54 protein-coding genes (2 of these 54 cut by a window edge) are annotated in these 57,094 nt (G+C 69.0%); 40 read left to right on the top strand and 14 right to left on the bottom strand.

From position 1 onward, the window contains the following. Both PUT80_RS21990 and PUT80_RS21985 read right to left on the bottom strand, forming a co-directional pair. A protein-coding gene (locus PUT80_RS21990; RefSeq protein WP_275293290.1) for an SDR family oxidoreductase crosses the window boundary here: on the bottom strand, positions 1–98 show its 5' end (the start). The gene continues 1,864 nt to the left of window position 1, outside the view; only the first 98 of its 1,962 coding nucleotides appear in the window; it begins with the start codon at positions 96–98; the stop codon falls past the left edge of the window. Between the two features lie 64 nt (positions 99–162). Further along, the gene (locus PUT80_RS21985) at positions 163–399 is read right to left on the bottom strand and encodes a hypothetical protein (RefSeq protein WP_037810157.1); all 237 of its coding nucleotides are present in this window, start codon (positions 397–399) and stop codon (positions 163–165) included. 180 nt (positions 400–579) lie between these two features. On the opposite strand from PUT80_RS21985, the gene PUT80_RS21980 reads away from it, so the two are divergent. After that, entirely contained in the window at positions 580–1,824 is a 1,245-nt protein-coding gene (locus PUT80_RS21980) for an FAD-dependent oxidoreductase (RefSeq protein ID WP_275293289.1), read from the top strand. On the opposite strand, the gene PUT80_RS21975 is transcribed toward PUT80_RS21980, so the two are convergent. After that, on the bottom strand, positions 1,778–2,974 hold the full coding sequence (locus PUT80_RS21975; protein ID WP_275293306.1) for a multidrug effflux MFS transporter: 1,197 nt from the start codon (positions 2,972–2,974) through the stop codon (positions 1,778–1,780). The two genes, PUT80_RS21980 and PUT80_RS21975, sit on opposite strands and share 47 nt — an antisense overlap. Before the next feature lie 1,342 nt (positions 2,975–4,316). Here PUT80_RS21975 and PUT80_RS21970 point away from each other — a divergent pair. Genes PUT80_RS21970 through PUT80_RS21945 form a run of 6 tightly spaced genes read left to right on the top strand, consistent with a single transcriptional unit; the run spans position 4,317 to position 10,817 of the window. After that, positions 4,317–5,171 carry a fumarylacetoacetate hydrolase family protein gene (locus PUT80_RS21970; RefSeq protein ID WP_275293288.1) on the top strand — a complete coding sequence of 285 codons (855 nt, stop codon included), beginning with the start codon at positions 4,317–4,319 and terminating at the stop codon, positions 5,169–5,171. 1 nt (position 5,172) lies between these two features. Continuing rightward, the gene (locus PUT80_RS21965) at positions 5,173–6,474 is read left to right on the top strand and encodes an enolase C-terminal domain-like protein (RefSeq protein WP_275293287.1); all 1,302 of its coding nucleotides are present in this window, start codon (positions 5,173–5,175) and stop codon (positions 6,472–6,474) included. Next, the gene (locus PUT80_RS21960) at positions 6,471–7,229 is read left to right on the top strand and encodes an SDR family oxidoreductase (RefSeq protein ID WP_134665473.1); all 759 of its coding nucleotides are present in this window, start codon (positions 6,471–6,473) and stop codon (positions 7,227–7,229) included. The genes PUT80_RS21965 and PUT80_RS21960 overlap by 4 nt, the downstream gene beginning before the upstream one ends. A 51-nt stretch (positions 7,230–7,280) precedes the next feature. Next, entirely contained in the window at positions 7,281–8,309 is a 1,029-nt protein-coding gene (locus PUT80_RS21955) for a sugar ABC transporter substrate-binding protein (protein WP_275293305.1), read from the top strand. Next, entirely contained in the window at positions 8,306–9,808 is a 1,503-nt protein-coding gene (locus PUT80_RS21950; protein WP_275293286.1) for a sugar ABC transporter ATP-binding protein, read from the top strand. Before PUT80_RS21955 ends, PUT80_RS21950 begins: the two co-directional genes overlap by 4 nt. Continuing rightward, positions 9,801–10,817, top strand: coding sequence for an ABC transporter permease (locus PUT80_RS21945; protein WP_037810165.1), 1,017 nt, complete (start codon positions 9,801–9,803; stop codon positions 10,815–10,817). The genes PUT80_RS21950 and PUT80_RS21945 overlap by 8 nt, the downstream gene beginning before the upstream one ends. Before the next feature lie 827 nt (positions 10,818–11,644). Here PUT80_RS21945 and PUT80_RS21940 read toward each other — a convergent pair. Next, the gene (locus PUT80_RS21940) at positions 11,645–12,361 is read right to left on the bottom strand and encodes a FadR/GntR family transcriptional regulator (protein WP_037810166.1); all 717 of its coding nucleotides are present in this window, start codon (positions 12,359–12,361) and stop codon (positions 11,645–11,647) included. A 74-nt stretch (positions 12,362–12,435) separates the two neighbouring features. Here PUT80_RS21940 and PUT80_RS21935 point away from each other — a divergent pair, with 74 nt between their 5' ends. From PUT80_RS21935 to PUT80_RS21925, 3 genes are read left to right on the top strand one after another with little or no spacing between them, the layout of a single operon-like run. Then, complete coding sequence (locus PUT80_RS21935) at positions 12,436–12,768, top strand: L-rhamnose mutarotase (RefSeq protein ID WP_037810167.1); 333 nt, start codon at positions 12,436–12,438, stop codon at positions 12,766–12,768. Then, on the top strand, positions 12,765–13,739 hold the full coding sequence (locus PUT80_RS21930; protein ID WP_037810168.1) for an aldo/keto reductase: 975 nt from the start codon (positions 12,765–12,767) through the stop codon (positions 13,737–13,739). Before PUT80_RS21935 ends, PUT80_RS21930 begins: the two co-directional genes overlap by 4 nt. Further along, the gene (locus PUT80_RS21925; RefSeq protein WP_037810169.1) at positions 13,736–14,566 is read left to right on the top strand and encodes an amidohydrolase family protein; all 831 of its coding nucleotides are present in this window, start codon (positions 13,736–13,738) and stop codon (positions 14,564–14,566) included. The genes PUT80_RS21930 and PUT80_RS21925 overlap by 4 nt, the downstream gene beginning before the upstream one ends. 100 nt (positions 14,567–14,666) lie before the next feature. Here the strand turns inward: PUT80_RS21925 and shbA are convergent, their stop codons facing one another. Beyond that, a complete protein-coding gene (gene shbA / locus PUT80_RS21920) occupies positions 14,667–15,323 on the bottom strand; it encodes an RNA polymerase sigma factor ShbA (RefSeq protein WP_037810171.1) in 657 nt (218 codons plus the stop codon). Positions 15,324–15,648: 325 nt separating this feature from the next. Continuing rightward, the gene (locus PUT80_RS21915) at positions 15,649–16,065 is read right to left on the bottom strand and encodes a GtrA family protein (RefSeq protein ID WP_051728719.1); all 417 of its coding nucleotides are present in this window, start codon (positions 16,063–16,065) and stop codon (positions 15,649–15,651) included. 1,302 nt (positions 16,066–17,367) lie between these two features. Here PUT80_RS21915 and PUT80_RS21910 point away from each other — a divergent pair. After that, complete coding sequence (locus tag PUT80_RS21910; RefSeq protein ID WP_009074268.1) at positions 17,368–17,673, top strand: hypothetical protein; 306 nt, start codon at positions 17,368–17,370, stop codon at positions 17,671–17,673. A gap of 233 nt (positions 17,674–17,906) precedes the next feature. Here PUT80_RS21910 and PUT80_RS21905 read toward each other — a convergent pair whose 3' ends face one another. Further along, positions 17,907–19,034 carry a glycerate kinase gene (locus tag PUT80_RS21905; RefSeq protein WP_037810173.1) on the bottom strand — a complete coding sequence of 376 codons (1,128 nt, stop codon included), beginning with the start codon at positions 19,032–19,034 and terminating at the stop codon, positions 17,907–17,909. Next, positions 19,031–19,978, bottom strand: a complete 948-nt coding sequence (locus PUT80_RS21900) for a D-glycerate dehydrogenase (RefSeq protein WP_037810175.1) — start codon at positions 19,976–19,978, stop codon at positions 19,031–19,033. Before PUT80_RS21900 ends, PUT80_RS21905 begins: the two co-directional genes overlap by 4 nt. 433 nt (positions 19,979–20,411) lie before the next feature. Between PUT80_RS21900 and PUT80_RS21895 the strand changes: the two genes are divergently transcribed. From PUT80_RS21895 to PUT80_RS21790, 22 genes are all read left to right on the top strand, one after another. Further along, positions 20,412–21,221 carry a CoA transferase subunit A gene (locus PUT80_RS21895; RefSeq protein WP_037810177.1) on the top strand — a complete coding sequence of 270 codons (810 nt, stop codon included), beginning with the start codon at positions 20,412–20,414 and terminating at the stop codon, positions 21,219–21,221. Further along, the gene (locus tag PUT80_RS21890) at positions 21,218–21,973 is read left to right on the top strand and encodes a CoA-transferase subunit beta (RefSeq protein WP_043833033.1); all 756 of its coding nucleotides are present in this window, start codon (positions 21,218–21,220) and stop codon (positions 21,971–21,973) included. The genes PUT80_RS21895 and PUT80_RS21890 overlap by 4 nt, the downstream gene beginning before the upstream one ends. Continuing rightward, a complete protein-coding gene (locus tag PUT80_RS21885) occupies positions 21,970–23,151 on the top strand; it encodes a thiolase family protein (protein WP_037810180.1) in 1,182 nt (393 codons plus the stop codon). The genes PUT80_RS21890 and PUT80_RS21885 overlap by 4 nt, the downstream gene beginning before the upstream one ends. A gap of 15 nt (positions 23,152–23,166) precedes the next feature. Then, positions 23,167–23,901 carry a protocatechuate 3,4-dioxygenase subunit beta gene (gene pcaH, locus PUT80_RS21880; protein WP_037810181.1) on the top strand — a complete coding sequence of 245 codons (735 nt, stop codon included), beginning with the start codon at positions 23,167–23,169 and terminating at the stop codon, positions 23,899–23,901. After that, entirely contained in the window at positions 23,898–24,449 is a 552-nt protein-coding gene (pcaG, locus tag PUT80_RS21875; RefSeq protein ID WP_037810182.1) for a protocatechuate 3,4-dioxygenase subunit alpha, read from the top strand. The genes pcaH and pcaG overlap by 4 nt, the downstream gene beginning before the upstream one ends. 29 nt (positions 24,450–24,478) lie before the next feature. Further along, a complete protein-coding gene (gene pcaD, locus PUT80_RS21870) occupies positions 24,479–25,258 on the top strand; it encodes a 3-oxoadipate enol-lactonase (RefSeq protein ID WP_037810184.1) in 780 nt (259 codons plus the stop codon). Beyond that, positions 25,255–25,656, top strand: coding sequence for a 4-carboxymuconolactone decarboxylase (gene pcaC, locus PUT80_RS21865; RefSeq protein WP_037810186.1), 402 nt, complete (start codon positions 25,255–25,257; stop codon positions 25,654–25,656). Before pcaD ends, pcaC begins: the two co-directional genes overlap by 4 nt. Positions 25,657–25,666: 10 nt before the next feature. After that, positions 25,667–26,473: an IclR family transcriptional regulator C-terminal domain-containing protein gene (locus PUT80_RS21860; protein ID WP_037810187.1), complete on the top strand. Its 807-nt coding sequence runs from the start codon at positions 25,667–25,669 to the stop codon at positions 26,471–26,473. A gap of 9 nt (positions 26,474–26,482) precedes the next feature. Then, positions 26,483–27,073, top strand: a complete 591-nt coding sequence (locus PUT80_RS21855; RefSeq protein WP_275293285.1) for a nucleotidyltransferase family protein — start codon at positions 26,483–26,485, stop codon at positions 27,071–27,073. Between the two features lie 137 nt (positions 27,074–27,210). After that, complete coding sequence (locus tag PUT80_RS21850) at positions 27,211–28,089, top strand: MoxR family ATPase (protein ID WP_051172312.1); 879 nt, start codon at positions 27,211–27,213, stop codon at positions 28,087–28,089. Positions 28,090–29,002: 913 nt separating this feature from the next. Next, on the top strand, positions 29,003–30,118 hold the full coding sequence (locus PUT80_RS21845; protein ID WP_134727876.1) for a VWA domain-containing protein: 1,116 nt from the start codon (positions 29,003–29,005) through the stop codon (positions 30,116–30,118). Beyond that, entirely contained in the window at positions 30,111–31,223 is a 1,113-nt protein-coding gene (locus PUT80_RS21840) for an XdhC/CoxI family protein (RefSeq protein WP_037810189.1), read from the top strand. Before PUT80_RS21845 ends, PUT80_RS21840 begins: the two co-directional genes overlap by 8 nt. A gap of 978 nt (positions 31,224–32,201) precedes the next feature. Then, positions 32,202–32,726: a (2Fe-2S)-binding protein gene (locus PUT80_RS21835; RefSeq protein ID WP_134665451.1), complete on the top strand. Its 525-nt coding sequence runs from the start codon at positions 32,202–32,204 to the stop codon at positions 32,724–32,726. Next, the gene (locus tag PUT80_RS21830; RefSeq protein ID WP_134665449.1) at positions 32,726–35,164 is read left to right on the top strand and encodes a molybdopterin cofactor-binding domain-containing protein; all 2,439 of its coding nucleotides are present in this window, start codon (positions 32,726–32,728) and stop codon (positions 35,162–35,164) included. The genes PUT80_RS21835 and PUT80_RS21830 overlap by 1 nt, the downstream gene beginning before the upstream one ends. After that, positions 35,161–36,015 carry a xanthine dehydrogenase family protein subunit M gene (locus tag PUT80_RS21825; protein ID WP_037810193.1) on the top strand — a complete coding sequence of 285 codons (855 nt, stop codon included), beginning with the start codon at positions 35,161–35,163 and terminating at the stop codon, positions 36,013–36,015. Before PUT80_RS21830 ends, PUT80_RS21825 begins: the two co-directional genes overlap by 4 nt. A gap of 134 nt (positions 36,016–36,149) precedes the next feature. Continuing rightward, on the top strand, positions 36,150–36,851 hold the full coding sequence (locus PUT80_RS21820; RefSeq protein WP_037810194.1) for an SRPBCC family protein: 702 nt from the start codon (positions 36,150–36,152) through the stop codon (positions 36,849–36,851). Positions 36,852–37,072: 221 nt separating this feature from the next. Next, on the top strand, positions 37,073–38,287 hold the full coding sequence (locus PUT80_RS21815) for a GGDEF domain-containing protein (RefSeq protein WP_037810195.1): 1,215 nt from the start codon (positions 37,073–37,075) through the stop codon (positions 38,285–38,287). 38 nt (positions 38,288–38,325) lie between these two features. Next, complete coding sequence (locus PUT80_RS21810; RefSeq protein WP_275293284.1) at positions 38,326–39,381, top strand: NAD(P)-binding domain-containing protein; 1,056 nt, start codon at positions 38,326–38,328, stop codon at positions 39,379–39,381. A gap of 599 nt (positions 39,382–39,980) precedes the next feature. Continuing rightward, positions 39,981–41,624 carry a discoidin domain-containing protein gene (locus tag PUT80_RS21805; RefSeq protein WP_275293283.1) on the top strand — a complete coding sequence of 548 codons (1,644 nt, stop codon included), beginning with the start codon at positions 39,981–39,983 and terminating at the stop codon, positions 41,622–41,624. 9 nt (positions 41,625–41,633) lie between these two features. Continuing rightward, the gene (locus PUT80_RS21800; protein WP_037810198.1) at positions 41,634–42,869 is read left to right on the top strand and encodes an MFS transporter; all 1,236 of its coding nucleotides are present in this window, start codon (positions 41,634–41,636) and stop codon (positions 42,867–42,869) included. Continuing rightward, complete coding sequence (locus PUT80_RS21795; protein WP_275293282.1) at positions 42,866–43,810, top strand: hypothetical protein; 945 nt, start codon at positions 42,866–42,868, stop codon at positions 43,808–43,810. The genes PUT80_RS21800 and PUT80_RS21795 overlap by 4 nt, the downstream gene beginning before the upstream one ends. Before the next feature lie 67 nt (positions 43,811–43,877). Further along, positions 43,878–44,696: an alpha/beta hydrolase gene (locus PUT80_RS21790; RefSeq protein ID WP_037810202.1), complete on the top strand. Its 819-nt coding sequence runs from the start codon at positions 43,878–43,880 to the stop codon at positions 44,694–44,696. A 1-nt stretch (position 44,697) separates the two neighbouring features. On the opposite strand, the gene PUT80_RS21785 is transcribed toward PUT80_RS21790, so the two are convergent. Genes PUT80_RS21785 through PUT80_RS21770 form a run of 4 tightly spaced genes read right to left on the bottom strand, consistent with a single transcriptional unit; the run spans position 44,698 to position 48,393 of the window. Next, complete coding sequence (locus PUT80_RS21785; RefSeq protein ID WP_037810204.1) at positions 44,698–45,468, bottom strand: ATP-binding cassette domain-containing protein; 771 nt, start codon at positions 45,466–45,468, stop codon at positions 44,698–44,700. Then, the gene (locus PUT80_RS21780; protein WP_037810205.1) at positions 45,465–46,493 is read right to left on the bottom strand and encodes an ABC transporter permease; all 1,029 of its coding nucleotides are present in this window, start codon (positions 46,491–46,493) and stop codon (positions 45,465–45,467) included. The genes PUT80_RS21785 and PUT80_RS21780 overlap by 4 nt, the downstream gene beginning before the upstream one ends. Then, positions 46,490–47,491 (bottom strand): sugar ABC transporter substrate-binding protein, encoded by a 1,002-nt coding sequence (locus tag PUT80_RS21775; RefSeq protein WP_037810206.1) that lies wholly within the window; start codon positions 47,489–47,491, stop codon positions 46,490–46,492. Before PUT80_RS21775 ends, PUT80_RS21780 begins: the two co-directional genes overlap by 4 nt. 29 nt (positions 47,492–47,520) lie before the next feature. Continuing rightward, entirely contained in the window at positions 47,521–48,393 is an 873-nt protein-coding gene (locus PUT80_RS21770; protein ID WP_275293281.1) for a sugar phosphate isomerase/epimerase, read from the bottom strand. A gap of 100 nt (positions 48,394–48,493) precedes the next feature. Between PUT80_RS21770 and PUT80_RS21765 the strand changes: the two genes are divergently transcribed. Continuing rightward, positions 48,494–49,486 (top strand): LacI family DNA-binding transcriptional regulator, encoded by a 993-nt coding sequence (locus tag PUT80_RS21765; protein WP_275293280.1) that lies wholly within the window; start codon positions 48,494–48,496, stop codon positions 49,484–49,486. 14 nt (positions 49,487–49,500) lie between these two features. After that, positions 49,501–50,502: a Gfo/Idh/MocA family oxidoreductase gene (locus PUT80_RS21760; RefSeq protein ID WP_275293279.1), complete on the top strand. Its 1,002-nt coding sequence runs from the start codon at positions 49,501–49,503 to the stop codon at positions 50,500–50,502. Position 50,503: 1 nt separating this feature from the next. On the opposite strand, the gene PUT80_RS21755 is transcribed toward PUT80_RS21760, so the two are convergent. After that, on the bottom strand, positions 50,504–51,100 hold the full coding sequence (locus PUT80_RS21755) for a TetR/AcrR family transcriptional regulator (protein ID WP_275293278.1): 597 nt from the start codon (positions 51,098–51,100) through the stop codon (positions 50,504–50,506). Positions 51,101–51,161: 61 nt separating this feature from the next. On the opposite strand from PUT80_RS21755, the gene PUT80_RS21750 reads away from it, so the two are divergent. Beyond that, a complete protein-coding gene (locus PUT80_RS21750) occupies positions 51,162–51,821 on the top strand; it encodes an SDR family NAD(P)-dependent oxidoreductase (protein ID WP_275293277.1) in 660 nt (219 codons plus the stop codon). Between the two features lie 53 nt (positions 51,822–51,874). Then, positions 51,875–52,378: a GNAT family N-acetyltransferase gene (locus PUT80_RS21745; protein ID WP_037810212.1), complete on the top strand. Its 504-nt coding sequence runs from the start codon at positions 51,875–51,877 to the stop codon at positions 52,376–52,378. Positions 52,379–52,857: 479 nt separating this feature from the next. On the opposite strand, the gene asnB is transcribed toward PUT80_RS21745, so the two are convergent. Beyond that, complete coding sequence (asnB, locus tag PUT80_RS21740; protein ID WP_275293276.1) at positions 52,858–54,699, bottom strand: asparagine synthase (glutamine-hydrolyzing); 1,842 nt, start codon at positions 54,697–54,699, stop codon at positions 52,858–52,860. 424 nt (positions 54,700–55,123) lie between these two features. Here asnB and kdpF point away from each other — a divergent pair, with 424 nt between their 5' ends. The 3 genes in view from kdpF to kdpB are tightly spaced (at most 1 nt apart) and all read left to right on the top strand, a layout consistent with a single transcriptional unit that may run on beyond the window. After that, a complete protein-coding gene (gene kdpF / locus PUT80_RS21735; RefSeq protein ID WP_037358287.1) occupies positions 55,124–55,225 on the top strand; it encodes a K(+)-transporting ATPase subunit F in 102 nt (33 codons plus the stop codon). A gap of 1 nt (position 55,226) precedes the next feature. After that, positions 55,227–56,888: a potassium-transporting ATPase subunit KdpA gene (gene kdpA, locus PUT80_RS21730; RefSeq protein WP_275293275.1), complete on the top strand. Its 1,662-nt coding sequence runs from the start codon at positions 55,227–55,229 to the stop codon at positions 56,886–56,888. Next, a protein-coding gene (gene kdpB, locus PUT80_RS21725) for a potassium-transporting ATPase subunit KdpB (protein WP_275293274.1) crosses the window boundary here: on the top strand, positions 56,885–57,094 show its 5' portion. Its footprint extends 1,884 nt past the window's final position; only the first 210 of its 2,094 coding nucleotides appear in the window; the start codon lies at positions 56,885–56,887; its stop codon lies off the right edge, out of view. Before kdpA ends, kdpB begins: the two co-directional genes overlap by 4 nt.

Here is a 57,094-nt window from a genome sequence, read left to right as displayed (position 1 = left end):
AGCACGTGGACGGCGGTCGTGTCCCGCCGCGAGAGCAACCGGGCGACCAGGCGCTTCCCGAGGAAGCCCGTCGCGCCCGTGACGAAGTAGGTGGTCATGGCCGGCACCTTTCGGGGTCTGCGGGTGCCGACTCTACCTACTCATGAGTAGGAACGGTAGTTGTCAGTCGGTTCCGGTGCGTCGCGCCGACGTCGCGGTGGCCACCACGGCGTCGCGCAGGGCCGCGCGCAGCCGCCCGACCTCCAGCGGCCCCAGCACGGCCGCCTCTCCCGGCGGCGCGACCAGGACGACTTTGTCGTCGCTGCTCACGAACACCGTCACGTCGCGCCGCCTGCCCGCCAGGTCCCGGCAGCCGACCGTCCACTCGTTCCGCACCGCACTGTCGTCCCGCGCTGTCACGGCCCTCGCCTTCCGATCACGTAGCACCCGTGTCCTTCGTGCGGGGGTGTGACCGCGCGCTCCGCGGCGGCTTACGCCGGTTCACCCGAATTGCCTACCGGCCGGTTTTCCACGGGGTGTGACCAGCCGCGTACCGGAGTAGCGTCGGCCACCGCACGCCGCGGGCACTCAGGAGGACGCATGTCGGAACCTCGGAAAATCGTCATCGTCGGAGCCGGACTGGCCGGTGCCACCGCGGCGGCGACGGTGCGAGAACGCGGTTTCGACGGTGAGATCCTGCTGCTGGGAGCGGACACGCACCGGCCGTACGAGCTGCCGCCGCTGTCGAAGGCGTTACTGCTCGGCAACGCCGACGAACCCGACTGGGTGCGCGAAGAGGGCTACTGGAGCGAGCACGACATCCAGCTGCTCTCCGGCACCACCGCAACCCGGGTTGAACTGGGTGCCCGACTGGTCCTCGACGACGCTGGCGACGAACACCGCTACGACCGCCTGGTCTTAGCGACCGGCTCACACCCGCGGACGCTGAAGGTGCCCGGCGGCGACCTACCCGGCCTCTACATGCTTCGCACTCTCGACGACTCCCTGCGGCTGCGCGCGGCCTTCGAGGCTGCGAAGCGCGTACTGATCGTCGGCGCGGGCTGGATTGGTACCGAAGCCGCCGCTGCCGCGCGTACGCACGGTGCCGAGGTGACTGTGGTCGCCCCGGAGAAGCTGCCGCTCGCGAACGTGTTGGGCGACGAAGTGGCCGGAGCGTTCTACCGCCTGCACGAAGAACACGGTGTGCAGTGGCGCCTCGGCGAAGGCGTCGCAGCGATCACCGGTGACACCGAAGCGACCGGCGTCCGACTGTCGAGCGGCGAAGAGCTGTACGCCGACGTTGTCCTTATCGCCGTCGGCGCGGCCCCGAGCGTCGAACTGGCGCACGCCGCCGGTCTCGAGCTGGCAGATGACGGCGGTGTCGATGTCGACGCAGGTCTGCGTACAGCGGCACCTGACGTTTACGCGATCGGCGACATCGCTTCGCAGTTCCATCCGCGCTACGGCCGCCGCGTACGCGTCGAGCACTGGGCGACAGCGCGTACGCAAGGCGAGCACGTGGCGGCCAATCTCTTTGGCGCGAACGAGCCGTACTTGAACAGCCCGTACTTCTTCTCCGACCAATACGACCCAGACCGCGGCGGCCCGGCGATCGGGTGCGAATACCGCGGCCTGCCCGTCTTGGACCGAGACCGCGTCGTCGTGCGCGGCGACCTCGCGAGCTACGACTTCACGGCGTTCTGGGTGACCCCGGAGAGCGAGGTCTCGGCTGCGATGAACGTCAACCAGTGGGACGACGGGGACGCGCTGCAAAAGCTGGTCGACGAACGCATCGCGGTCACCGACGACCAGCTGCGGAGCGGAAATCTCGCCGATCTGGGCTGACCGCCAGCGTCGCGAACGACAGCCAAGCGACCACCCCGAACCCGGCCATCACCGCGGTCATCGGCACCGCCGTGCCGGGCTCGCCGAGCCCGACCAGCGGCGTCGCGATCCCGCCGATCGCGAACTGCAGCACGCCCAGCAGTGCCGACGCCGCCCCCGCCGTGCGCGCGTGCCCCGCGAGCGCGAGCGAACTGGCGTTCGGGTTGATGATTCCGATGCAGGAAACCATGAGCAGCAACGGAATCAGCAACGCAGGCAACGGCAGCCGCATGACCGCGGCCGCCAGCGTGGCCAGACCGGAGAGGGTCGACACCGTCAGCCCCGTGCGCAGCAGCGTCCGTTCGGGAAATCGGCCGACGAGCCACCCGTTGAGCTGCCCAGCGAGCACGATGCCCACCCCGTTGAGCCCGAAGACGACGCTGTATTCCTGCGGACTCAGCCGGTAAACGTCCTGCAGCGCGAACGACGATCCCGAGATGTACGCGAACAACGCGGCGAAGTTCAGCCCGGCGGTGAGCGCGTAACCAAGGAACGTGCGGTCGGTGAGCAGGTGCCAGTACGTCCGAAGCACCCCACCCAACCGCGCCGGATGCCGCCGCTCGACCGGCAAAGGTTCCGGCAGCGCGAACGCGACCGCAGCGAGCAACAGCGCACCGAACCCGGTGAGGACGACGAACACCCCGCGCCAGGACGTGAAGGTGAGCAACTGCCCGCCGAGCACCGGAGCGAGGATCGGCGCGAGACCGTTGACCAGCAGGAGAAGCGAGAAGAACTTCGTCATCGCCGTACCGGTGTAGAGATCGCGGACGGTCGCGCGGGCTATCACGATCCCCGCCGCCGCGCCAAGCGCCTGGATACTCCGCGCCGCGATCAGCAGCTCAACGCCCGGACTCACCGCCGCCGCGACCGACCCGGCGATGTACAGCCCCAACCCGACCAGCAACGGCCGCCGCCGCCCGAAGGAATCCGACAAGGGCCCAGCGACGATCTGCCCGACCGCGAGCCCGACGACGAACGCAGTGAGCGTCAGTTGGACGGTCGTGTCGGAGGCCCGGAAATCCCCCGCCATCCGGGGCAGGGCGGGGAGATACATGTCGATGGAGAGCGGCCCGAAGGCGGAGAGGCCACCGAGGATGAGAAGACGCCGGATCTTGCCCCGGCGAGGGTGCTCGGGGAGGGTGACGGAGTGTTCGAGGGAGGGATATTCCGCGCTGGCTGTGGTGGGGTGGTCGGCAGCGGAGTGATCTGGGGCGGGGTGGTCGGCTGTGGATTGATCCGCCGCGGAGTGACGCGGGGTGGGGTGGTTTGCCGCGGATTGATCCGCCGCGGAGTGATCCGGGGCGGGGCAGTCGGCTGCGGAGTGATTGGCTGCGGAGTATTCCGCAGTGGAGTGATCCGCGGTGGAGGGTTCGGCAACGGAATGCTCCGCGTCGGAGTATTCCGTTGCGGAGTGGTCTGCCGTGGGGCGGGCGGCTTCAGAGTGATCAGGCGTGGGGCACTCGGCCGCAGATTCATCGGGCGCGGAGTGATCGGGTGTGGAGTGCTCCAGGACGGATCGCTCCACTGCGGAATGCTCCGCGCTGGAAGCGCCCGCGACGGAGTATTCCGTTGCAGAGTGATCGGCCGTGGAGTGGTTTGCCATGGGCTGATTGGCCGTGGAGTGATCGGGCGTGGCACGGTTCGCCGTGGGGTGGTCGGCCCTGGAGTGATCGGGCGTCGAATGATCCGTCACCGATCCCTGAGCCCTGGAATGCTCCGCGCCGGAGGCACCAGCGGCGGAGTATTCAGCTCCGGAATGATCCGACGTCACGCGGTCCGCCGTGGAGTGATCCGTCGCGGAATGATCAAGAGCCAGGTGATCGTCCGCCGAATAATCAGCAGCGGAGCGCTCCGGAGCGAGCATCCACGAGCCGTCCGGCAACGGCACTGCCCGCTCAGCGGCACACCATTCGCCGCCCGCGCCGTCCGCGCCGTCCGCGCCGTCCGCGCCGTCCGCGCCGCCCGCGCTGTCCGAGTCGTCGGAGCTGTCCGCGCCGTCCGCCGGAGCGCCGGCCATGTTCGGGTCCTCCCGGCGATCGCGCCGGTTCCCATCGCTGGGCTCACGCACCCCACCCTCGTCCCCGACACCCCGCAGGCCTCCCGCGTCGCCGATGCCTCGCACGCCTCCCGCGTCCGAGCTGTCCCGAGCCCCCTTCATCGGCTCCGACTCTCCGCCGCTGCCCGCCCGCGCCTCGCTGCCTTCCCCGCCGTCGCGCGAATCGCCGCTCGCCCGTCCCCGCGGTCCAGCCGCATCCCCAATCGCCATCCGCGCCGCACCGTCTCCCTCGCTCCGACGGGACCACCCCGCCACGACGAGTGTCCGTTATCCGCCCGCCAGCCCGGTGATCGGATCAATTTCCGCACCAAATCCCGCTTCCCTCTAGATCTGCCGCGCTCCGGTGCGCTATACATCGGATGTATCGCGAGAACGGTGTCGAGAGAGGGGTTCGTCCGTGCGGTTTGTGCGTCTCGGGGCAGCGGGGGCTGAGCGTCCGTTCGTCCGTGCCGGTGACGGCACCCTCCACGACCTCTCCGGGGTCACGCCGGACATCGACGGCGCGTTCCTCGCCGGCGACGGGCCGGCCAAGGCCGCGCGGGCGCTCGAAGCCGGGGAACTGCCGGTCGCCGACGGGGCCGGGCAGCGGGTCGGCGCGCCGATCGCCGGGCCGGGCAAGATCGTCTGCATCGGCATGAACTACCGCCGCCACGCCGAGGAAACCGGCGCGGCCGTGCCGACCGAACCGGTGCTGTTCATGAAGGCGCCCGACGTGATGGTCGGACCGTTCGACGAGGTGCTCGTCCCGCGCGGCTCCACGGCCACCGACTGGGAAGTCGAACTCGGCGTCGTCATCGGGAAAACCGCGCGGTACCTGGAAAGCGTGGACGAAGCGCTGGCGCACGTCGCCGGGTACGTCGTGTCCAACGACGTCTCCGAGCGCGATTTCCAGCTGAACCGCGGCGGCCAGTGGGACAAGGGCAAGAACTGCGAGACCTTCAACCCGCTCGGTCCGGAACTCGTGACCGCCGACGAAATCCCCGATCCGCAGGCGCTCGGCCTGCGCACCTGGGTCAACGGCGCGAAGGTGCAGGATTCGTCCACAAAGGACATGGTGTTCGGCGTCGCCGAGATCATCCATTACCTGAGCCAGTTCATGGTGCTGCGCCCCGGCGACCTGATCAACACCGGCACCCCGGAGGGCGTCGCGCTCGGGCAGCCGGAGCCGAAGCCGTACCTGCGCGCGGGCGACGTCGTCGAACTGGAAATCGACGGCCTCGGCAAGCAGCGCCAGACCTTCGGGCAGGCCTGACATGGCGAAAATCGTGGCCATGGAGGTCCGGGACGTCCGCTTCCCGACGTCGCGCGACCTCGACGGTTCGGACGCGATGAACCCGGATCCGGACTATTCGGCGGCCTACGTCGAATTGCACACCGATGCCGGACCGGATGGTTACGGCCTCGCGTTCACCATCGGCCGGGGCAACGACGTGCAGGCCGCCGCGATCCGTGCGCTCGCGCCGCATGTGGTCGGCCGCGATGTTCCTGAAGACGCAGAAGCGCTCGGTGCGCTCTCTCGGGCCTTGGTCGGCGACTCGCAATTCCGTTGGCTGGGACCGGAAAAAGGCGTGGCACACATGGCGATCGGCGCGATCGTCAACGCCGCGTGGGACCTTGCCGCACGGCGTGCCGGACTTCCATTGTGGAAGTTCGCGTCGCGGATGACGCCGGAGGAGCTGGTGTCCCTTGTGGACTTCCGCTACCTCTCCGACGCACTCACCGAAGAGGAAGCGCTCGACATCCTGCGCGCCGCCGAGCCCGGGAAAGCGGAGCGGATCGCCAAGCTCGAAGCCGACGGCTATCGCGCGTACAGCACGTCGGCGGGCTGGCTCGGTTATTCCGACGCGAAACTGGTGCGGCTGGCCGAACAAGCCGTCGCCGGCGGTTTCGAGATGATCAAACTGAAGGTCGGCGGGAATCTCGAAGACGACGTCCGACGAATGAAGCTGGCGCGCGAGACTGTCGGCCCGGACATCCGGATCGCGGTCGACGCGAACCAGCGCTGGGATGTCGCGACGGCAGTGTCGTGGATGACCGCGCTGGCGCCGTTCGATCCATATTGGATTGAAGAGCCAACCTCGCCGGACGACGTTCTCGGCCACGCAGCAATTGCCAAAGCACTCGCGCCGATCAAGGTCGCCACCGGTGAGCACGTTCAGAACCGCGTGGTATTCAAGCAATTGCTGCAGGCTAACGCGATCGACGTGCTGCAGCTGGACGCCGCACGCGTCGGCGGGGTGAACGAGAATCTCGCGATCCTGTTGCTGGCAGCCAAATTCGGTGTCCCGGTGTGTCCGCACGCCGGTGGTGTCGGATTGTGCGAACTGGTGCGGCATCTGTCCATGTTCGACTTCGTGGCAGTGTCCGGTTCGGACAGTGACCGGTCCATCGAATGGGTCGACCACCTGCACGACCACTTCACCGACCCGGCCGTCGTGCGCGACGGCCGCTACCTGGCCCCGACCGCACCGGGCTTTTCCGCGCGCATGCACGACGCTACGCTGCGCCGGTTCAGCTTCCCGGACGGTCCTGAATGGACGGAGAACGCGCAGTGAGCGAATTCGACGGCCTGGTCGCCGCGGTCACCGGCGGCGCTTCGGGCATCGGCCTGGCCACGGCGAACCTGCTGGCCCAGCGCGGCGCGCAGGTGGCCGTGCTCGACCTCAAGACCGACGAGGTGCCCGAGCCGCTGGCCGGATTCCGCTGCGACGTGACGTCCGACGCCGAGGTTCGCGCCGCCGTCGACGCGGTGGCCGAACGCTTCGGCCGGCTCGACATCCTGATCAACAACGCGGGAATCGGCGCGCAGGGCGACGTCACCGCGAATGACGACGACGAGTGGCACCGCGCGTACGACGTGAACGTTGTCGGCATGGTGCGCACTGCGCGGGCAGCCTTGCCGCACTTGAAAAACTCGCCTGCGGCAGCGGTCGTGAACACGTGCTCGATCGCCGCCTGGGCCGGACTGCCCGCGCGGGCGCTGTACTCGGCCACGAAAGGCGCGGTGCTGTCGCTGACCCTCGCGATGGCCACCGATCACCTGCCGGACCGGATCCGCGTCAACTGCGTGTGCCCCGGCACCGCGGACACCCCGTGGGTCGGCAGGCTGCTCGACACCGCCGCGGACCCCTCGGCCGAGCGGGAGGCGCTCGCCGCCCGCCAGCCGATGGGAAGGCTGGTGACCGCGGACGAGGTCGCGAACGCGATCGCGTACCTGGCCAGCCCGCTTTCGGCATCGACTACCGGCACCGCGCTCGCGGTGGACGGCGGCATGTACGGCCTGCGCCCGCGCGGACCCGTGCAGAACTGATCTGCTTAGCCAACAAGGCCTGTCATCAAGGAGGATGCGGTGCGTACGAAGGTGATCCGGCTGGCCGCCGCGGTGGCCGCCTGCGGTTTGGTGCTCGGTGCGTGCGGGTCCACTAAGGACAAACCGGCGGCAGCGGCGAGCGGCGGCGGCACCGGCAAGGTCGGGGCGACGCTGCCCCTGCTGACCTCGCCGTTCTGGCAGGCCTACAACAAATACGTGCCGCAGATGGCGAAGGAGCAGGGCCTCGACGCGCTGCCCACGGTGAACGCCGACAGCGACCCGGCGAAGCTCATCACCGACATCGGCACGCTGCTCAGCCAGGGCGTGAAGGGCCTCGTCGTCACCCCGCTCGACTCGGCGGCGGTCGTCGCCGGGCTGAAGCAGGCCGAGAACAAGGGCGTCCCGGTGGTCGCGGTGGACGTCGCGCCGGAGAGCGGCAAGGTCGCGATGGTGGTGCGCGCGGACAACAAGGCGTACGGAACCAAGGCGTGCGAGGAAATCGGCAAGCGAGTGAAGAGCGGCAAGGTCGTGCAGGTGATGGGCGACCTCGCGTCGGTCAACGGCCGCGACCGGTCGGCGGCGTTCCGCGAATGCATGATGCAGAAGTACCCGGACGTCAAGGTTCTCGAGGTCGCCGCGGAATGGAAGGCGGACAAGGCTTCGTCCGGTTTGGACAGTCTGCTGACCGCGAACCCGGACATCAAGGGCGTGTACATGCAGGCGGGCGGCGTCTACCTCGCGCCGACCGAGCAGGCGCTCAAGCGCAAGAACCTGTTTTTCCCGGTCGGCGACCCGAAGCACGTGGTGCTGGTGAGCAACGACGGCATCCCGCAGGAGCTCACCGCGATCCGCAACGGCGAACTGGACGCGACCGTCTCGCAGCCTGCCGACGCCTACGCCAAGTACGGGATGTACTGGCTCAAGAAGGCGATGGCGGGCGAGACGTTCAAGCCCGGCCCGACCGACCACGACTCCACGATTGTCGAGATCAGCCCCGGCATCCTGGAAGACCAGCTGCCCGCGCCGGTCGTGACCAAGGACAACGTGGACGACAAAGCGTTGTGGGGTAACAACCTGTGAGCGCGCCGGTAGTGCAGGCGGACGGCGTCGGGAAGCGGTACGGGCCCACCGTGGCGCTGCACGACGTCAGCCTCACCGTGCGGCCCGGCGAGTCCCACGCACTCGTCGGCCGCAACGGGGCGGGCAAGTCCACGCTGGTGTCGATCCTCACTGGACTGTCCGAAACGGACACTGGCAGCGTTTCCTTCGGCGGCGTACCGGCACCTTCCTTGTCCAAACAGGACGACTGGAAGGCGCACGTGGCGTGCGTGTACCAGCACGCGATGGTGGTGCCGCAGCTGACCGTCGCGGAGAATCTGTTCCTGAACCGGCAGGCCAGGGGCGGGTTCGCGATCGGCTGGAAGAAGCTTCGCCGGCAGGCGCGGGAGCTGCTGGACTCGTGGGACGTACGGGTCGATGTGGACACTCCGGCGGGCGATCTGTCCGTTGAGGACCGTCAGTTCGTCGAGATCGCCCGCGCGTTGAGTTACGGTGCGCGGTTCATCGTGCTGGACGAACCGACCGCGCAGCTGGACAGCCAGGCTATCGAGCGGCTTTTCGAGCGCATGCGGCAGATGCAAGAGAACGGCGTCACGTTCCTGTTCATCTCGCACCACCTGCACGAGGTTTACGAGGTGTGCCAAGCGGTTACCGTCCTGCGCGACGCCCGCCACGTGCTCACCGCACCCGTCGAGGAGGTCAGCCGCGCGGCACTGGTCGACGCGATGACGGGGGAGCAGGGCGGCCTCGCCGTCCGCGACGCCGCCACCCGCGACCCGCTCGCGGTCGACGCGGAAGAGGTCCTCGCCGTAGATGACCTCTCCGGTGACGGATTCCACGGCGTCTCGCTACGGATCCACCGCGGTGAGGTCGTCGGACTCGCGGGCAGCAACGCAAGCGGCAAGCACCAGGTAGCCGAGACGGTCTACGGCCTGCGCAAGCCCACCTCAGGAACCGTTGTGGTGAACGGAAAACGCCTGCCCTCCGGTGACATTACTGCTGCCCTGCGCGCAGGCATCGGCTGTGTCCCGCGGGACCGGCACCACGAAGGTCTGGTGCTGGAACACTCCATTATGGACAATGCGACCCTGTCGGTGCTCGACCGGATGGGCCGCGCCGGTCTGGCGTCCCCGAAGGCCCGCCGCGAACGCGGATCGCGCGCCCTGGCCGACTACGACATCGTCGCGGCCGGCCCGGACCAGCCGGTTTCGGATCTGTCCGGCGGGAACCAGCAGAAAGTCGTGCTCGCCAGGGCTCTGGAGAGCGATCCGCGCGTGGTGGTGCTGATCAACCCCACCGCGGGAGTGGATGTGAAGTCGAAGGAGGCCCTGCTCGCGGTCGTGGACCGGGTGCGGGCCGAGGGGAAGGCGGTGCTGCTCGTGAGCGACGAGCTGGACGACCTGCGCCTGGCCGACCGGGTGCTGGTGCTGCGCGCCGGCGAGGTGGCCGCCGTTCACCAGGCCGGCTGGTCCGACGGGGACCTGGTGGCGGATATCGAAGGAGTCGGGCTCCATGACTGACCTGATGAGCGACCCGCAGACGGCGCTGCCCGCGGTCCGGCCGAAACGCCGGAAGTCGGCGTGGCTGCGCGAACTGGCGCTGCTGCCCGCGCTCGTGGTGGTGTTCGTGATCGGCGGGCTGATCAGCGACACGTTCTTCACCTTCGACAACATCATCAGCATCCTTTCCGCGGCGGCCGCGTTGTCGCTGGTCGTGCTGGGCGAGTCGCTGGTGCTGCTGACCGGCAAGTTCGACCTGTCGCTGGAATCCACGATGGGCATCGCCCCTGCGATCGGCGCGATGCTGGTCATTCCCGCGGCGTCGTCCGGCTTCGGCACCGAATGGCCTTCGGTGCTCGGCCTGGTGGCGATCCCCGTGGTGGGTGCCTTGATCGGCTTCGTGAACGGCTTCCTGATCGTGAAGCTGAAGCTGAACGCGTTCATCGTGACGCTGGCGATGCTGACAGTCCTGCGCGGAACCCAGATCGGCACGACGAACGGCAAGACGCTGTTCGACCAGTTGGACGCGTTCACCGCGCTGGCGACCACGACGTTTGCCGGCTTGCCGATGTCAGTCTGGCTCGCCGCGGCCCTGTTCGTGCTCTTCGGGCTGGGCTTGCGATACCACCGAGTCGGCCGCTCCCTGTACGCGATCGGCGGCAACCGAGAAGCCGCGCGGGCCGCGGGCATCCGAGTGGACCGGATTTCGTGGGCGGTGTTCGTGGTGGCCGGAGTGCTGGCTGCGATCGGCGGCCTGGCATACACCGGCTACGTCGGCGCCCTCGGCGCTGACCAGGGCGACGGCCTGATCCTCCAGGTCTTCGCCGCAGCGGTCATCGGCGGTGTCTCCCTGGACGGCGGGCGAGGCACGCTGGTCGGGGCGCTGACCGGGGTGCTGTTGCTGCAGTCGGTGGACAGCCTGCTGCGCATCGCCCAGGTCCCGGCGGAATGGCTGAAGGCGATTTACGGAGGGATCATTTTGATCGCCTTGATCATCAGCCGGTACGCGGGCGGAAAGCCCCAGACCTGATCGGCGGAGGTTCGGTGATCATCCGACCTTATGGGGGCTTGCGCTCGGCCTGGTCGGCGGCTTCGTCTCCGACCTCGCTGCCGCCGGGGCCGGGGTGGCCGCTGCCGTCGGGTTCGGTGGGCGAGCGATTGGCTGGTGCCAGTGCCAGTGCCAGTGCCAGTGCCAGTGCCAGTGCCAGTGCCGGTGCCGCGACTGGTGCCGGTGCCGTTGCTGCCAGTTGCGCTCCCGTTTCCGCCGCACGGCCCTTCGCCTCCGCTGGTGGTGCGGCGGAAGCAACCTCCGCATCACCAGCGCCGGAGTTAATGAAGGGCCCCTTCATTCCGCCCGTCGACGAGCGAGTCCCCACCGCTTCAGCCGAGCGCGCGCGATGGGTCCCCTCGCCGTTCCCATTTCGACGCATGCCGGTCTACGCCGTGCCCGCTGTGCGAAAGTCCCCCTCTCTCCGGCTGGGCGTGCGCGATGGGTCCCTTCGCTTCGATGGTCCCGGAGCGACGGCCCCTGCTGCTCCTGCTGTTCGGGTGCGAAGGTCCCCTTCGCTCCAGTCAGGCGTGCGGGGTGGGGCTCTTCGTTTCGGCGGTCGTGGTGTGACGGGTTCCGTCACCCCTACCGTGCGGGTGCGAAAGTTCCCCTCGCTCCAGTCACGCGTGCGCGATGGGTCCCCTCGCTCCGATGGTCATTGTGTGACGGGTCCCGTCGCTCCCGCCGCTCAGGCGCGAAAGTCCCCCTCGCGTCCCTCGAACAAAAGTGACGGGTCCCTTCACTCCTATCAGCAAGGAGTGAAGGGACCCGTCACTGCAACAAACCGCTCAGGAGCCGTCGCCGCTCGGTCAGGAAGCAGCGGGTTCGGCCTCATCGCCGGGCGCGTCGTCTTCGACCAGCGTGCTTCGCAGCCACTGTTCGACTCCCGCGACGTGCACCGTCGCCCACGAGCGGGCCAGTTCGGGTTCCCGTGCGGCGATCGCGTCGTAGATCGCGGCGTGTTGTTCCCGGGTTCGGGCCACCGCGCCCTCCTGGGTGAGGCCGCGCCAGATGCGGGCTCGCGCCGTCGGGCCGGACAGGCTTTCGAGAAGCGAGCAGAGCACTGGGTTGCCCGAGCCGTCCGCGATTTTGCGGTGGAACTGCAAGTCGTTGGCCACCAGTGCCTCGACGGTCGGCGAATCCTCCAACTCGCCGAGCAGCGCGCCGAGTTCGGCGACGTCCTCGTCGCGCATGTGCAGCGCTGCCATCGCGGTGGCAGCGGGCTCCAGAATCCGCCGCACAGCAAGGAAATCGAGCACGGTGTCGTCGCGGTGGAAGTCGACGACGAAGGTCATCGCGTCGAGCAGCAGGTTCGGTTCCAGGCTGGTGACGTACGTGCCGTCGCCCTGGCGCACGTCCAGCACCCGGATCAGGCACAGCGCCTTCACCGCTTCCCGCAGCGAACTGCGGGAAAGCCCCAGCCGCTGCGCGAGCTCGGCCTCCTTGGGGAGCCGGTCGCCCGGGGCCAGCTCGCCCGAAATGATCATGTCCTTGATCTTGTCGATCGCGACATCGGTGACGGGCATCGGGACCGCCCTCCCTGCAGAGACCTCGGATGTTTACCCCCTACAGCGTGCCACGACTCCCGTCAGGAGGAACGATGACCCACGGCCCGGCGCCGCAAACGGTCGCATTGCGCACCCGGCTCAAGCCCGGAATGGAGAAAACGTACGAGGAGGTGCACGCGGTGATCCCGCAGGACCTGGACGCCGCACTGCGCCGCGCCGGCGTGCGGTCGTGGCGGATCTGGCGCGACGGGCTCGACCTGTTCCACTTCGTCGAGGTGGACGATTTCGAGCGGATGCGCGCGGAACTCGCCGGCGATCCGGCCGACATCGCGTGGCAGAAGCGGATCAACGAACTGCTCGACCTCGACCACTCCGACGTCGCGCACGGCCTCGGGCTGGTGTGGCAACTCCCGGCGGAGGCGTGACCGTGGACCTTCCTCCGCTGGGACTCGGCGGCGCTCAGCTGGGCAATCTCTACCACGCGGTGCCGGACGAAACCGCCGCGGCGAGCGTGCGACGGGCGTGGGACGAGGGGATCCGTTATTTCGACACCGCGCCGCACTACGGGCTCGGGCTGTCCGAACGCAGGCTCGGAGCCGCGCTGGCGGCGTATCCGCGCGGCGAATACGTCCTGTCCACAAAAGTCGGTCGCGTCCTGGAACCGCGCGCGGCGGCCCCCGGGGAACGCGACGACCAGGGCTTCGATGTCCCGGGGACTTACCGGCGCCGCTGGGATTTCAGCCGCGACGGGGTGTTGCGTTCGCTGGAATCGAGCCTGAATCGGCTGGGTCTCGACCACGTCGATCTCGTGTACGTGCACGATCCGGACGATCATTTCGAGGAAGCGGTTTCGGGTGCGTTCCCAGCATTGCTGGAGTTGCGCGAGCAGGGCGTCGTGGGGGCGATCGGGGCTGGGATGAACCAGGCTCCGATGCTGGCGGAATTCGTGCGCCGATTCGATCTTGACCATGTTCTGATGGCCGGTCGCTACACCTTGCTGAACCAGCCGGCGTTGGACGAGTTGTTGCCGCTGTGCGTCGAACGCGGCGTCGGCGTCGTGGCGGGCGGGGTGTTCAACGGTGGAATCCTCGCCACTGAACAACCCGGCGCGATCTACGATTACGCGGCCGCGCCCGCGGATCTCGTGGAGAAAGCCCAGAAGATCGCGGAAATCTGCGCACGGCACGGTGTTTCGCTGCCCGAGGCCGCGCTCGCGTTGCCGCGTACGCACCCGGCGGTGGTGTCGGTGGTCGTCGGGGCCCATGACGCCGAGCAGGTGTCGCTGAACGTTCGCCGCGCCGCGGCGAAAATCCCGGCCGTACTGTGGGACGACCTCGCCGACGCTGGCCTCCTGCGGCCGGCTGCCCGCCCCGTCGTGTCCGGAGGAACCCAGTGATCGATTCGCATCACCACCTGTGGGATCCCGCGCGTCGCGAGTACCCGTGGATGTCCGGTGACGCACTGGCCCCGATCCGCAAGCCGTACACCGTCGACGATCTGCGCGCGGTGACCACTGCGGCGGGCGTCCACGCTACCGTGCTGGTGCAGACCGTCTCGGACGAGGCGGAAACCGAGGAATTCCTTGCCACAGCCGCGTCCGAACCCGTGGTGGCCGGCGTCGTCGGCTGGGTCGACCTCGCCGCTCCGGACGTGGCCGACCGGCTCGCGCGGCTGCGCGAACTCGGCCCGCTGGTCGGCATCCGACACCAGGTCGAGGACGAACCGGACCCGGATTGGCTGCTGCGCCCGGAAATCCTGCGCGGCCTGACCGCGGTCGCCGCTGCGGGCCTGGTCTATGACCTGCTGGTGGCACCAGCGCAGCTCGCCGCCGCCCGGCAGGTAGCCGAACGCCTGCCGGACCTGCGGCTGGTCCTCGACCACGCCGCGAAACCTGGCATCGCAGCTGGCGAGTGGCAGCCGTGGGCGAACGGCGTGGCCTCGCTCGCCGAGCACGGCAACTTGCACTGCAAGCTGTCCGGCTTGGTGACGGAAGCCGACTGGCGCGAATGGCAGGTGGGCCATCTGCGCCGCTACGCAGACCACGTTTTCGAGTCGTTCGGCGCGAACCGGGTCATGTTCGGCTCCGACTGGCCAGTGTGCGAACTGGCGGCAGCGTACGAAGTCGTACTGGACGCGGCGGTGTCGCTGACCGGTGCGCTGAGCGACCCGGAACGGCTCGACGTCTTCGAGCACACGGCGGCACGAGTTTATGAGTTGAGCTGAGAGATGCGGCGGGTAAAACCAGAGTGCCGCGCGAAACCGAGCCTGTCGACCTATTCGGCGGTCCGCGGCGGCCTTCCAGCCGTTCGAGTGACCAAACGGCTCAGAAGTCCTGGCCCTGCACCATCTCGCGGAGCTTGGACAACGCACGGTGCTGCGTGACGCGGACGTTGCCGGCCGAAATGCCCAGCGTCTCGGCCGTCTCGTTCGCGCTGAGGCCGACAACGATGCGCAGCGCCAGGATCTCCTGCTGCAGCGGGGCGAGGCGGGTGAGCAGTTCCTGGAGGCGGCTGCCGAGGTCGAGGCGCAGCGCATGCGATTCCGGCTCGTTGCCGCCGGAGAGCGGGTGCTCCGGAAGCTCGGGCACCGGCTCGGACCGGTCGCGCGCGACCGCCCGGTAGGCGTCAGCGACCTTGTTGGCCGCGATCGCGTGCACGAGGTAAAGGAAGGAACCGCCGCGGTCCTGGTAGTCCGGAAGGGCCTTGAGGACAGCCATGCAGACGTCCTGTGCGACGTCGTCGGCGGCGAGGTAGGAGAGGTCGCGGCCGCCCATCCGGGCCCGGCAGTAGCGGGCGACGACGGGGCGGAGCACGTGCAGCAGGTCGGCGACCGCGGCTTGATCGCCCTGTCCTGCCGCGCGTACGAGCGGGTCGAGGTCTTCTTTGGTCAGGCGTCCGCCGGACCGGGGCAGCGTCGCGGGGCTCACGTAGCCCTCGACGCCGGACACCGCAGTTCGGGACGTCTTCGACGGTGCTGTCATGGTCGTCTCCCCGGCAACCCTGCGACCGTCGCTGTCTCGGGGTCAACACTCTGTGATGTTGCGGTCGCAAGTACTCCAATCGAACGGGGGGAGCACTGCGATCGTTGCGACGCTCCGTAACCTTAAGCGGCCGGAGGCCGACCGTCCACATTTCAACTACGAATACCCCGTTAGCAGCAGTGGTCTTGACACAAACGAGACCAGCCGACGCACAGTACGAATCCGGCCTCGCAGCATGTGCGGATGTCCGGTTTTGTACGTCACGAAGAGTGATAGCGGGGTAGCGCAACAGAGAGTGGTCGCACTGCGGGTAGAACGGGTTCCACTACCGTTGGTGATCTTGTGCCGCGTCCGCTCGCCGAGCCCGCGCGAACACCCACCACCGCAGAACGGCGAACCGGACGACCCCGCCGACGAAGCTGGCCGCGAGAAGCACGGCGGTTTGCTGCCCGGCGGAGGGATGCGGGACGACTGCGTCGAGAGCGGCGAGAACGACCGATCCGTAGCCGGCGTAGAAGGCAAAAGTGACGAGATCCTGAAGGTGGCGCTTGCCCGCGCGGCTGCTCCGGTTGGCGAACGTGACGCGGCGATGGAACTCGGTGTTGCCGACCGTCGTGATCGCGAGCGCGGCGAGATTCGCCCATTGCGCGCCGATTTCCGGCCGGAAGGCCAGGAAGAGAACGGCCTGGAGTCCGGTGGTGACGACACCGGCGGCCAGGTACCAGGCAGCATGACTGCCCATCTCGCGGCGGCGAGTGGTGCGGTCTTCGGGGTTTGGCCGATTATCGGCGACGCTCGGAGGTGCTGGGTGCTTGATGGGGGCTGCGGCGGGAGTCAGGTGGGGCTGGTGGTGACTGGGCTCGGCTGCTGGATCCGTCGCTGCTCGCGGTTGGCGGGCTTCGGCGGCGCTGTAATTGGCGGGTTGTTGCGGCAGCAGGTCTGTGTCGCTCGGCGCGTGGGTCGGTTTCGCCGTTGAATGGCGACTGGCTTTGTCGCTGGACTCCCGCCGTGGCTGTTCGGCGCAGTCGGTTGCCGTTTTACGGCGATCGGAGCTTGAGTTCGTCGGCAGCCGGCGAGGGCTGTTGTCTCCGGGCTTCGCCGGTAGCTGGTCAGCGTCGCGATCAGTCGTTGCCTGGCGGTCGGCGCGCGGATTAGCCGCTGAGGGGCGACGGGTGTTCTCACCATGGCGGTCGGCGGCGGAGTCCAGCAGGTCGCGGCGAGTGTCGATCTCGTCGGCGAGCGCGGCCAGGTCGTTGGCGGCTGCGCGGTGCTGGTCGGCGGCCTCGTCGAAGTCCGGGGAGCGGTGGCTCGGAGTCTCGTCGAGCGTGCGGAACTCCGGCTGCGCGTCATCGCGGACCGGGTCGTCGCTGGCTTTGCGTCGGGGGCGGAGACCGATCCGGCCGCGCGGCTTCCACCGGGTGGTGGTCATGTCCTGACGCTAGCTCTGCTTCGCCTGCTGACGCCCTGGCAGACCCAAGGAAACGCTGTGATTCCGACGACAGCCGTTCGGCCCGTTTCACTCGAAGTCGCCTCGGGTAGCTCACCACGAACAAATCCGGACTTTCGGGAGGTGCCCGTGAGCGATCCCGGTGACGACACTCTCCGCGAGAGTGAAGCGCCCGGTGCGGACGGCTCTCGTGTCGACTCGTTTCGTGCGTCCGGCTCCATGGGCGCGTCAGCTTCCGGCGAGGTCCGGGAAAGCCAGCGTGCCGGGGACGAGCCGGAGGTTCGGCCGCCGGTCCACGCTGCTGGGGAGGCCGGCGGAGGCGACCCCGAACTGGGGTCGCTCGGCTCGGCCGGGGATGGCTGGCCCCCGGTGCCCGGACAGGGCGAACGGGTCGACCACGGAGGAGGCACGGTTGCCGACGCGATCCGGTCGGCCATGGCCCGAAGATCCTGATCTCAAACGTATTTGTGACAGGTTCCACCGTCGCGGCAAACGGCCTAGCGCTCACACTGCGCGACCGTCATGCCGCCTTTAGCGTGAAAAACCACCCTGCAACCAACCGCGCGCATCCGACTGCGACGAAGGGAAGGCCGAAAGATGCTGACCGTTACCGAAGCCGCCGCCGAGGCGATCACCGCGTTGACCGCTGAACAAGGCAGTGACTCCGAGAAGAGCGGCCTGCGCTTCGCGCTGCAGAGCATGGAAGGCGACGGCGCCCAGTTGGCGCTGTCGGTAGCCCCGGCCCCGGAGGACGGCGACCGCATCGTCGGCGCCGACGGCGGAGCCAAGGTCTTCCTCGAGCCGCAGGCAGCGGCATTGCTCGACGACAAGGTCCTCGACGTTCAGCAGGACGACACTGGCGACGTCGCCTTCGCCGTCCTGCCGCAGCAGCAGTCCGCCTGACGGGCTGCGCGAGCAAGCTCCCGGCCACGGGGGTCGGCGCGGCGGTGTCCGTCCGCTGATCCCGTGTGCCGCTCGCCGGCGCCTCCGGAGGTCTCAGGACGTCCGGGGCCGGTGAGTTGATTCATGGCCGATCCCTGGGCGGTGCTGCCGCCCAAGAGGCGGGTTGTCCAGACGGCGGGGTGGCTGCGTTGTTGTGTGGAACGCTCCCGCGGCTTGATCGCGGGGGCGTTCTGCTACGTAGTGCGCAGCCAGTCCCGCACTAGCACTCCGGCCCGTTCGCGCAGCAGTTCCGCGGCGTGCGAGCGGGCGTAGTCCAGCGACGGCGCGTGGTCGATCAGCGCGCTGCTGCCCACGACTCCCAAGCCGGCCAGCGCGTCCGCGTCCAGCTGGATCCGTCCGGCGAGCACCAGAAGCGGGACGCCCGTCTGCCCCGCGCGAGCCGCGATGCCTGCCGGGGCCTTGCCGGACAGCGACTGTTCGTCCAGCGAGCCCTCCCCGGTGATCACCAGGTCAGCACCGGTCAGCGCGGTGTCGACGCCGGTCAACGCGGCGATCAGATCGAAGCCGGACTCGACCGTCGCACCGAACCCCGCGATCGCTCCCGCCGCGACACCTCCGCCGGCCCCGGCTCCGGGCAGGTCGGAGACGTCCGGTGCGCCAGCCTGCACAAGCGCCCTAGACCAGTGGGACAGGCTTTCGTCCAGCGTGCGGACGTCGTCCGGCGCCGCACCTTTTTGCGGACCGAACACGGCCGCCGCCCCGTTCGCGCCGAGCAGCGGATTCGTCACGTCCGTCGCGACTGCGACCGGCACTGCGCCCAGCCGCTCCCGCACCGGGCCCAAGTCGACGCGCGCGACTTGCGCCAGCGACCCGCCGCCGAGACCAACCGGCGCACCGGACGCGTCGAGGACCTCGGCACCCAGCGCAGCCAGCATCCCGGCACCGCCGTCGGTGCTCGCGGTGCCGCCGACGGTCAGCACGAGCCGCCGCGCTCCGCGGGCGAGGGCGTCGTTCAGCAGCTCGCCGACGCCCCACGTGTGCGCGGCCAGTGCGACTTCCCGGCTCGGCGTCACGAACTCGATCCCGCACGCCCGCGCCGATTCGACGTAGGCCGTGCCGTCGAGCAGCACGTACCGGGCGTCGACCGGTTCGGCCAGCGGACCGCGCACCGACAACCGCACCATGGAGCCGCCCGCGTTCTCGAGGACCTCCAGCGTCCCTTCGCCGCCGTCGGCGACTGGGCACGCGGAGATCTCGGCATCCGGCAACGCATCGCGTACGCCGTGCGCGATCGCTTCCGTCACCTCGACCGCGGTCAGGCTTCCTTTGAACTTGTCCGGTGCGATCACGACCCGGGTCATCGGCCCACCTCCGTCAGCGGATCGGCACCGGCGAGCACCGAGACGACGTTGCGTGCGGCCAGCACCGCCATCGCCGTACGTGTCTCCACCGTCGCCGAGCCGAGGTGCGGCGTGAGCACCACGTCGTCGCGCTCCAGCAACCGAGGCTCGACGTCCGGTTCCTTTTCGAACACGTCCAACGCCGCGCCCGCGATCTCTCCGGCCGCGAGCGCGTCGGCCAGCGCCGACTCGTCAACGACCGGACCGCGAGTGGTGTTCACCAGGTACGCACTCGGTTTCATAGCCCGCAAGGCATCCGCGTCGACAAGGTGTCGGGTCTCGGGAGTCAGCGGACAGTGCAGCGACACGAAGTCGGAACGCCGCAGCAGTTCGTCGAACGACACGAACTCGCCGTCGAAGTCCGGTTTCGCCGACCGTCCGGAGTAGACGACCCGCATCCCGAACGCCGCCGCCCGCTTCGCCACCGCGCGGCCGATCTGCCCGAGCCCGACGATGCCGAGCGTCTTGCCCTGCAGTCCGGACCCGAGCAGGAAGCCGAGGTGGAACGACCACGGCTGCCGCGCGCGCAGCAAACGTTCGCCTTCGCCGAGCCGCCGCGAGACGGCCAGCAGCAATCCGAACGCGAGATCCGCGGTGGCGTCGGTGAGCACGCCCGGCGTGTTGGTGACCACGACCCCGCGCTCGGCCAGTGCACTGACCTCCACGTTGTCGTAGCCCACCGCGACGTTCGCGACGACCTTCAGTCCGGGACCCGCCGCGTCAGCGACTGAGCCGTCGATCCGGTCGTGCAGCATCGACACCACTGCGGCCGATCCGGCGACGAACTTCCGCAGTTCCTCGGGCGTGAGCGGCCGGTCCTCCGGCGAGATTTCGACTTCGCCTGCTTCGCCGAGCACCTGCACGGCCTCGTCCGGGATCCAGCGGGTGACAGCGATCTTCGGCATGCCGAGCAGCCTAATGCCGACCGTGCCGCCCGAGCGAGGTTCGCGGCGCGCTCACCGCCGGACACCCGCCTGAGCTGCGACGGAGCGTCCAACCGCGACAGAACGCCACTGACGCCGGCAGGGCCCGAATTCCGCATTGCGGTACCACGCAACGAAATCCCGGTCTGCCGACGGCCGCGCCGCCCTGTGCCGCCGCGAAACCCGTTCGCCGGCTCCTAGCGCACCGTGTTGTCTTATCGCATCACCTCTCTTCCCTCGCAGTTCGCAAAACCTCGCGTCGTCTTGTGCCGTCTCTCCGGACGTCCGCTTCACCCTTTGGCACTCCCGCGGGCGGCCGGATCGTGCTATGTTCTCATGTAGAACTTCTGTGCGCTATGCGAACACGCTAGCACGGAACGGCAGAAGCAGGAAGATCCAGACGGAAGGGCTCGTGATGGCAAGGGTGCTGTCGCTCGGCGAGGCGATCGCCGAGCTGGTGCACGACGGAGACACCGTCGCTCTCGAGGGCTTCACGCACCTCATTCCCGTGGCGGCCGGGCACGAGATCATCCGTCAGGGCAGGCGGAACCTCACGCTCGTGCGGATGACGCCGGACATCGTCTACGACCAGCTCATCGGCGCGGGCTGTGCGAGCAAGCTGATCTTCTCGTGGGGCGGAAACCCCGGGGTCGGCTCGCTGCACCGGTTCCGCGACGCCGTGCAGCACTCGTGGCCGGTGCCGCTGGAGATCGAGGAGCACAGCCACGCGGGCATGGCGAACCGTTATGTCGCAGGCGCTTCCGGGCTTCCGTTCGCGGTGCTGCGCGGGTACACCGGCACCGATCTGTCCGCGCAAACGGACACGATCAAGCCGATCACCTGCCCGTTCACCGGCGAGCAGCTCACCGCGGTGCCCGCGCTGAACCCGGACGTCACGATCGTGCACGCGCAGCGCGCCGACCGGGCGGGCAACGTCCAGCTGTGGGGCATCGCAGGTGTGCAGAAGGAAGCGGTGCTCGCGGCGAAGCGGTCGCTGGTCACCGTGGAAGAGGTCGTCGACGAGCTGGAGCCCCGGCCGGGCGCGCTGGTCCTTCCGTCCTGGGCGGTCACCGCGGTGGCCGAGGTGCCGCGCGGCGCGGCGCCGTCGTACGCCGCTGGGTACTACGAGCGGGACAACGCGGCGTACCAGGCGTGGGACGAGATCGGGCGGGACCGAGAGGAATTCGCCCAGTGGCTGAACGATCTGACCGGGGTGAAGGCATGAGCGAGTACACCGCCGACGAGATGATGAGCATCGCCGCGGCCCGCGCGCTCGGCGAGGGCATGTCGTGCTTCGTCGGGATCGGATTGCCCAGCACGGCGGCGAACCTGGCCCGGCGCACGCACGCCCCGAACCTCACGCTGATCTACGAATCGGGTTGTCTCGGCGCGAAACCCAGCAGGCTGCCGCTGTCGATCGGCGACGGCGAGCTGGCCGACACCGCCGACGCGGTGGTCAGCGTGCCCGAGGTGTTCAACTACTGGCTGCAGCCCGGCCGGATCGACGTCGGGTTCCTCGGCGCCGCGCAGCTCGACAAGTTCGGCAACATCAACACCACGGTCATCGGTTCCGACTACCACGATCCGAAGGTGCGCCTTCCCGGTGCGGGCGGGGCGCCGGAGATCGCCGCGTCCTGCAAGGAAGTGTTCGTCGTGCTGCGTCAAAGCAAGCGGACGTTCGTGGACAAGGTCGACTTCGTGACGTCGTTCGGCCATGGCTCCGGGCGCGGCGACCGCGAACGGCTCGGCCTGCGCGGAGCGGGGCCGACGCTCGTGGTCACCGACCTCGGCCTCATGCGGCCCGACCCGGACACCGCGGAGCTCACGCTCACCGAACTGCACCCCGGGGTCGAGCTAGACCAGGTCGTGGAAGCGACGGGGTGGACACTGAAGACGGCCGCGGACCTCAAGACCACCCCCGCGCCCACCGAACGCGAACTGACCCTGCTCCGCGAACTGAAGAAGGCCGGCGAATGAGCGACGCTTACGTACTCGACGCGATCCGCACTCCCTTCGGGCGCTACGGCGGCGCTCTCTCCGGAGTGCGTCCTGACGACCTGGCCGCGGGTGTCCTGCGCGCGCTGGCCGAGCGCAACGGGCTCGATCCGTCCACTGTGGACGAGGTCGTGCTCGGCGACGCCAACGGGGCGGGCGAGGACAACCGCAACGTGGCGCGGATGGCCGCGCTTCTCGCCGGCTGGCCGACGTCGGTGCCAGGTGCGACGGTGAACCGGCTGTGCGGGTCCGGAGTCGAGGCGACCATGCAGGCGAGCCGGGCGATCCAGGTCGGCGACGCTTCGCTGGTGGTCGCGGGCGGCGTCGAATCGATGAGCCGCTCGCCGCTGGTGATGCCGAAGCCGGACAAGGCTTTCCCGGCCGGCAACCAGACGTTGTACAACACGGCACTCGGCTGGCGGATGGTCAACCCGGCGATGCCGTCGCAGTGGACCGTTTCCCTCGGCGAGTCCACGGAACTGCTCGCCGAGCGCTATGGCATCGGCCGCGACGAGCAGGACGCGTTCGCCGCGCGCAGCCACGTGAACGCCGCACGGGCGTGGGACGAGGGCTTCTACGACGACCACGTGGTCCCGGTCGAAGGTGTAGAGCTGACCCGGGACGAGGGTATCCGGCCGGATTCCTCGCCCGAGAAGCTCGCGAAGCTGAAAACCGTGTTCCGCAAAGAAAACGGCACCGTCACGGCGGGCAACGCGTCACCGCTGAACGATGGTGCGTCGGCGTTGCTGCTCGGCGACGCGGCCGCGGCCGAGCGGCTCGGCAAGACGCCGCTGGCCCGCATCGCCGGGCGCGGCGCCGCGGGGGTCGACCCGGACGTGTTCGGCATCGGCCCGGTGCGCGCGGCGGAGATCGCGCTCGAACGGGCGGGCATCGGCTGGGACGACCTCGCCGCGGTAGAACTCAACGAGGCGTTCGCGGCGCAATCGCTGGCCTGCCTGAAAGAATGGTCGAAGCTGGACCCGGAGATCGTCAACGTCAACGGCGGGGCCATCGCGATCGGGCACCCGCTCGGCGCGTCCGGCGGCCGGATCATCGGCACGCTGGCGCATCAGCTCCGCCGCACCGGCGGCCGCTGGGGCCTCGCGGCGATCTGCATCGGCGTCGGCCAGGGTCTCGCTGTCGTGCTCGAGAATCGCTGAGAAAGGGGAGGCATCGTGGCCACACCGACCGAGCGTCGCCTGCCGCAGTACCGGCCCGATCCGGAGGGCACCCACCCGCCGCTCGACTACGCGCCGTACCGCTCCACCGCGCTGCGGCATCCGAAGCAGCCGCTGGTCCTGCTGCCGCAGATGCTCACCGAGGTGACCGGTCCGCTGCTCGGCCCGGGACGGCTCGGCGAACTCGACAACGACCTCACCCGCCAGCACGAGGGCGAGCCGCAGGGCCAGCGGATCATCGTCACCGGCAGGCTTCTCGACGGCGACGGGCGGCCGATCCGCAACTCGCTCGTGGAGATCTGGCAGGCCAACGCGGGCGGCCGCTACCGGCACACCGGCGACCGCTGGCCGTCCCCGCTCGACCCGAACTTCGACGGGCTCGGCCGCACGCTGACCGACGACGACGGGCGCTACGAGTTCACCACCATCAAGCCCGGCGCGTACCCGTGGAAGAACCACGACAACGCCTGGCGTCCCGCGCACATCCACTTCTCGGTGTTCGGCTCGGCGTTCACCCAGCGGCTCGTCACGCAGATGTACTTCCCGGACGATCCGCTGTTCTCGCAGGACCCGATCTTCAACTCCATTCCGGACGAGAAGGCGCGGCAGCGGATGATCTCCCGGTTCGACCTCGACCGCACCGAGGAGGAATGGGCGCTGGCGTTCCAGTTCGACATCGTGGTGCGCGGGCGGGAACAGTCGGTGTTCGAGGACGAGGAGGAGGACGAGTGAGGCTGGAAGGCACGCCTTCGCAGACCGTCGGGCCGTACCTGTCCATCGGGCTGCCGTGGGACGACGGGCCGTTCGTGGTCCCGGAAGGCACCGAAGGCGCGGTGTGGATCCGCGGCGGGGTGTACGACGGCGCGGGCAACCCGGTTCCCGACGCGATGATCGAGACGTGGCAGGCCGATCCGGACGGCGGGTTCGACCACCCCGACGACCCGCGCGGCAAGCCCGCCGGTGCGTTTCGCGGATTCGGTCGGTGCCCCACCGACGAGCAGGGCCAGTACCGGATCCTGACGCTGCTGCCCGGGGTCGTGCCGGACGAGTCCGGGGCTCCGCAGGCGCGGCACATCGACGTGTCGGTGTTTGCTCGCGGGCTGCTGAACCGGGTCGTCACGCGGGTGTACTTCGACGACCAGGACAACGCCGGCGACGCCGTGCTGGCGAGCGTTCCCGAGGAACGGCGGGACACGTTGCTGGCTAAGAAGGACGGTTCCGGCTACCGGTTCGACGTGCATTTGCAAGGCGAAGGCGAGACGGTGTTCTTCGCGGTCTGACCGGCCGTGTCCATTGTGGAGGTTCAAGCGTGAGCAGTGTCCGGGTGCACCGGGTCGTCGAAGGCCCGGCGGCGGGTCCGGTGGTGGTGTTCTCCAACTCGATCGGCAGCGACCACCGGATGTGGGAGCCGCAGATCGCGCCGTTGACCGAACGCGGATTCCGCGTGGTCCGGTACGACACGCGGGGCCACGGGTCGTCGCCAGTGCCGCCGGGGCCGTACGACCTGGCCGATCTGGGCGGCGACGTGCTGGGGTTGCTTGACGACCTCGGTGTCGAGCGCGCGCATTTCGTCGGCCTATCGCTCGGCGGGATGACCGGGATGTGGCTCGGTATCAACGCCGCCGAGCGGTTGTCGAGCCTCACGTTGTGCTGCACGTCAGCGCTGCTCGGGCCGCCCGAAATGTGGGCCGATCGCGCTCGGCTCGTGCGGGCCGAGGGCACCGGGGCAGTCGCGGAAGCCAGTGTCGGGCGCTGGGTCACGCCGGGCTACGCGCAGGCGCATCCGGACCAGGTCGCGTACCTGCGGGAGATGGTCGCGGCTCAGCCCGACGAGGGATACGCCGGATGCTGCGAGGTGATCGAGCAGATGGACCTCACCGGCGACCTGCCGAAGGTCTCCGTCCCGACGCTGGTGATCGCCGGTGCGGACGATCCGTCGACGCCCGCCGAGCCGCACGGTCGGGTCATCGCGGACGGGATCCCCGCCGCCCGGCTCGAGGTCGTCGCCTCCGCCGCGCACCTGGGCAGCTACGAGCAGCCGGAGGAATTCACCCGGCTGATCCTCGAACGGATCACGGAGGAGCAGTGACCGGAGACCGCTACGAGGCGGGCATGCGGGTGCGCCGCGAGGTGCTCGGCGACGACCATGTCGACCGGGCGGTCGCGCGGACGACCGAGTTCAGCAAGCCGTTCCAGGAGTACATCACCGAGGCGGCGTGGGGTTCGGTGTGGACGCGGGACGGCCTCGACCGGCGGACCCGCAGTTGCATCACGCTGGCCGCGCTCACCGCGCTGCACTGCCACGACGAACTGGCGATGCACGTCCGCGCGGCGGTGCGCAACGGGCTCACCGCGGACGAGATCCGCGAAGTTCTGCTGCACACCGGCGTGTACGCGGGGGTTCCAGCGGCGAACACGGCGATCGGGATCGCCCAGCGCGTCCTCGCGGAGCTGGGAGAACCCACCGCTCAGCCGCCGGCCGGATAGGGTTCGCCGCATGGAATCCGACGACCAGGCCGAACGCGGTGCGCACCACGTGCAGTCGCTGGAACGCGGACTGGCGGTGATCAAGGCGTTCAGCGCCGAGGCGCCGCATCCGACGCTCAGCGACGTCGCGCGCGTCACCGGATTGACCCGCGCGGCCGCGCGCCGGTTCCTGCTGACGCTCGTGGACCTCGGCTACGTCCGCACCGACGGCAAGTACTTCTCGCTCACCGCGCGCGTGCTGGAGCTCGGCTACGCGTATCTGTCCAGCCTCAGCCTGGCCGAGATCTCGCAACCGCACCTGGAGCGGCTCTCGGCGGAGGTCCACGAGTCGAGTTCGGTGTCGGTGCTGGAGATCGCCGACATCGTGTACGTCGCGCGCGTCGCGGTGTCGCGGATCATGACGGTGAGCATCAACGTCGGCACGCGGTTCCCCGCGCACGCCACGTCGATGGGGCACGTGCTGCTCGCCGACATGGACCGGACCGAACTCAACACCTACTTCGTCGTCGCCGACCTCGACCGGTTGACCCCGCACACGCTCACCCACCGCACCGCGCTCGAAGCCGAGCTGGCCAAGGTCCGGGAGCAGGGCTGGGCGATGGTCGACCAGGAGCTCGAAGAAGGCCTGCGCTCGGTCGCCGCGCCGATCCGCAACCGGGCGGGCCGCGCGGTCGCCGCGGTGAACATCTCGACGCACGCGAGCCGGACGCCGGTGGAGACCGTCCGGACCGAGTTCGTTCCGCCGTTGCTCGAGACCGCGGCTGCCATTTCGGCGGAGCTCGCCGCGGTCGCGCCCGGGCGAGCGATCAAAGGCTGAGGAGCGCCGATGCCGGAACCGGTTGCCGGATTGCTGCTCGCCGCCGGGGCGGGGCGGCGATTCGGCGGGCCCAAAGCGCTGGTCGAGTACGACGGGGAGCCGCTGGTCCAGCGGGCGGTCCGGAACCTGGCCGAGGCCGGATGCACCTCGGTGCGGGTGGTCGTCGGTGCGTCGGCTGAGCAGGTCCGGGAGCTGCTGCCACCGGAGGTCACTGCGGTGTCCGCGGCGCGGTGGCAGGACGGGATGGGCGAGTCGCTGAAAGCCGGGCTCGAGTCGTTGGCGGGGGAGCCGTCGGCGGCCGTGCTCGTGCACCTGGTGGATCTGCCGTGGGTACCGGCGGCGGCGCTCGCGCGGATCGTCGGGGAGGCTTCCGAGGACGCCGTCGTCCGGGCCGCGTACCAGGGGGTTCCGGGACATCCGGTGCTGTTCGGGCGGCGTTGGTGGGGAGAGATCGCGGAGTCGGCGCACGGTGACCACGGGGCGCGGGACTGGTTGCGCGGGCGCGGCGACGTGCGGCTTGTCGAGTGCGGTGACCTCGGGAGCGGCAGCGATGTCGATCGGCCTGGGGACCTGGCCGGGCCTGGCGCGGAGCGGCGATGAACAGTGCCGGTGCGATCGGGTGCCGGGCTGCGTTGGGTCGCTGACGGAGCTTGTCTGGTCAGGACCGCGTGCGTCATGAGCCGCTGAGCGACGCGGTGAACGGCGAACTGGGCGGTCTCGGATCTACGATCGGGGGCGTGACAGAGTCCCTCGCCTCGCCCGACGCGCTCGCGGCCGCCCTCGACACCACCGGTTACCTCGCCGACGAGGGGCTGGCCACCGCGGGATTTCTCGCGACGCAGATGCAGCGGCCGCTCTTCTGCGAAGGCGAGCCCGGCACCGGGAAGACCTCGCTGGCGCTTGCCTTGTCCGAGGCGTTGAAGTGGCCGTTGGTGCGGCTTCAGTGCCACGAGGGCATCGACGCCGCGCAGGCGCTTTACGAATGGGACTTCCCTCGTCAGCTGCTGCACCTGCGTGCGCTCGAAGCGGCAGACGGCGGACGGCTCGACGCGGAAACTGCCGAGCGTTCGCTGTACACGGAGCGTTTCCTGCTTGCGCGGCCGTTGCTGCAGGCGCTCACCACGACACCGTGTGTGCTGCTGGTGGACGAGATCGATCGCGCGGACGATGAGTTCGAGGCGTTCCTCCTGCAGTTGCTTGACGAGTACACCGTCACGATCCCGGAGTACGGCGAGGTTCGGGCGGAGCAGCCGCCGCTGGTCGTGCTGACGTCGAACCGGACTCGCGAGGTGCACGACGCGCTCAAGCGCCGGTGCCTCTACCACTGGCTCGAACACCCGGACCTGGCTCGGGAGATCAGCATCCTGCGCCGCCGGCTGCCGGGGATCGGCGAGACGCTCGCCCGGCAGATCGCCGACGCGGTGCACCGGCTGCGGGCGATGGACCTCCTCAAACCGCCCGGGGTCGCCGAATCTCTCGACTGGGCAAGGGCTTTGCTCGCGCTCCAGCGCGACGAACTGGACGCCGCGACGGCCGCGCGGACTCTCGGTGCGGTGCTCAAGTACAGCGAGGATCTCGACCGGGTGCGGGCGAAGCTGGACACGCTGTTCTCTTGAGTTTTTGTCTACTGTGGACGGTCAAGTAATTCCGTTGCGGCGGGGTGCGGGATCGGGCATGCTTGGAGCATCACTGGATGACTTCGCCGACTTCATTGATGAGTGCCTGATCTTGTGACTGCGACTGTGCCGGAAGGAGGGCTCGTGACCGACTTCGTCCGGACTGCCCTCCCGGCTGTCCGCTGAGTTCCCGTTCTTTCCTGAAGGTTCCGCGCGCCCGCCTTGCGCTACCGAGGCTGGCCGCTGCGCGCAACCACGGCTCGCGCACGCTGTCCCGGAGGCGGGACGGCGTGCGCGGCCGCCCTTCGTTGCCGCCGTGCGCGGCGCGGAGGTGGCTAGCGGGCGGAAACGTCGACAAGCCTTGGCTCCGTATGGGCTTGGCCGACTGGCGCGGGATGTCTGCGGGCTTGGGGCGGGCGAAATTGGGCTGGCGACGGTTCAGCTGGATGGAGCGGTGTGCGGGTCGCGCGGAGCGGCGAGTTGGCGCAAGCCGGAACATCTGCGGGGCCGACGCGGTTCAACCTGGAATGGCGCTGCGGAGGAACACTGGCGAGCTGGAGCAGCTCAAGCCGGGACCTTGGCGTGCCCAAGAACCCGCCCCAGAACCTTCGAGTGGCCGAGCGCTTGCCCCAGAACGTTCGCGCGGGCGAGAACTCGGCCAAGAACTTGCCCAAGAGCCTCTGAGTGAATCGGAACTCGGCCAAGAGCCGCCGCGCGGCCGGGAGCCCGGCCAAGAACTCGATCAAGAACCGTTGCGCGCCAAGACCGCGGCTGACAACTCGCAGCCCGCAGCCGGACGACCGCGGCTCCGGGCGGCTGAACCGGTCGCCGCCGGAGTGAGTGGAGGGCGTCCGAACCAGGCAGGATCGGCTGTCGCGGCGCGGTTTTCGGGGGTGGGGTCACAATGGGGGACATGAGCACCGAAGTCGCTGACCCGCTTGCTGGCTATGCGGGGTTCGCGGCGGCATTGCGGGAGGCGGGCGTCGCCTGTGACGCGCGGCGGGTGCAGGCTTACCTGGCCGCGGTCGCGGAGGTCGATGTCGCCCGGCCGACACAGTTGTACTGGGTTGGGCGGTTGACGCTCTGCTCCGACCCCGACGATCTGCCTCGGTACGAGGAAGCGTTCGCGCGGTGGTTCGAAGGCGATGACAGTCCGAAGGCGACGTCGGGGACTCCGGTGCGGAAGCAAGCCCGGATCGCTCCGCTGGTCGCGGCGGCCGGGGACGGGGGCAGCGCCGAGGAATCGCACGACACGCTGCGGGTCGCGGCTAGCGATCACGAGGTTCTCCGGCATCGGGATCTCGCCGAGTTGACCAAAGCTGAGCGGGCGCACTTGCGGGAATTGCTCGCGACGTTGCGTCCGGTACTGCCTCGGCGGCGGGCGGCGCGGCGGGCGCCTGCGCATCGTGGTGCGCTTGACCCCGCGCGGACTCTGCGGGCGATGCTTGCGTCCGGTGGTGAGCCAGTGCGGCTGGCGCATCATCGAAGGGGGACGCGGGCGCGGAAGGTCGTCTTGCTGATCGACGTTTCCGGCTCGATGAGCCCGTATGCCGACGCGTTGCTGCGGTTCGCGCACGTCGTCGCGCGGGCTGCTCCGATGTCGGTCGAGGTGTTTACGCTGGGTACTCGGATGACGCGAGTGTCCCGGCAGCTTCGGCAGCGCGATCCGGAGCAGGCGATGCTCGCGGCCGGTACCGCGGTGCCCGATTTCGCTGGTGGGACACGGCTTGGCGAGACGCTGCGGGTGTTTCTCGACCGGTGGGGACAGCGCGGGTTCGCGCGACGCGCGGTAGTCACCGTGTTCTCCGACGGGTGGGAGCGCGGCGACGTCAGCCTGCTGGCCGAGCAGCTCGGCAGGCTGCGCCGGCTCGCGCACGCCGTATTCTGGGTGAATCCGCACGCAGGGCACGAGGGTTATGCTCCGGTCCAATCCGGCATCGTGGCCGCCCTGCCGCACATCGACCGCTTGCTGGCCGGGCACAGCCTGGCGACGTTGGAACGACTCCTCGGGGAGATTGCCGATGCGTGACGTACTGGACGACGTGTACCGCCGCTGGCAGGCGGGCGAAACGGTCGGGCTCGGCACGGTGGTGGCGACGTTTTCGTCGGCCCCGCGGGCACCGGGTGCGTCGATGATGGTCGCGCCGGACGGCACGGTCGTCGGGAGCGTGTCCGGCGGCTGCGTCGAAGGCGCGGTGTACGAGCTGGCCAACGAGGTCGTCGCCGAGCGGAAGCCGGTGTTGCAGCGCTACGGCGTCAGCGACGACGACGCCTTCGCGGTCGGGCTGACCTGCGGCGGGATCATCGACATCTACGTCGAGCCGGTGGACCGCGAATCGATGCCGGAGCTGGAGCGCGTCGTCGAATCGGTGCGCAGTGGCGAGCCGGTCGCGGTCGTCACGATCGTGGAGCACGAGACGCCGGGGCTGGTCGGCGAGCACATGATTGTGTGGCCGGATCGGGTCGAGGGGTCCCTTGGCTCGTCCCGGATGGACGATGCCGTCGCGGACGACGCGCGCGGGCTTCTTGCCGCCGGACGCACCGGGACTCTCCATTACGGACCCGACGGGCAGCGGCGCGGCGAGGGCATGGCTGTTTTCGTGAATTCCTTCGAGCCGCCGCCGCGACTGCTGGTGTTCGGGGCTATCGATTTCGCCGCCGCAATGGCACGGATGGGTGCTTATCTCGGGTATCAGGTGACGGTCTGCGACGCGCGTCCGGTGTTCGCGACCAGCAGCCGGTTCCCGGAGGCGCACGACGTGGTCGTCGACTGGCCGCACCGTTACCTGAAGGCCGAGGCCGACGCGGGCCGGATCGACGCGCGGACGGCGATCGCGGTCCTGACGCACGATCCGAAGTTCGACGTGCCGCTGCTGGAGGTCGCGCTGCGGCTCGACGTCGGGTACGTCGGCGCGATGGGTTCGCGCAAGACGCACGACGACCGGTTCGCGCGGCTTCGCGAGGCGGGGATCACCGAGGGCGAGCTGGAACGCCTGTCGTCGCCGATCGGCCTCGACCTCGGCGCGCGCACGCCGGAGGAGACGGCGGTGTCGATCGCGGCGGAGATCATCGCGCTGCGCTGGAGCGGCACCGGGCGGCGGCTGGCGGCGTTGAGCGGGCGGATTCACAGCTGACCTGGCTGGTGGCCTGGGAAGCTGGGGAAGTGTTGCGGCGGGGCTTGGCGGCTGGTGGCGTTGAGCAGGCGGATTCCTAGCCGACCTGGCTGGTGGCCTGGGAGGTTGGGGAACTGTCGCGGCGGGCTTGGCGGCTGGCGGTGTTGGGCGGGCGGATTCCTAGCTGACTTGGCTGGTGAGCTGGGAGGCCGGGCAAGCGTTTGCGGTGGCTGGTGCGGGCGGGCATGCGGGGCTTCCGGCGGTGCTGCCTGGCCGGACTTTGGTGCCTGACGGCGCTGTGCACGCAGTTGACGCGGCAGGTGATTCCGGGGTCGGGATGTAGCAGCGGGGCCGCAACAGGCCGGATGCGCAGCCGACGCGGCAGTTGCTGCGAGGACCCGGCAGCAGGTGTACCGCAGTTGGGCGACCCGCAGGGCGAACCATCCGGACCGAGGCTTGGCACTGTGCGAGGCGACCCGGAGTGGCGCATCCCCGGCGGCTGCGGGCAGCAGCCGCTAGTCATGCAGCAGCAAAGGCGAGAAGCATGCCTGGGCACCCAGACAACGCGCCAGATGCTGTGAGAACCCGGCCGCAGGTGCATCGAGGACGCAGCTAGCCGAAAACGCGGCACCACGCCGAACCGCCCAGGCCGAGACCCCCACAGCCCTGCCACGACGCACCCGCCAGGCAGTGCGATCCGCGAGGAAAACCCCGTCCAGCAACGAAACCCGGTGAACCCCCGACTCGAAACCGCGGCCCCTCGGGAAGATCCGCCGCTCGAAAAATCACCCGTCCGGCTTCACGCATCTGCGCCTCCAAAAACGCGAAAAACCCGCATCTGCGGAACCGTCAGGGCGACGTGCGACATCAGGACTTGTCCGCGCGCGAAAGGCGTAGCACGCTCCCCTGTGAGGCCGATCACGATCGCGCCTTGGCCGTTCCCGAACCGGCCCGCCGCCTCCGCCGGGGCTGGCGGGCATTTGCACTTGGAGGCCTTTGATGCGCATCACCGTCACTGTCGACGGCACGAAATACACCGATGACGTCGAGCCGCGCACCCTGCTCGTCCACTACTTACGGGAACGCGTCGGGAAGGTGGGCACCGTCGTCGGGTGCGACACCAGCAACTGCGGCGCGTGCACCGTCCATCTCGACGGGCACAGCGTGAAATCCTGTTCCGTCCTCGCCGTGCAGGCTGACGGATGCGAGGTCACCACCGTCGAGGGGCTGGCTCGCGACGGTCAACTGCACCCGGTCCAGCAGGCTTTCCACGACAACCACGCCCTGCAGTGCGGGTTCTGCACGCCGGGCATGATCATGCAGTCGATCGACCTGCTGGCGGACAATCCGGACCCGGACGAGCAGGCCGTTCGCGAGGGGCTCGAGGGCAATCTTTGCCGCTGCACCGGCTACCAGAACATCGTGAAGGCGGTGCGCGACGCCGCGAAGCACATGAGTCCCGGCGCGGGGCCCGACGCCGAGAAGATCGATCAACCCAACCACGTCGGCGTGGGTGGTGAATGATGACTGCCACGATCGAGCCTGAGGTAGGAAAGTCCCGGCGTCGCAAGGAAGACGAGCGGCTGATCACCGGGCGCACCCGGTGGACGGACAACATCGCGTTGCCGGGGATGCTGCATCTCGCGGTGCTGCGGAGTCCGCTGGCGCACGCCAAGATCGTTTCGATCGACACGTCCGCGGCCAAGGAATCCGCTGGTGTCGTCGCCGTTTACACCGCCGCCGACCTCGATCCCGAGGGTGCCATCGGCATGCCGTGCGCGTGGCCGATCACGCCGGACATGGCTGCGCCGCGGCGTCCGGTGCTGGCCTCGGACCGGGTGAATTTCGCCGGCGAGGGCGTGGCGGTGGTGGTCGCTCGATCGGCCGCGGAGGCGCATGACGCGCTCGAGGCGATCGAGGTCGAGTACGAAGACCTGCCGCCGGTCCTCGACCTGGAAGCGGCGCTCGCCGAAGACGCGCCGCTCGTGCACGAGGAACTGGGCAGCAACAAGAACGCCTTCTGGGTGTTCGACTCGGCCGAGGCCGGGACCGGCGGGAACGTCGAGGAAGCACTGTCTTCTTCGGAGGTCGTGCTGAAACGGCGGTTCCGCCAGCAGCGGCTGGTGCCCGCGTTCATGGAGCCGCGCGCGTGCGTGGTCGACCCGACCGGCGCGCAGCTGACCATGTGGTCGGCCACCCAGGTGCCGCACATCCTGCGCGTGATGTCCGCGCTGACGCTCGGCATCCCCGAGCACAAGCTGCGCGTGATCGCGCCGGACGTCGGCGGCGGGTTCGGCGGCAAGATCGGCGTGCTACCCGAGGAAATGATGACCGTGCTGGTCGCGAACAAGCTCGGCAAGCCGGTGAAGTGGAACGAATCCCGGTCCGAGACGATGCTCGCCGCGCACCACGGCCGCGACCAGATCCAGGACATCACGATCTCGGCGAAGGCCGACGGGACGGTCACCGGGCTCAAGGTCGAACTGCTCGCCAACCTCGGCGCGTACAACGGCCTGGTCGGGCCGGGCGTGCCGATCCTCGGCGCGTTCATGTTCAACGCGATCTACAAGATCCCGGCCTACCACTTCGCCTGCACCAACGTGTTCACCACGACCACGCTCACCGACGCCTACCGCGGCGCGGGCCGTCCGGAGGCGACGTTCGCGATCGAGCGGATCATGGACGAGCTGGCCGACGAGCTGGGCATGGACCCGGTGGAGCTGCGCGAAAAGAACTGGATCAAGCACGAGGAATTCCCGTTCACCACGGTCTGCGGGCTCACCTACGACTCCGGCAACTACGAGGCCGCGACCGAGAAGGCGAAGGAACTCTTCGGCTACGACGCGCTGCGCCGCGAGCAGAAGGAGCGCCGCGAGGCGAACGACCCGGTGCAACTCGGCATCGGGATCTCGACGTTCACCGAGATGTGCGGGCTCGCGCCGTCGCGGGTGCTGGGTTCGCTCGACTACGGCGCCGGCGGCTGGGAGTACGCGTCGCTGCGGATGTTGCCGACCGGCAAGGTCGAGGTCACCACGGGTGCGTCGGCGCACGGTCAGGGGCACGAGACGGCGTGGAGCCAGATCGTGGCCGACCAGCTCGGGGTGTCCTTCGAGGACGTCGAGGTGCTGCACGGCGACACGCAGTCCTCGCACAAGGGCCTCGACACCTACGGTTCGCGTTCGCTGGTCGTCGGCGGTATCGCGATCGTGAAGGCGGCGGAGAAGGTGGTCGCGAAGGCGAAGCCGATCGCCGCGCATCTGCTGGAGTGCTCCGAGGACGACCTCGAGTTCTCCGGCGGCAAGTTCACCGTGAAGGGCACGGATTCGTCGACGACGATCCAGGACATCGCGCTCGCCGTGTTCGCCGCGCACAACCTGCCGGACGGCGTCGAACCGTCGCTCGATTCCGACGCCACCTTCGACCCGGAGAACTTCTCCTTCCCGCACGGCACCCACTTGTGCGCGGCCGAAGTGGACACTGAAACGGGCCAGGTGAAACTGCGTTCGTACGTCTGCGTGGACGACGTCGGCAAGGTGGTCAACCCGCTGATCGTGGAAGGGCAGGTCCACGGTGGGCTCGCGCAGGGCATCGCGCAGGCGCTGTTCGAGGAGGCCGTGCACGACGAGAGCGGCACGCTCACCACCGGCACGTTCGCCGACTATCTGCTGCCCTCGGCGGCTGACCTGCCGTCGTTCACCACGGACCGCACGGAAACGCCGTCGACCACGAACCCGTTGGGAGCCAAGGGAGTCGGCGAAGCGGGCACGATCGCCTCGACGCCGGCGGTGGTCAACGCGGTGGTCGACGCGGTGCGCCAGTTCGGGGTGAACGACATCGAAATGCCGCTCACGCCGATGCGCGTGTGGAACGCGGTGCGCCACGGCACCGCCAATGCCGGCGGACCCGGCGGCGAGGCCGGCGGCGGCCTCGGTTCGATCGACGCCTCCGGAGGTGCCCAGTGATCCCGGCTCCGTTCGACTACGTCGCTCCGTCCACGGTGGACGAAGCCGTGCAGGCGCTCGCCGCGGCGGGCGAGGACGCCAAGGTGCTGGCGGGCGGGCAAAGCCTGCTGCCGGTGCTGCGGATGCGCCTGGCCGCGCCGACCACGCTGGTCGACCTCGGGAAAGTCGCCGAAATGCGCGGAGTGCGCGAGGACGGCGACGCGCTCGTGGTCGGGGCGATGACGACGCATTACGAGGTCCAGCGCGACCCGTTGATCGCCGAGCACGCCGCGCTGGTGAAGGAGGCGACCGACACGGTCGCGGATCCGCAGGTGCGGCACCGCGGCACGTTCGGCGGCGCGATCGCGCACGCGGACCCGGCGGGCGACCTGCTGGCCCCGGTGCTCGCGCTGGACGGCGAGCTGGTGCTGGCCGGGCCGAACGGGCGGCGCACGGTGTCCGCGGCGGAGTTCTTCCAGGACTACTTCACCACCGCGCTGGCCCCGGACGAACTGCTCGTCGAGGTGCGGCTGCCCAAGCACACCGGCTGGCGGGCGCACTACGAGAAATTCAACCGGGTCGCCCAGGCCTGGTCGATGTGCGCGGTGGCGGCCACCGTGCGCACCGAGGGCGGCGTGATCGAGGAAGCCCGGGTGGCGCTCACCAACATGGGCGCGACCCCCGTCCGGGCGACCGGCGTGGAGCAGGCGTTGCTCGGCGCGCAGGCCAACGCGGACACGATCCGGGCGGCCGCCGCGCACGCGGCCGAGGGCACCAACCCGGTCGCGGACGGCAATTCCGACGTCGAATACCGCCAGCACCTCGCGCGGGTGCTGACCGGGCGTGCCGTCGCGGCGGCGGTGGGCGCCTGAGCTGACCGGGACGTGAAGGACTCCTTGGGGGACTCTGATTCCCCCAAGGAGTCCTTCACGGACCGCTTCGCGGGAGACGGCCGTAAGGTGGACGGCAACGGCTCGAAGCAGTGTGCAGGAGAGGAGGTCGGCCCGTGCGGCTCGACCACGAATTCACCGTCCCCGCCCCGATCGGGGAGGTCTGGCAGGCCGTCATCGACCCGGAGCGCGTCGCCCCGTGCATGCCGGGCGCCTCGCTCACCAAGGTGGAGGGGGACACCTTCGCGGGCACGGTGAAGGTCAAGCTGGGGCCGATTTCGCTGCTGTACAAGGGAACCGGCGAGTTCCTGGAGAAGGACGAGGCGGCGCGCAAGGTCGTCATCAAGGCGTCCGGCAAGGACTCCCGCGGCGGCGGAACGGCGGCCGCGACGGTCACCCTCACGCTCACCGAGCGCGACGGCGGCACGCATGGCGCGGTGGCCACCGACCTGGCGATCACCGGACGTCCGGCGCAGTTCGGGCGCGGCCTGATCTCCGAGGTGGGCGGCAAGATCCTCGACACCTTCGCGGGGAACCTCGCGGCGTCGCTGGAGACCCCCGCCGAAGAGGCGCCTGCGGCGAAGCCGGAGGAGAAGGCCGAAGAGAAGCCTGCGGAAAAGCCCGCGGCCGAGCCGGTCGCTGACGAGAAACCGCATCTGCGGAGCGTTCCGGCGGGCGGTTCGACCGGCGAGACCGAGGCGATCGACCTGCTCGACTACGCGGGCCAGTCCGTCGCGAAGCGGCTGGCTCCGGTGGCCGCGGGCGCGGTCGTGCTGCTGATCGTGCTGGCCATCGTGCGGAAGCTGCGCCGCCGCTGACCCAGCCCGGAAGTTGCCCGCCCGCTCTACCCAGAGCGTGCCCGGTGGGCAGTTCGCGAAGGAGTTTTCGCTCGGTTCGGCTAGCTGCGGAGCGGACCCGCTACCCTGGGCAACTTCCGTAGGCCGAATTTCGCGTGGGGGCGCCCGTGACCCAGGCACCTGTCCCCATCGGGGTGCGCGGCGCGGTGACGTCCTGGAGAGGCTGGCCGCCGCGCTGGGCGATGTGGGCGGTCGCGCGGCGGCGATGGATCGGCTACGCGATGGCGTGCGAGGCCCTCGCCGTGGCTCTCACGGCGACGGGCCTCGCGACCGGGTTCGGCGGGCCGGTGCAGTTCAGTTCGTTCGGCGTCCTCGTCGGGTTGGGCATCGCGCAGGCCGAGATGTCGCGCCGGATCGAGCGGCTGCGACGGTGGATGAGCGGCCAGACGCACATCAACGTCACGTCCGTCTGGTACCTCGCCGGCGCGTTCCTGCTTCCGCCGGCGTGGGTCGCGTTGCTGGCGTTGGTGCTGTACCTGCATCTGTGGCTGCGAGTGTGGCGACATGTGCGTACGCGGCCCGCACATCGCTTCGCGGCCAGTACCGCGTGGGCGATGCTGTCGTGCTTCGCGGCATCTGCGGTGTTGACCATCGGCGGTCTGGATCAAGCACGGCTCGACACCGCGTACGGCGTCCTCGCGCTCGTACTGGCAGCAGCCGCCTTTGAACTGGTGAACGTCGTGCTCGTAGCGACGGGCATCTACCTGTACACGAACAGCCGCTCGCCCGCCGACCTCATCGGCACCTGGGAGGACAACGCCTTCGAGCTCGCGACGCTGTGTCTCGGCGGGCTCGCTGCGCTGGCGTTCGTCCATCAGCCGGTGCTGGTGGTGTTCGTGCTGCCGCCGTTGCTGTTGCTGCACCGCTATCTCCTGCTGAAGCAGCAGTTGCAGGTGGCGGTCGTGACCGACGAGAAGACCGGGCTGCTCAACACCGCGGGCTGGCACGAGCTGGCGACCCGGGAATTCACCCGGGCCCGGCGGCGCGGGACCGGCAGCGGGTTCGCCGTGCTGATGATCGATCTCGATCACTTCAAGCGCATCAACGACACGTACGGGCACCTCACCGGCGACGAGGTGCTGGCCGCGGTGGCCGTGGCGATCGAGGCTTCGGTGCGGCAAAGCGACACCGTCGGCCGGTTCGGCGGCGAGGAATTCGTGGTCCTGCTGCCCGCGACCGGCGGCACCGACGTGCTCGGGATCGCCGAACGGGTGCGGGTCGCGGTGGGGGAGCTGACCGTCGCGGTGGGAGGTCCGCTGCGGATCAGCGGACTCTCCGTGTCCGTCGGGGTCGCGTGTTATCCGCAGGCGGGCAACACGCTCGACGAGGTGCTCCGGTCGGCCGACGCCGCGCTGTACCGGGCAAAAGACGGCGGCCGGAACCGGGTCGCGGTCTGAGCCGGAAATACCGGGCGCGGGCAATTGTTGAACGTTGTATGAGCACTGCGGATCACGAGACCGACGTCGTGGTGATCGGGGCCGGGCAGGCCGGCTTGTCGGCGGCGTATCACCTGCGCCGGGCCGGGTTCGCGAACGAACGCGGGTTCGTTGTGCTCGACCACGGCAAACGCGCGGGCGGGGCGTGGCAGTACCGGTGGCCGTCGCTGGTGGTCGGGAAGGTGCACGGGGTCCACGACCTGCCGGGCATAGCGTTCGGGACCCCGGATCCGGCGCGCCCGGCGAGCGAGGCTGTGTCGGAGTGCTTCGGGCGCTTCGAGAAGACGTATGACCTGCCGGTGCATCGCCCGGTCGACGTGACCGCGGTGCGGCGCGCGGGGGAGCGGCTGGTGGTCGAATCGCCTGCGGAGACGTGGGCGGCGCGCGCGGTGATCAGCGCGACCGGGACGTGGGACCGGCCGTTCTGGCCGCGTTATCCCGGCACCTTCGCCGGACGGCAGCTGCACACGGCGGACTACCGCGGCGCGGAGGAATTTCGCGGCCGGCGCGTGGTGGTCGTGGGCGGCGGGACGTCGGCGGTGCAGTTGCTGATGGAGATCGGTCCGGTCGCCCGTTCGACGGTGTGGGTGACGCGGCGTCCGCCGGTGTGGCGCGAGGAGGAGTTCAGCGAGGACTGGGGACGGATGGCGGTGGCGAAGGTCGACCAGCGGGTGCGGGCCGGGCTGCCGCCGGAGAGCGTCGTGAGCGTGACGGACCTGCCGGTGACGCCGCAGGTGCTCGCGGGCCGGGCGGCGGGATATCTGGACCGGCGGCCGATGTTCTCGCGCTTGGTCGCCGACGGCGTCGTCTGGGAGGACGGCAGTTTCGAGCCCGCGGACATGATCCTGTGGGCGACCGGGTTCCGGGCTTCGATCGACCACCTGGCTCCGCTGCATCTGCGGACTCCCGGCGGAGGGATCCGGATGGACGGGACTCGCGTGGTCGCGGAACCGCGGTTGCATCTGGTCGGGTACGGGCCTTCGGCGAGCACGGTGGGGGCGAACCGGGCCGGACGCGCCGCGGTGCAGGAAGTGCGGCGGCTGCTCCAGCACTGAGGTCCGTGAAGGGCTCATTGAGGGAATCTAGGTACGTGAGGGGCTCCTTCACGGCGTGCGGGAGGGCCGTGAGGGCCACCCTGAGGGAATCAGAGTCAATGCCAGGAACTTAAGCCGCGTCGCCCCGCTGCCCGGCGCACAGGACGCGCCGGGCGAGGCGAACGTACGTGAGGGCCACCCTGAGGGAATCTGATTCCCTGAGGGTTCCCCTCACGTACGTTCACCGGGGTCACACGGGCCCGGGCAGCCACGCCTCAACCGCACCCGCAACCTCGCCTTAAGTTCCTGGCAGGGGGAATCAGAGTCAATGAGGGTGGCCCTCACGGCAGGCTCGGCGGCATGCGATGCGCAGGCGGCGCAGCGGGCGGGTTTCCTCCAGATTTGCGTCCCGCAAGGAGTCCTTCACGGCACTTCCCCGGACGGGCGCGGGTGTTCCGCTGATCGGGCGGTCTTGATCGTTTCACGTGCGTTCCGGGCTTGTCGGGGGAAACCGGGCCCGCTACTCTGCCGTTTTAGTTAGGAAACTTTCTTAACGCAACGAGACGCCGCAGAACCGTAACGCCGCCGCCCTGTTCCCGTCCGGCCCGAAGGAGTGCGACGTGTCCTCGTCCCGTGTCCGAAGTCTCGCCCGGTTCGCCTTGCCGGCGGCCGCGGTGGTGCTGCTGCCCGCCGCGGTCTCGCCCGCGCGCGATGCCAGCGCCGCTGCCGCCGATGTGCTGCTGTCCCAAGGAAAACCCGTCAGCACGTCCACGCTCGAGACGTCCACGTTGAGCGGCGAGAACGCCGTCGACGGGAATCTCAAGACCCGCTGGGCCAGTGCGGTCAGCGCCGACGCGCAGTGGCTGCGCGTCGATCTCGGCCAGGCCGCCACGATCCACCGGGTGAAGCTGAACTGGGAAGCGGCGTACGCCAAGAAGTACCGCATCGAGATCTCCGACGACGGCGAGAACTTCAAGTCGATCGCGACGATCACCAGCGGCGACGGCGGTACCGACGACCTCACCGGGTTGTCCGGGCACGGCCGGTTCCTGCGCTTCGTCGGCACTGAGCGCGCCACGAAGTACGGCTACTCCCTGTGGGAGCTTCAGGCGTACGGCACGCCGGACTCGTCCGGTGACACCCAGGCGCCCACCGCTCCGTCGAACCTCGCCGCGGGCGAGATCGGCTCGAACAGCGTCGGGCTGACCTGGGCCGCTGCGACGGACAACGTCGGCGTCAGCGGGTACGAAGTGCTGCGGGACGGCAAGTCCGTCGCCACCAGCGCGAGCACGTCCTACACCGACAACGGCCTCTCGCCGGACACCGACTACACCTACACCGTCCGCGCCAAGGACGCCGCCGGCAACGCGTCGCCGGCCAGCAGCGCGGTCAAGGTGCACACCAAGCCGGGGACCGCGGGCAACACGTTCGTCCTCGCCGCGGCCGGCGACATCGCCGAACAGTGCACCGCCAGCAGCTCAAGCTGCATCCACCCGAAGACCGCGAAGCTCGTCCAGTCGATGAACCCCGCCGCGGTGATCACCATGGGCGACAACCAGTACGACGCCGAGGACACCGGTCTGACGCTCCAGAACTTCAAGGACTACTACGACAAGACCTGGGGCAAGTTCAAGAGCATCACGCACCCGATCCCGGGCAACCACGAGACCTACGACGACAACAAGCCGTTCGAGGCCTACGAGCAGTACTTCGGCAAGATCGCCACGCCGAACGGGAAGCGGTACTACAGCTGGGAAATGGGCAACTGGCACTTCATCGCCCTCGACTCCAACGGCTTCGTCGACGACAAGGACGGCGGCGAGCTCAAGGACACCGACCAGATGAACTGGATCAAGCAGGACCTGGCGAAGAACACCAAGGGCTGCGTCGCGGCGTACTACCACCACCCGCGGTGGAGCTCGGGCGACCACGGCGACCAGCGCGGTTCCAAGCAGCTGTGGGACCTGTTCGCGCAGAACAAGGTCGACCTGATCCTCAACGGCCACGACCACCACTACGAGCGGTTCGTGCCGCAGGACGCGAGCGGCAAGGCGAACCCGGCCGGCCCGGTCGAGATCATCGGCGGCATGGGCGGGGCGAACCCGTACCCGGTCCACTCCGCGCACCCGACCACGGCGAAGCTGCTGAAGGACACCTTCGGCGTGCTGAAGCTGACGATGACCGACAACACCTTCTCCGAGCAGCTGATCGGTCTCGACGGCAAGGTCCAGGACAGCAGCCCGACCTACACCTGCCACAACTAGGGGCCGGTCATGTACATCGCGACAAGCCGTAGTTCGGACGTCGCGGCGGGCACCGACCGGAAGGCCGGCCTGCGCCGGGTGTCGGCGAACGTCGTCGCACTCGGCGCGGTCAGCCTGGTCACCGACATCTCCTCGGAGATGGTGACCGCGGTGCTCCCGCTGTATCTGGTGCTCGGCCTCGGGCTGAACCCGCTGCAGTTCGGCCTGCTCGACGGGCTTTACGCGGGAGCCACCGCCGTGGTCCGCGTGCTCGGCGGGCATCTCGCCGACCGGTGGCGGCGGCTCAAGGCGGTCGCCGGGTTCGGCTACGGCTTGTCCGCGGTGTGCAAGCTCGGCCTCGTCGCGGCCGGTTCGTCGGTCGCGGCGATCGGCGTGGTGCTCGCCGCCGACCGCACCGGCAAGGGGCTGCGCACGGCCCCGCGCGACGCGTTGATCTCGCTCAGCAGCGAGCCCGACACGCTCGGCCGGTCGTTCGGCGTGCACCGCGCGATGGACACCGTCGGCGCGTTCCTCGGCCCGCTCGTCGCGATGGCCGTGCTCGCGCTGAGCCTCGGCAGCTACACGTCGGTGTTCTTCACCAGCTTCTGCATCGCGGGGATCGCGGTCATGCTGCTGGTGTTGTTCGTCCGCGACCACAAGCAGGAAATCGCCGACCGGGCCGCAGTGTCCGTGCGGGCGGCGTTCGGGCTGTTGCGCGAGCGGGGCTTCCGCCGCGTCGCGATCTGGGCGGCGCTGCTGGGGTTCGTGACGCTCGGCGATTCCTTTGTGTACCTGGTGCTTCAGCGGCGCTGGGACGTCGCGGCGACGTTCTTCCCGTTGCTGCCGCTCGGCACCGCCGGGGTGTACCTGGTGCTGGCGGTCCCGCTGGGCAAGCTGGCCGACCGGATCGGGCGCTGGCCGGTGTTCCTCGGCGGGCACGTCGCGCTCGTCGCCGCGCTGATCGCGTTGTGCGGGCCGGTGTCCGGGTTCTGGCTCGCGGCGCTTGCGTTGGGCCTGCACGGTGTGTTCTACGCGGCTACCGACGGGGTGCTCATGGCCGCGGCCGGACCGTTGGTTCCCGCTGACCTCCGGGCGACCGGGCTCGCGGTGGTCCAAACTGGACAGGCTGCCGCCCGGATGCTTTCGTCAGTCCTCTTCGGACTCGCCTGGACGTTGTGGGATCTGCAGCCCGCAGTTCTCGTGGCGGCCGGAGCGCTCGCTGTCGTGGCGCTCGGCGCCGCTTTCGCAAGGCCGGTGCGCAAATGAAAAAGGTTCTTCTCGCCGTTGTCGGAACTGTGGTGCTCGCCGCTGCCGCGGTGGTTTACACCGTTGCCGCGCGGCCCAGCCCGGCCGAGCCCGCGAAGGTGGAGCACCTTTCGCTCGCCCCGGGGCAGTTGTTCTTTCGCAGCACTAAAACGGGCAACGTCGGCGTTGTTCCGCTCGCGAATCCTGGTGTCGCGCCGAAGTTCAGCGATCTGAAGTGCGACCGGTTCGCCGTGTCCGCGTCGACGGGGATGTGCCTTGCCGTGCGACCCGGCACGTTGCCCGCGGTCAGCGATTTCAGCATCCTCGACCGGAATTTCGCCACTACGCACAAGGATTACCTGCCGGGTACCCCGAGTCGCGCGCGCGTTTCGCCGGACGGCAAGCGGGTGTACTGGACGGTGTTCGTCACCGGCGATTCCTATGCCGCCACCGGGTTTTCGACGCGCGCCGGGATTTACCAGCTGGACAACGGCGAACTGGAGAAGACGATCGAGGAGCTGCCGGTCCTGGTCGACGGGAAGCGGTACTTCTCCTCGGACGTCAACTACTGGGGCATCACGTTCAGCAAGGACGGCAAGCGGTTCTACTCGACACTGGGCACCAAGGGCAAGACGTACCTGATCGAAGGCGACTACGACACTTACCGCGGTAAAGCGCTGCGGGAAAACGTGGAATGCCCGTCGCTGTCGCCGGACGAGACGCGGATCGCGTTCAAGAAGAAGGTCGGCGAGGGCGTCTGGCGACTGTCCGTGCTCGACCTCAAGACGATGCGGGAGACCGCGCTCGCCGAAACCCGCAGCGTCGACGACCAGGCGCTCTGGCAGGACGACCACACGATCCTCTACGGACTGGACAACGCCGTGTGGTCGGTGCCCGCAGACGGCACCGGAGCCCCGCGCAAGCTGGTCTCCGACGCCGCGTCGCCGGCCGTCACCCACTGATTCGACATCTCTTTACGTCGTATAGTACCCTCGCGTCCGGCGATACTTTACGACGTAAAGAGATGAGATGGCTGAAGCGACTCTGCACGACGGAACGCGGATCGAAGCGCAGGTGCACGGGGACGGGCCGGTGCTGCTGCTCCCGGTCGACCCCCGGCCGGCGGAAGGACCGGAGGCCGAGGCGGCCCGGCAGTGGGGCGCCGATCCGGAGCTGGGCCGTTCGCTGATCGAGGGATTCGCCGGGTTCCGGGTGGTGGCCTTCGACTACCAGGGGCACCGGATGGCGCATCCGGCCGAGCTGACGCCGGACGCGGTCGCGGCGGACTTCCTCGCCGTGGCAGATGCGGTCGGGGCGGCGCGGTTCTCCTATTACGGGTATTCGTGGCTGGCGCTTTCCGGGTTGCAGCTGGCCTTGCGGACGGATCGGCTGGACGCGCTGGTGATGGGCGGGTATCCGCCGCTGGACGGGCCGTATGCGGCCATGCTCGCGGTGACGCGGGCGACGCACGAGATGGCGCTCGCCGGGCCTACTGCTGAAACCAAAGGCGAGCCGGGGGACTGGGATTCGGTGGACGTCACGTTGTCCACCGGGCAGACGAAGCAGTTCGTGACGCTTTATGAGGCATTGCGGGATTTCGACGACCGGGCGATCGAGCTGTCCTGCCCACGGTTGTGCTTCGCGGGTTCGGAGGACCGGATCGTGTACAGCGAACGGTGGGGCGGGGTAACCGTCGACATCGCCGGGCCGCTGCTGCGCGAGCGCGCCGAACTGGAGGCGCGCGGGTGGACCGTCGAGGTGCTCGACGGCCTGGACCACATGAGCGCGATGCAGGCGGCCGCGGTGCTGCCGGTGGTGCGGCCGTGGCTGGAGAAAGCGGTCTCGTGAGCTATTGCCGCAGCTCGTGTTCCAGCGCCTCCAATTCCGCGCCACCGGCCATCTGCCGCGTCAGCTCGGGCAGCTCGATCTCCGACTTCTCGTAAGACCCGAGCGCCGTGCCGCGTTTGAGCAGCAGGAAGCGGTCGGCTACCGGGTACGCGTGGTGCGGATTGTGCGTGATCAGGACGACGCCCAGGCCTCGGTCGCGGGCCTGGGCCACGTACTTCAGCACCACCCCGGCCTGCTTCACGCCCAGCGCGGCCGTCGGCTCGTCCAGGATCAGCACCTTCGCGCCGAAGTGGATGGCCCGGGCGATCGCGACGCACTGCCGTTCGCCGCCGGACAGCGTGCCGACTGGCTGCTCGACGTCGCGCAGGTCGATGCCGAGGTCGGCGAGGGCCTTCTTGGTCAGCTCCCGGCCTTTGCGCCGGTCCAGGGCGCGGAACGGGCCGAACCCGACGGTCGGCTCGGAGCCGAGGAAGAAATTGCGCCACACGCTCATCAACGGCACCACCGCGAGGTCCTGGTACACCGTGGCGATCCCGCGGTCTAGCGCTTCCCGCGGCGAGGCGAACCGCACCGGTGCGCCTTCGACGAGGAACTCGCCTTCGTCGTGCTGGTGCACCCCGGCGAGGATCTTGATCAAAGTGGACTTTCCCGCGCCGTTGTCGCCCAGCACGCAGGTGACCTCGCCCGCGTTGACCACAGTGGACACTTCGCGCAGCGCGACCACAGTGCCGTACCGCTTGCCGACGTCCTTGACTTCGAGGAGAGCGTTCATCGCCGGACCCTTTCCGCACGCCGCCGCAGAGCGTTGTTGACCAGGACCGCCGCCAGCAGCATGATCCCGAGGAACAGCATGAACCAGTCGTTGTCCCACCCGGCGAACACGATTCCCTGGCGCGCCATGCCGAAGATCAGCGCGCCGATCGCCGCGCCGACGGCCGAGCCGAACCCGCCGGTCAGCAGGCAGCCGCCGATCACCGCGGCGATGATGTACTGGAATTCCAGCCCGATGCCCTGATTCGCCTGGACGCTCGCGAACCGCAGGATGTTGATCGACCCGACCAGCCAGCCGGCCAGCGCGGTGCCCATGAACAGCAGGATTTTCGTGCGCACCACGGGAACGCCGACCGAGCGGGCGCTCGTGGCGGAACCGCCGACCGCGAAGATCCAGTTGCCGAAGCGCGTCCGGACCAGCAGCCACGCGGCCACCGCGATCGCGCCGAGCCACCAGACGATGGAGATCTGGAACGGCGTGCCGCCGACGTCCACAGTGGAGGCGAAGACGAAACCGGCGGACGCGTAGCCGTCGGTCGAGCGCATGCCGGAGACCTGCACGGTGCCGGTCACCAGCCGGGTGACGCCGAGGTTCAACCCTTGCAGGGCAAGAAAAGTGCCGAGGGTGACGATGAAGCTCGGCAGTCCGGTTTTCATCACCAGCCAGCCGTTGAACGCGCCGACCGCCAGCGCGAAGACCAGCGAGACGAGCAGCGCGAGCCACACGTTCCAGCCCGCTTGGGTGGCGAGGATCGCGGTGACCAGCGAGGTGGACGCGGTCATCACGCCCGCCGATAGGTCGAACTCGCCGCCGACCATCAGCAGTGACACCGCCACCGCCATGATGCCCAGCGTCGCCGCGTCGTCCAGCCAGGTCGCGGCTCCGCTCGCGCTGAAGAACTTGTCAGAGGCGAAGGTGAAGAACAGGAAGACCACGACCGCGCCGAGCAGCGCGCCGATTTCCGGGCGGATCACCAGCCGGTCGGTCAGCCGCGGCTTCTCCAGCCGTTCGTCGAGGGTCGTCATCGGGTGCCCCTTTGCACGTACTGGCCGACCTTGTCCACTGTGGATTTGTCGACCAGGTCGGGTCCGGTGAGCACCGGTTTGCCGCCGCCGACGACGTTCGCGTTGTCCCGGTACAGCTTCAGGAACTGCACCGGGAGATAGCCCTGTTCGTATTGCTGCTGGTCGACCGCGAAGAGCACGTCGCCCGCCTTGATCGCGGCCACCACGTCGGAGTTGAGGTCGAACGTGGCGACCTGCGCCTTCGAGTTCACCGACTTGATCGCGCTCACCGCACGGGCGGCGACCTGCGAGTTCAGCGTGAGGACCGCGTCGATCGAGGAATCGGTCTGGACCGCGCCGCGGATGCGGGACTCGGCGTCGGTCGGGTTGGAGATGTCCACCTGCAGCGTCTGCACGGTGCCGGCGAACCCAGTCTTCGCGCCGTCGCAGCGTTGCGCCTGCCCGACGTTCCCGGCCTCGTGGATCACGCACAACAGCTTGTGCTTGCCGAGTTCCTTGAACTTCTTCCCGGCTTCTTCACCCGCGATCGACTCGTTCTGCCCGACGTGGGTGAGCGCGCCGTACGCCGCGCTTTTGTCCTCGCCGGAGTTGATGGTGATGACCGGGATCCCCGCGCGCACCGCGGCCTCAATGGACGGACGCAGCGCCTCGGGGTTCGCCATCGACACCACGAGCCCGCCGGTTTGCTGCGCGACCGCGTTGTCGATCAGCTTCGCCTGCGCGCCCGGATCACCGTCCGAGGTGTATTCCACTTGTACGCCAAGGTCTTTGCCCGCTTGTTCGGCACCGTTCTTCACCACGTTCCAGAACGCGTCGCCCGCGGTGCCGTGCGTGATCACCGAGACCTTCAGCGGCCCGGACGGCGTCGGCGCGGCGGCGGGCGCGGTCGTCTTCGGTTCGGCGGCCGGACCGGTGCACGCCGCCAGCAGCAAGCCCGCGGCCAGCAGGCCCGCCACCGCGCGGCCGGAGCGCCGTGCGCGCTCCCAGCGATGGGACATCGTTGTCTCTCCTCGCTTGTTTTCCAACGTCAGCCGGTGATGGTGCGCAGGTACGAAAGGCTGGCCGCGACGTCGCGGCCAGGGCGGTCCACCGGGCTGTCGTCGCTCAGCGCGGTGTCCTGCTCCAGGACGTACCAGCCGTCGTAGCCCGCTTCCGTGACGGAACGGACCATGGCTTCGATGTCGACGTCGCCCTCGCCGAGCGGCACGTAGAGGCCCTTGCCGACGGCTTCGGCGTACGGGAGCTCGCCTGCCCGGACGGCGTTCGCCAGCTCGCCGCGGACGTCCTTGAGATGCAGGTGCCCGATCCGCTGGGGATGCCGCTGGGCGAGCGCGACCGGGTCGGTGCCGCCGATCAGCAGGTGGCCGGTGTCCAGGCAGAGCGGAAGGTCCGAATCGGCGAGGAAGCGTTCCACCTCGGCCTCGGTTTCCACGTGCGTGCCGACATGCGGGTGCAGAACGGTTTCCAGGCCGTGTTTTGCCGCTATGTCGCGGATCTTGCCCGCCGTGCGGACCAAAGTGGACCATTCGGCGTCGGTGAGGGTGGGCCGTTCGTCGTAGCCGTCGAGGCCGGTTGCCGCGGCGAGGACGAGCATTCCGCCGCCGCAAGCCGCGAAGAGCGCGGCTGAATCTTCGGCTTCGGCAACAGCCGCGTCCGGGTTCTCGTGTAGCGGCACCGCCAGGAAGCCGCCGACGAGGTCGAGCCGATGGCTTTCCAGAAGCTTCTTCAACTCGGCTGGTTCACGCGGCAGATAGCCGGGTGGACCCAGTTCTGTTGCGGTGACGCCCAATTCGGCCATTTCGCCGAGCACCGCCGGGGCGTCGAGCACGCGGCCCCAGCCGGGAACCTCGCAGACTCCCCACGAGATCGGGGCGGCGGCGACGCGGATCTTCGCGGTCATGGATCCCTCTCCGGTCGGGGGACACGCTCTTGATTAGAGCGCTCTAATCTTGTAGCGTCCGACCCGTCGCGTCAAGCGCTTCTCCGGGGAGGTTTTCGAAATGGGGAAGCCCACCATGGAGGACGTCGCCGCGCGAGCCGGGGTCTCGCGGGCCTTGGTGTCGCTCGTGATGCGCAACGCGCCGAACGTGTCGGCGCAGCGGCGCGCGGCGGTCGTGAAAGCGGCCGAGGAGCTGGGTTATTCGCCGCACGTGATGGCGCGGTCGCTGGCGAGCAGGACGTCGACGGTGCTCGGCGTGATGGTGAACGACCTGCGCAACGCCTTCTTCGCCGACGTGGTGGAAGGGCTGGACGCGGCGGCGCAAGCGGCCGGTTTCGACCTGATCCTCAACACCGGCGGGCGGATGCCCTCCCGGGAAGGCGCGGCGTTGCGCAGTCTTCTGTCGTTCCGCCCGGCTGGCGTCGTGCTGTTGTCGCCGGTGGTTCCGGCCGCTGCGATCGAGGCCGCGGCACGGCAGTGCCCGGTAGTGTTGGTGTCACGGACTTCTCGGCTGTCCACTGTGGATACGGTGAACGACGACGGCGAGGCTGGTGCCGCGCTGGCGGTCGAGCATCTGGTCCAGTTGGGACATCGGCGGATCGCGCATCTCGACGGCGGGGGAGCGGCCGGTGCCGCGGCCCGGCGGCGAGGGTTCCGGCAGGCGATGCGGGCGCACGGGCTGGAGCCGATCGTGGTGCGCAGCGAACACACCGACACCGCGGGCGAGAAAGCCGTGCAGGAATTGCTGTCCTCGTGCTCTCCGACCCCGACCGCACTGGTGGCGGGCAACGACTTCAACGCGGTCGGCGCGATCTCGGCGCTCGAGGAACACGGGTTACGGGTGCCGGGTGACGTTTCGGTGGTCGGCTACGACAACACGTCCTTGGCTTCCCTTCGGCATATTTCACTGACCACAGTGGACCAGCCACGCGCGGAAATGGCGCGGCTGGCTTTCGACGCGCTCCTGGAGCGCATCCGCGGTGAACGCACTGAACCGGTGCGGCATCTGCTTCATCCGTCCCTGGTCGTGCGGGAGACCACGGGACCCAACTGAGGAGAGGCGCAGCGATGAGGGTGGGACTGGCAGGAGCCGGCCGGATCGGCGCCGCGCACGCGGAAACGCTCGCGGGATTCGACGAGGTCACGTCGGTGGTCGTCGCGGACGTGGATCCCGCGCGCGCCCAGTCGGTCGCCGCTCGGCTCGATGTCGAGGCGGCCGACGGAATCGACGCGCTGTTCCGGGCTGGTCTCGACGGCCTGGTCATCGCGGCGGCCACGGACGCGCATCCGGAATTGATCATCCAGGCGGTCGACGCGCGGGTACCGGTGTTCTGCGAAAAGCCGGTGGCCGCGGACATCCCGGGCACGCTCGCGGTGATCGACCGGATCGCGGACTCGGACGTCCCGGTGCAGATCGGCTTCCAGCGCCGGTTCGACGCGGGCTATCAGGCCGCGCGGGCCGCGGTGGAGAGCGGCGAACTGGGCTGGCTGCACAGTGTCCGGGCGACCACTTTGGACCCCGCGCCGCCGCCCGCCGCGTATATCGCGCATTCCGGCGGTCTGTTCCGGGACTGCGGGGTGCACGACTTCGACATCCTCCGATGGGTGACCGGCCGGGAGGTCGAGGAGGTGTTTGCCGTGGGGCGCAACAAAGGCGAGCAGTTCTTCACGGACGCCGGAGACGTCGACACCGCAGCGGTCGCGCTGACTCTCGACGACGGAACTCTCGCGACGGTCTCGCTGACGCGCTACAACGGCGCGGGCTACGACGTGCGTTTCGAGGCCCTCGGGTCGCTCGGAAATGCCGTGGTGGGCCTGGACGACCAGGCACCGCTGCGGTCGGTGGAGCCAGGCGTCGAACCGTTGCCGGGACCGGCGTATCCGGGCTTTATGGAACGCTTCCGGACGGCTTATGCCGCTGAACTGCGGGCATTCCTGGATGTTGCCGCCGGGCGAATCCCGTCGCCTGCGGGAGCGGCGGATGCGTTGGAGGCGTTCTACATCGCGGAGGCGTGCGAGGTCTCGCGGAAGGAGAACCGTCCGGTGCGGGTCGCCGAGGTGCGCCGGTAGGTCAAGCTCGCGGGCGAAGCAGCTTCTCCACCAACGTATCCACCAGATCTGCCGGTACCGCCGCCCCGGTGAGTGCACAGTAGACAATCGGCCCCAGCAGAGCGTCCATTGTGGCCTCCGGATCCAGCACGGGAGAAACCTCGCCCGCTTCGGCAGCCAGCGTCAGCATCTCGCGCTCCGCGATCTGCCGCGGCTCCAGGTAACGCTCGTGAAAGCGAGCCGCAGTGCCCACATCGTGCTGCGCTTCGGCCAGCAGGGTGAGCAGGCACTTGCCCGCCGGGTCTTCGGCGAGGAAGTGCGCGAAGTCGCGCAGGTACGCCCGGATGCTGTCGGCCGTCGGCAGTTCCGTCGGCACCGGCAGGCGTTTCTCGCTGTCCTCGATCAGCGTGTCCAGCAGGATTTCGACCTTCGACGGCCACCAGCGGTAGATCGTCTGCTTCGCGACGCCGGCCCGGCGCGCGATCGCTTCGACGGTCAGCCCGCCGAAGCCGTGCTCGACGAGCAGGTCGTCGGCGGCGTGGAGCACCGCCAGGCGAGCGGCCTCGTCGCGCCGGTTGCCGGAGCGTGCCCTGCGGGGCTGGGAATTGACTGCGGGCATACCGGGCACCTTACCGTGCTACTGTCTAGACGTGACGTTGCGTCTAGACAAAGGAGGGGTCATGGCAGCACGCCGGGCAGTGGTGGTCGGGGCTTCGCGGGGCTTGGGATTGGTGCTGGTCACCGAGTTGGACCGGCGCGGGTGGGAGGTCATCGCGACGACCCGCGACGGATCGGTGCCGCGGGAAGGAATGCGGACCGAGCAGTTGGAGATGACCGACGACGCACAGATAACCGCGTTGTGCGAGAGAGTGGACGGCCCGCTCGATCTGCTCTTCGTGAACGCGGCGATCGACCGCGGGAATCTGCCGATCAGCGAAGTGCCCGTCGAGATGTTCGCGGAAGTGATGATCACCAATGCATTGAGCCCGTTGAGAGTCCTCGAAGGACTGCATGGGTTGGTCGCGCCGGGTGGCACGGTCGCGGTGATGTCGTCGGAGCAGGGCAGCGTCTCGATGAACGTCGAACCCGGATACGAGCTGTACAAGGCGAGCAAGGCCGCGCTCAACCAGCTCATGCGCAGCTACGCCACTCGCCACGAGGGCGACGGGCGCACCAAACTGCTCATCGACCCGGGCCACAACCGGACGCGGCTCGGCGGTCCGGACGCGCCGTTGCTGCCGGAGGAAAGCGTGCCCGCGGTCGTCGATGTGCTGGAAGCGCAGGCAGGCGAGCCGGGCTTGCGGTTCCTCGACCGTTTCGGCAAGCCGGTTCCCTGGTAACGACTGGGCCGATCGGGTAGCGCGGGACGGCTTCGCGTGCCAAGCTGCGGGGCGTGCCTGGATCCGGAGAATCCGAGATCGTGCTGATCCCGCTCGACGAGCAGGGGCTGGAGCGGCTTCTGGAAGCCGCGGTGGCCGACGCCGAACCGACCGAGGTCATGCCGCCGGTGGAAGGTCCCGCCGGGTGGACCGAAGCCCGCCGCGAAGCGTTTCTCGCGTTCCACCGCCGGCGATCGCTCAATCCGGACACCGCCATCGAGACGACGTGGGTCGTGGAAGTCGACGGCCGGGTCTGCGGAGCCGCCCGCCTGCGCCCGGTGTCCGGACGGGCCGCGCTGGAGGTCGAGGCCGGAGTGTGGCTCGGCCGCTCGGCGCGCGGCCGCGGAATCGGCCGCAAGGTGACCGCGGTCCTGCTGGACGCGGCCCGCGACGGCGGAGCGGCGAAGTTCGTCGCGACGACCACTGTGGACAACGCGGCGGCCCAGCGACTGCTGAGCGGAGCAGGCGCGGAACTGGACGTGCGCGGCACGGAGATCGACGCACACCTGGACTTCTGACTGCTCGGCTCGGTCCTGCGAGCGGCCGCTGGGGTTTTTCCGGCGGGCGCCGGAATTCCCGCCCCAACCGCCGCCACCCGCCGCGCGATTCGATGTCCGTGAGGGCCACCCTGAGGGAATCAGATTCCCTCGGGGTGGCCCTCACGGACGTTCGCACCGGCCAGGGGCAGCTTCATGCACTGCACTCGCGGGGGTTTCTCGCGCGCGGCCGGCTGGCGAGGTCCGTGAAGGGCTCATTGAGGGAATCAGGTTCCCCCAATGAGTCCTTCACGGACCTCAGCGGGAGGAGCACCCCGGCGCGTGTCATCGGCCGGTGCCCGCAGCGCCCTGGCAAGCGCCGCTGCCGCGAACCCACCGCACACAGCGCTACTGAGAAAGCCCCAATGCCGCATTGGGTGCGCTGAACGCAACCAATGCCGCATTGGGTGCGTCACATGCACCCAATGCGGCATTGGGGCGCTCGCCGGTCGGGCAGGAGGTCAGTTGAGTTCCAGCTCCGGCGAGTACATGTCGAACCAGTGGTGCAGGTCCAGCGCCCGGTCCATGCCGACCCGCTGGGCCTGGCTGATCGCCGCCGGGTCCGTCGCCGCCGACTGCTGCAGCCATTCTCGGCTGACCATCTGGAACAGCGGGTTGTCCTTCTGCGCCAAGGCTTCCTTGACCTGCTCCTGCAGCGCGATCGCGTACCCCGGGTCCTGAGTGGACGGATACGGGCTCTTCACCCGGTCCCGCACCGACGCGGGCAGCACGTGCTTCGTCGCGTGCCGCAGCAGGCTCTTTTCCCGGCCGTCGTAGGTCTTGAGCGACCACGGCGTGTTGTAGACGTACTCGACGAGCCGGTGGTCGCAGAACGGCACGCGGACTTCCAGGCCCACCGCCATCGACATGCGGTCCTTGCGGTCGAGCAGCTGCCGCACGAACCGGGTCAGGTGGAGGTTGCAGATGACCCGCATCCGCGATTCCCTCTCGGATTCGCCGTCCAGCAAGTCCACTTGGGACACCGCGGTGCGGTACTGGTCGTCGATGTAGGAATCCAGGTCGAGCTTCGCGGCGAGGCCCGGTTCGAGCAGCGAAGCACGCTCGTCCATCAGGCTGTTGCGGAACGCCAGCCACGGGAACGTGTCCGCCTTCACCGCGGCCTCGTCGTGGAACCAGCGGTACCCGCCGAACACCTCGTCGGCCGATTCGCCGGACAGCGCGACCGTCGACTCCGCCCGGATCGCCTTGAACAGCAGGTACAACGACGTGTCCATGTCGCCGAGACCCGTCGGGATGTCGCGGGCGCGCAGCACCTTGCGGCGCACCTCGGGGTCGCTCAGGTCGGCCGGGTTCAGCATCACGTCCTGGTGCGCGGAACCGACGAGCTTGGCGACGTCGCGGATGTAGGGCGAGTCGGGGGTGTCGCGCATTTCGTCGGGCTGGAAGTTCTCCTCCTGCCCGAAGAAGTCGACCGAGAAGGTGCGCAGCTGCTCGCCTTCCTCGGCCAGCCGCGCGGCGGCGAGACCGGTGACCGCGCTCGAGTCGAGGCCGCCGGACAGCAGCACGCAGCGCGGGACGTCGGCGACCAGCTGCCGGTGGACGATGTCGGTCATCAGCTCGCGCACGCGCTCGACCGTCGTCTCCTGGTCGTCGGTGTGCTGCTTCGCGTCGAGCTTCCAGTAGGTGCGGGTGTTGATGCCCTCCCGGGTCACCGTCACGACGGTGGCCGGGTCGACCTCGTACATGCCCTTCCACAGCGACCAGCCCGGCCGCTTCGTGAAGCCCATCAGCTCGCGCAGGCCGTCGCTGTCGACCGCCTTGCGCGCCAACGGGTTCGCCAGGATCGCCTTCGGCTCGGAGCCGAACAGGACGCCGTCGCGGGTGGGGTAGTAGTAGAACGGCTTGATGCCCATCCGGTCGCGGATCATCACGAGCTTCTGGTCGCGCTCGTCCCAGATCGCGAACGCGTACATGCCGTTGAGGTGGTCCACGACCTCGGTGCCCCACTGCAGGTACCCGTGCAGCACGACCTCGGTGTCGCTGTCGGTCTCCCAGCGGTGGCCCAGTTTGGTGAGTTCTTCACGAAGTTCGGAGAAGTTGTACGCCTCGCCGCTGTAGACCATCGCGACCTCGCCGTTCGGGGTCTTGACGCTCATCGGCTGGCGTCCGCCCGGCAGGTCGATGATGGCGAGCCGGCGGTGACCGAGAGCGACCGAGCGGCGGACCCAGGTCCCGCGGTCGTCCGGTCCTCGGCAGGCCATGGTCTCGGTCATCGCGTCCGCGATCTCCTGCTGCCGCGTGAGATCCGTGTCGTAGGAAACCCAGCCCGCGATTCCGCACATACGAGCCCTCCCTGAACCTAGTTAGTTAGTTGATACAACTATTGGTTACTCAGGTGTAACACGGACCCCCGAACCTTGTCTGCCCGAATTGCACTCTCTGTCCTTGATCCGCTACCAGCTGTGCCGCAAGTCACCCACCAACTACGGACCGTTACGCGACCCCGCTGACCCGGATGGCGCTTGACGCAGTGGCCCGGGTCACCGGCCGTCAAGATCGCGTAAACGCCCCCAGGTCGCGGCGTCAAGGAGGCGTCAGACGCGGGTGCTCACCCTCCGCGACGACCGCACAGTGGCTCTCGACCGACGGTCGCCCGTGCCGGGTGACCCTTCCTGAGAGGTGCCTCGTGGCGGATTTGCTGTACGCCCTATTGCTCATCGGCGTTTTCGCGGTGCTCGCCGGTGTCCTGCGCGGGCTGGAGAAGCTGTGAGCGGCGCGGGCACCGTGGCCAACATCGTCGGCGGACTGCTGGCGCTTGGCCTCCTCGGCTACCTGTTCGTCGCCCTCGTGAGGCCGGAGAAATTCTGAGATGAGTGACGTCGCGGCCGGCTTCCTGCAAGCCGGCGTGCTCCTGGTCGCCCTCGCGGTGGTCTACAAACCCCTCGGCGACTACCTCGCCCGCGTCTTCTCCACCGAGAAGCACCTGCGGATCGAGAAGACCCTGTACAAGATCGTGCGGGTCGACCCGAACACCGAACAGCACTGGAAGACCTACGCCTCGGGCGTGCTCGGCTTCTCGTTCGTCTCGGTGATCCTGCTGTACCTGCTGCAGCGCCTGCAGTCGATCCTGCCGTGGGACTTCGACCGCGGGCCGGTTTCGCCCGCCGTCGCGTTCAACACCGCGGTTTCCTTCGTGACCAACACGAACTGGCAGTCCTACACGCCCGAGTCGACCATGGGCCACTTCGTCCAGATGGCCGGGCTTACCGTGCAGAACTTCCTCTCCGCGGGCGTCGGGCTCGCCGTGGCGATCGCGGTGACGCGCGGGTTCGTCCGCTCGCGCACCGACCGGCTCGGCAACTTCTGGGTCGACCTGACCCGCGGCACGATCCGCGTGCTGCTGCCGATGGCGTTCGTCTTCGCGCTCGTCCTCGTCGCGCTCGGCGTCGTGCAGAGCCTGCGGTCCGGCGTCGCGGTGACGAACCCGGACGGCTCCAGCAGCACGATCGCGCTGGCCCCGGCGGCGAGCCAGGAAGCGATCAAGGAACTCGGCACGAACGGCGGCGGCATCTTCAACGCCAACTCCGCGCATCCGTTCGAGAACCCGAACGTCTGGACCAACGTCATCGAGATGTTCCTGATCCTCGTGATCCCGGTCTGCCTGACCCGCGCCTTCGGGCAGCTGGTCGGCAACCGCAAGCAGGGCTACGTCCTGCTGTCGGTGATGGCCGGTCTGTGGACGGCGATGCTCGCGGTGATCTGGACGTCCGAGGCGCGCACGAACAGCCCGTCGGCGCTGGCCGCGGGAGCGAACCTCGAGGGCAAGGAACAGCGGTTCGGCATCGGCGGCACGTCGCTGTTCGCCGACACCACCACCGGCACGTCGACCGGCGCGGTCAACGGCGCGCACGACAGCCTGTCCGGCCTCGGCGGCGGGGGCACGCTGCTGAACATGCTCTTCGGCGAGGTTTCGCCGGGCGGCGTCGGCACCGGGCTGTACGGGATTCTCGTCATGGCCGTGATCGCGATGTTCCTGGCCGGGCTGATGGTCGGGCGCACGCCGGAATACCTGGGCAAGAAGCTCGGCAAGCGTGAGGTCACCTGCGCGGCGATCTCGATGCTGGCGATGCCCACCGTGGTCCTGCTCGGCTCCGGAATCGCCCTGCTGCTGCCGGGAACCCGGGACGCGCTCGGCAACTCGGGCCCGCACGGGCTGTCGGAAGTCCTTTACGGCTACACGTCCGCAGGCAACAACAACGGCAGCGCGTTCGGCGGCCTCACCGCGACCAGCGACTGGTTCCAGGCGTCGCTGTCGGTGGCCATGCTGATCGGCCGGTTCGTGCCTATCGTCGCGGTGCTCTGCCTAGCGGGATCGCTTGCCTCGCAGAAGAAAGTTCCCGAAACCTCGGGCACGCTGCCCACTACCGGGCCGCTGTTCGGGACGTTGCTGACCGGCACGGTCGTCCTCGTCGCGGCTCTCACCTTCATCCCGGCGCTCGCGCTGGGGCCCATCGCGGAGGCGTTGGCATGACCATCACTCAGGAGCGGACTCCGGAAGAGGAGACGCAGCATCACGTAGAAAACGCTGGACGCGTCGGTGCCGGGGTTTTCAGCCCGAAGCAGCTGTGGTCGTCCATGCCGGACGCGCTGCGCAAGCTGAACCCGCGCCACCAGCTCAAGAACCCGGTGATGTTCGTGGTGTGGGCCGGTTCGGTCCTGACCACCGTCTTCGCGGTC

It is taken from the genome of Amycolatopsis sp. La24, assembly GCF_029087445.1.
Classification (GTDB): domain Bacteria; phylum Actinomycetota; class Actinomycetes; order Mycobacteriales; family Pseudonocardiaceae; genus Amycolatopsis; species Amycolatopsis nivea.
This window is presented reverse-complemented; position numbering and strand designations above follow the sequence as displayed.

Bases quoted from the DNA above. Each gene is read 5' to 3' on its own strand.
- PUT80_RS21980 (WP_275293289.1), top strand. From the start codon at position 580: ATGTCGGAACCTCGGAAAATCGTCATCGTCGGAGCCGGACTGGCCGGT.
- PUT80_RS21965 (WP_275293287.1), top strand. From the start codon at position 5,173: ATGGCGAAAATCGTGGCCATGGAGGTCCGGGACGTCCGCTTCCCGACG.
- PUT80_RS21945 (WP_037810165.1), top strand. From the start codon at position 9,801: ATGACTGACCTGATGAGCGACCCGCAGACGGCGCTGCCCGCGGTCCGG.
- PUT80_RS21940 (WP_037810166.1), bottom strand. From the start codon at position 12,361: ATGCCCGTCACCGATGTCGCGATCGACAAGATCAAGGACATGATCATT.
- PUT80_RS21935 (WP_037810167.1), top strand. From the start codon at position 12,436: ATGACCCACGGCCCGGCGCCGCAAACGGTCGCATTGCGCACCCGGCTC.
- shbA (WP_037810171.1), bottom strand. From the start codon at position 15,323: ATGACAGCACCGTCGAAGACGTCCCGAACTGCGGTGTCCGGCGTCGAG.
- PUT80_RS21915 (WP_051728719.1), bottom strand. From the start codon at position 16,065: ATGGGCAGTCATGCTGCCTGGTACCTGGCCGCCGGTGTCGTCACCACC.
- PUT80_RS21910 (WP_009074268.1), top strand. From the start codon at position 17,368: ATGCTGACCGTTACCGAAGCCGCCGCCGAGGCGATCACCGCGTTGACC.
- PUT80_RS21905 (WP_037810173.1), bottom strand. From the start codon at position 19,034: ATGACCCGGGTCGTGATCGCACCGGACAAGTTCAAAGGAAGCCTGACC.
- PUT80_RS21900 (WP_037810175.1), bottom strand. From the start codon at position 19,978: ATGCCGAAGATCGCTGTCACCCGCTGGATCCCGGACGAGGCCGTGCAG.
- PUT80_RS21895 (WP_037810177.1), top strand. From the start codon at position 20,412: ATGGCAAGGGTGCTGTCGCTCGGCGAGGCGATCGCCGAGCTGGTGCAC.
- PUT80_RS21890 (WP_043833033.1), top strand. From the start codon at position 21,218: ATGAGCGAGTACACCGCCGACGAGATGATGAGCATCGCCGCGGCCCGC.
- PUT80_RS21885 (WP_037810180.1), top strand. From the start codon at position 21,970: ATGAGCGACGCTTACGTACTCGACGCGATCCGCACTCCCTTCGGGCGC.
- PUT80_RS21860 (WP_037810187.1), top strand. From the start codon at position 25,667: ATGGAATCCGACGACCAGGCCGAACGCGGTGCGCACCACGTGCAGTCG.
- PUT80_RS21855 (WP_275293285.1), top strand. From the start codon at position 26,483: ATGCCGGAACCGGTTGCCGGATTGCTGCTCGCCGCCGGGGCGGGGCGG.
- PUT80_RS21845 (WP_134727876.1), top strand. From the start codon at position 29,003: ATGAGCACCGAAGTCGCTGACCCGCTTGCTGGCTATGCGGGGTTCGCG.
- PUT80_RS21840 (WP_037810189.1), top strand. From the start codon at position 30,111: ATGCGTGACGTACTGGACGACGTGTACCGCCGCTGGCAGGCGGGCGAA.
- PUT80_RS21835 (WP_134665451.1), top strand. From the start codon at position 32,202: ATGCGCATCACCGTCACTGTCGACGGCACGAAATACACCGATGACGTC.
- PUT80_RS21830 (WP_134665449.1), top strand. From the start codon at position 32,726: ATGACTGCCACGATCGAGCCTGAGGTAGGAAAGTCCCGGCGTCGCAAG.
- PUT80_RS21815 (WP_037810195.1), top strand. From the start codon at position 37,073: ATGTGGGCGGTCGCGCGGCGGCGATGGATCGGCTACGCGATGGCGTGC.
- PUT80_RS21810 (WP_275293284.1), top strand. From the start codon at position 38,326: ATGAGCACTGCGGATCACGAGACCGACGTCGTGGTGATCGGGGCCGGG.
- PUT80_RS21800 (WP_037810198.1), top strand. From the start codon at position 41,634: ATGTACATCGCGACAAGCCGTAGTTCGGACGTCGCGGCGGGCACCGAC.
- PUT80_RS21795 (WP_275293282.1), top strand. From the start codon at position 42,866: ATGAAAAAGGTTCTTCTCGCCGTTGTCGGAACTGTGGTGCTCGCCGCT.
- PUT80_RS21790 (WP_037810202.1), top strand. From the start codon at position 43,878: ATGGCTGAAGCGACTCTGCACGACGGAACGCGGATCGAAGCGCAGGTG.
- PUT80_RS21785 (WP_037810204.1), bottom strand. From the start codon at position 45,468: ATGAACGCTCTCCTCGAAGTCAAGGACGTCGGCAAGCGGTACGGCACT.
- PUT80_RS21780 (WP_037810205.1), bottom strand. From the start codon at position 46,493: ATGACGACCCTCGACGAACGGCTGGAGAAGCCGCGGCTGACCGACCGG.
- PUT80_RS21775 (WP_037810206.1), bottom strand. From the start codon at position 47,491: ATGTCCCATCGCTGGGAGCGCGCACGGCGCTCCGGCCGCGCGGTGGCG.
- PUT80_RS21770 (WP_275293281.1), bottom strand. From the start codon at position 48,393: ATGACCGCGAAGATCCGCGTCGCCGCCGCCCCGATCTCGTGGGGAGTC.
- PUT80_RS21765 (WP_275293280.1), top strand. From the start codon at position 48,494: ATGGGGAAGCCCACCATGGAGGACGTCGCCGCGCGAGCCGGGGTCTCG.
- PUT80_RS21760 (WP_275293279.1), top strand. From the start codon at position 49,501: ATGAGGGTGGGACTGGCAGGAGCCGGCCGGATCGGCGCCGCGCACGCG.
- PUT80_RS21755 (WP_275293278.1), bottom strand. From the start codon at position 51,100: ATGCCCGCAGTCAATTCCCAGCCCCGCAGGGCACGCTCCGGCAACCGG.
- PUT80_RS21750 (WP_275293277.1), top strand. From the start codon at position 51,162: ATGGCAGCACGCCGGGCAGTGGTGGTCGGGGCTTCGCGGGGCTTGGGA.
- asnB (WP_275293276.1), bottom strand. From the start codon at position 54,699: ATGTGCGGAATCGCGGGCTGGGTTTCCTACGACACGGATCTCACGCGG.
- kdpA (WP_275293275.1), top strand. From the start codon at position 55,227: ATGAGTGACGTCGCGGCCGGCTTCCTGCAAGCCGGCGTGCTCCTGGTC.